General features: G+C 73.5%; 57 protein-coding genes (1 of these 57 cut by a window edge). 29 read left to right on the top strand and 28 right to left on the bottom strand.

The annotated features are described in order from the left end of the window. Nucleotides 1-837 (top strand): ABC transporter ATP-binding protein (locus tag G3I54_RS03540; RefSeq protein WP_239144215.1); only part of this gene is annotated, 837 nt, incomplete at its 5' end. Nucleotides 838-861: 24 nt separating this feature from the next. On the opposite strand, the gene G3I54_RS03545 is transcribed toward G3I54_RS03540, so the two are convergent. The 3 genes from G3I54_RS03545 to G3I54_RS03555 all read right to left on the bottom strand — a co-directional run bounded on the left by G3I54_RS03545 (nt 862) and on the right by G3I54_RS03555 (nt 6,224). Next, on the bottom strand, nt 862-3,327 hold the full coding sequence (locus tag G3I54_RS03545) for a SpoIIE family protein phosphatase (RefSeq protein ID WP_164610980.1): 2,466 nt from the start codon (nt 3,325-3,327) through the stop codon (nt 862-864). Nucleotides 3,328-3,567: 240 nt separating this feature from the next. Next, the gene (locus G3I54_RS03550) at nt 3,568-4,812 is read right to left on the bottom strand and encodes a glycosyl hydrolase (RefSeq protein WP_164610982.1); all 1,245 of its coding nucleotides are present in this window, start codon (nt 4,810-4,812) and stop codon (nt 3,568-3,570) included. A 122-nt stretch (nt 4,813-4,934) separates the two neighbouring features. After that, nucleotides 4,935-6,224, bottom strand: coding sequence for a cytochrome P450 (locus G3I54_RS03555; protein WP_164611090.1), 1,290 nt, complete (start codon nt 6,222-6,224; stop codon nt 4,935-4,937). A gap of 244 nt (nt 6,225-6,468) precedes the next feature. Between G3I54_RS03555 and G3I54_RS03560 the strand changes: the two genes are divergently transcribed. Beyond that, entirely contained in the window at nt 6,469-6,966 is a 498-nt protein-coding gene (locus G3I54_RS03560; protein WP_164610984.1) for a tyrosinase family oxidase copper chaperone, read from the top strand. Between the two features lie 19 nt (nt 6,967-6,985). Then, nucleotides 6,986-7,849 (top strand): tyrosinase family protein, encoded by an 864-nt coding sequence (locus G3I54_RS03565; RefSeq protein WP_164610986.1) that lies wholly within the window; start codon nt 6,986-6,988, stop codon nt 7,847-7,849. A 67-nt stretch (nt 7,850-7,916) separates the two neighbouring features. Here G3I54_RS03565 and G3I54_RS03570 read toward each other — a convergent pair whose 3' ends face one another. From G3I54_RS03570 to G3I54_RS03645, 16 genes are all read right to left on the bottom strand, one after another. Beyond that, nucleotides 7,917-8,204 carry a chaplin gene (locus tag G3I54_RS03570; RefSeq protein ID WP_164610988.1) on the bottom strand — a complete coding sequence of 96 codons (288 nt, stop codon included), beginning with the start codon at nt 8,202-8,204 and terminating at the stop codon, nt 7,917-7,919. 138 nt (nt 8,205-8,342) lie between these two features. Then, complete coding sequence (locus tag G3I54_RS03575; RefSeq protein WP_164610990.1) at nt 8,343-9,491, bottom strand: GNAT family N-acetyltransferase; 1,149 nt, start codon at nt 9,489-9,491, stop codon at nt 8,343-8,345. Beyond that, nucleotides 9,488-10,165, bottom strand: a complete 678-nt coding sequence (locus G3I54_RS03580; RefSeq protein WP_164610992.1) for a lipopolysaccharide biosynthesis protein — start codon at nt 10,163-10,165, stop codon at nt 9,488-9,490. Before G3I54_RS03580 ends, G3I54_RS03575 begins: the two co-directional genes overlap by 4 nt. Further along, nucleotides 10,162-11,298 (bottom strand): glycosyltransferase, encoded by a 1,137-nt coding sequence (locus tag G3I54_RS03585; protein WP_164610994.1) that lies wholly within the window; start codon nt 11,296-11,298, stop codon nt 10,162-10,164. The genes G3I54_RS03580 and G3I54_RS03585 overlap by 4 nt, the downstream gene beginning before the upstream one ends. After that, nucleotides 11,295-12,107 carry a polysaccharide deacetylase family protein gene (locus tag G3I54_RS03590; protein WP_164610996.1) on the bottom strand — a complete coding sequence of 271 codons (813 nt, stop codon included), beginning with the start codon at nt 12,105-12,107 and terminating at the stop codon, nt 11,295-11,297. Before G3I54_RS03590 ends, G3I54_RS03585 begins: the two co-directional genes overlap by 4 nt. Beyond that, on the bottom strand, nt 12,097-13,851 hold the full coding sequence (locus G3I54_RS03595; RefSeq protein WP_164610998.1) for a lipid II flippase MurJ: 1,755 nt from the start codon (nt 13,849-13,851) through the stop codon (nt 12,097-12,099). The genes G3I54_RS03590 and G3I54_RS03595 overlap by 11 nt, the downstream gene beginning before the upstream one ends. After that, on the bottom strand, nt 13,848-15,206 hold the full coding sequence (locus tag G3I54_RS03600; RefSeq protein WP_164611000.1) for an O-antigen ligase family protein: 1,359 nt from the start codon (nt 15,204-15,206) through the stop codon (nt 13,848-13,850). Before G3I54_RS03600 ends, G3I54_RS03595 begins: the two co-directional genes overlap by 4 nt. 2 nt (nt 15,207-15,208) lie before the next feature. Next, a complete protein-coding gene (locus G3I54_RS03605; protein WP_164611093.1) occupies nt 15,209-16,534 on the bottom strand; it encodes an exopolysaccharide biosynthesis polyprenyl glycosylphosphotransferase in 1,326 nt (441 codons plus the stop codon). A gap of 152 nt (nt 16,535-16,686) precedes the next feature. Further along, nucleotides 16,687-17,853 (bottom strand): glycosyltransferase, encoded by a 1,167-nt coding sequence (locus G3I54_RS03610; protein WP_203685475.1) that lies wholly within the window; start codon nt 17,851-17,853, stop codon nt 16,687-16,689. A 327-nt stretch (nt 17,854-18,180) separates the two neighbouring features. Beyond that, nucleotides 18,181-18,759, bottom strand: a complete 579-nt coding sequence (locus G3I54_RS03615) for a cysteine hydrolase family protein (protein ID WP_164611003.1) — start codon at nt 18,757-18,759, stop codon at nt 18,181-18,183. Nucleotides 18,760-18,878: 119 nt separating this feature from the next. Continuing rightward, entirely contained in the window at nt 18,879-19,928 is a 1,050-nt protein-coding gene (locus tag G3I54_RS03620; RefSeq protein ID WP_164611005.1) for a polyprenyl synthetase family protein, read from the bottom strand. Then, complete coding sequence (locus tag G3I54_RS03625; protein WP_164611007.1) at nt 19,925-20,983, bottom strand: tetratricopeptide repeat protein; 1,059 nt, start codon at nt 20,981-20,983, stop codon at nt 19,925-19,927. The genes G3I54_RS03620 and G3I54_RS03625 overlap by 4 nt, the downstream gene beginning before the upstream one ends. Before the next feature lie 290 nt (nt 20,984-21,273). Next, a complete protein-coding gene (locus G3I54_RS03630; protein WP_164611010.1) occupies nt 21,274-21,639 on the bottom strand; it encodes a VOC family protein in 366 nt (121 codons plus the stop codon). Nucleotides 21,640-21,745: 106 nt separating this feature from the next. Beyond that, nucleotides 21,746-22,393: a TetR/AcrR family transcriptional regulator gene (locus tag G3I54_RS03635; protein WP_164611012.1), complete on the bottom strand. Its 648-nt coding sequence runs from the start codon at nt 22,391-22,393 to the stop codon at nt 21,746-21,748. After that, nucleotides 22,390-23,070, bottom strand: coding sequence for a DUF4166 domain-containing protein (locus G3I54_RS03640; RefSeq protein WP_164611014.1), 681 nt, complete (start codon nt 23,068-23,070; stop codon nt 22,390-22,392). Before G3I54_RS03640 ends, G3I54_RS03635 begins: the two co-directional genes overlap by 4 nt. Further along, nucleotides 23,067-23,759 (bottom strand): hypothetical protein, encoded by a 693-nt coding sequence (locus tag G3I54_RS03645; RefSeq protein ID WP_164611016.1) that lies wholly within the window; start codon nt 23,757-23,759, stop codon nt 23,067-23,069. The genes G3I54_RS03640 and G3I54_RS03645 overlap by 4 nt, the downstream gene beginning before the upstream one ends. Before the next feature lie 144 nt (nt 23,760-23,903). Between G3I54_RS03645 and G3I54_RS03650 the strand changes: the two genes are divergently transcribed. Genes G3I54_RS03650 through G3I54_RS03660 form a run of 3 tightly spaced genes read left to right on the top strand, consistent with a single transcriptional unit; the run spans nt 23,904 to nt 26,225 of the window. Further along, the gene (locus G3I54_RS03650; RefSeq protein ID WP_164611018.1) at nt 23,904-24,581 is read left to right on the top strand and encodes an ABC transporter permease; all 678 of its coding nucleotides are present in this window, start codon (nt 23,904-23,906) and stop codon (nt 24,579-24,581) included. Between the two features lie 25 nt (nt 24,582-24,606). Next, nucleotides 24,607-25,278 carry an ABC transporter permease gene (locus G3I54_RS03655; protein ID WP_164611020.1) on the top strand — a complete coding sequence of 224 codons (672 nt, stop codon included), beginning with the start codon at nt 24,607-24,609 and terminating at the stop codon, nt 25,276-25,278. After that, nucleotides 25,275-26,225 (top strand): ABC transporter substrate-binding protein, encoded by a 951-nt coding sequence (locus G3I54_RS03660; RefSeq protein ID WP_164611022.1) that lies wholly within the window; start codon nt 25,275-25,277, stop codon nt 26,223-26,225. The genes G3I54_RS03655 and G3I54_RS03660 overlap by 4 nt, the downstream gene beginning before the upstream one ends. Before the next feature lie 13 nt (nt 26,226-26,238). Here G3I54_RS03660 and G3I54_RS03665 read toward each other — a convergent pair whose 3' ends face one another. Further along, complete coding sequence (locus tag G3I54_RS03665) at nt 26,239-27,150, bottom strand: nitroreductase/quinone reductase family protein (RefSeq protein ID WP_164611024.1); 912 nt, start codon at nt 27,148-27,150, stop codon at nt 26,239-26,241. 327 nt (nt 27,151-27,477) lie between these two features. Between G3I54_RS03665 and G3I54_RS03670 the strand changes: the two genes are divergently transcribed. Beyond that, nucleotides 27,478-27,777 (top strand): DUF2087 domain-containing protein, encoded by a 300-nt coding sequence (locus G3I54_RS03670; RefSeq protein WP_137235041.1) that lies wholly within the window; start codon nt 27,478-27,480, stop codon nt 27,775-27,777. A 44-nt stretch (nt 27,778-27,821) separates the two neighbouring features. Here the strand turns inward: G3I54_RS03670 and G3I54_RS03675 are convergent, their stop codons facing one another. Beyond that, entirely contained in the window at nt 27,822-28,646 is an 825-nt protein-coding gene (locus G3I54_RS03675) for an aldo/keto reductase (protein WP_164611026.1), read from the bottom strand. Nucleotides 28,647-28,797: 151 nt separating this feature from the next. Next, nucleotides 28,798-29,961, bottom strand: a complete 1,164-nt coding sequence (locus G3I54_RS03680; RefSeq protein ID WP_164611028.1) for a betaine/proline/choline family ABC transporter ATP-binding protein — start codon at nt 29,959-29,961, stop codon at nt 28,798-28,800. A gap of 143 nt (nt 29,962-30,104) precedes the next feature. Between G3I54_RS03680 and G3I54_RS03685 the strand changes: the two genes are divergently transcribed. Further along, nucleotides 30,105-31,400: an alpha/beta fold hydrolase gene (locus G3I54_RS03685; RefSeq protein WP_164611030.1), complete on the top strand. Its 1,296-nt coding sequence runs from the start codon at nt 30,105-30,107 to the stop codon at nt 31,398-31,400. A 65-nt stretch (nt 31,401-31,465) separates the two neighbouring features. Here G3I54_RS03685 and G3I54_RS03690 read toward each other — a convergent pair whose 3' ends face one another. Beyond that, nucleotides 31,466-32,038 carry a rhodanese-like domain-containing protein gene (locus tag G3I54_RS03690; RefSeq protein WP_164611032.1) on the bottom strand — a complete coding sequence of 191 codons (573 nt, stop codon included), beginning with the start codon at nt 32,036-32,038 and terminating at the stop codon, nt 31,466-31,468. 242 nt (nt 32,039-32,280) lie between these two features. Between G3I54_RS03690 and G3I54_RS03695 the strand changes: the two genes are divergently transcribed. The 15 genes from G3I54_RS03695 to G3I54_RS03765 all read left to right on the top strand — a co-directional run bounded on the left by G3I54_RS03695 (nt 32,281) and on the right by G3I54_RS03765 (nt 47,060). Continuing rightward, the gene (locus G3I54_RS03695; RefSeq protein ID WP_164611034.1) at nt 32,281-33,015 is read left to right on the top strand and encodes a PIG-L deacetylase family protein; all 735 of its coding nucleotides are present in this window, start codon (nt 32,281-32,283) and stop codon (nt 33,013-33,015) included. 82 nt (nt 33,016-33,097) lie between these two features. After that, the gene (locus G3I54_RS03700) at nt 33,098-33,697 is read left to right on the top strand and encodes an XRE family transcriptional regulator (RefSeq protein ID WP_103510660.1); all 600 of its coding nucleotides are present in this window, start codon (nt 33,098-33,100) and stop codon (nt 33,695-33,697) included. Nucleotides 33,698-33,800: 103 nt separating this feature from the next. After that, nucleotides 33,801-34,766, top strand: a complete 966-nt coding sequence (locus G3I54_RS03705; protein WP_164611037.1) for an NADPH:quinone oxidoreductase family protein — start codon at nt 33,801-33,803, stop codon at nt 34,764-34,766. After that, nucleotides 34,763-35,956 (top strand): acyl-CoA dehydrogenase family protein, encoded by a 1,194-nt coding sequence (locus tag G3I54_RS03710; protein WP_164611039.1) that lies wholly within the window; start codon nt 34,763-34,765, stop codon nt 35,954-35,956. The genes G3I54_RS03705 and G3I54_RS03710 overlap by 4 nt, the downstream gene beginning before the upstream one ends. Further along, on the top strand, nt 35,953-37,071 hold the full coding sequence (locus G3I54_RS03715; protein WP_164611041.1) for an acyl-CoA dehydrogenase family protein: 1,119 nt from the start codon (nt 35,953-35,955) through the stop codon (nt 37,069-37,071). Before G3I54_RS03710 ends, G3I54_RS03715 begins: the two co-directional genes overlap by 4 nt. Before the next feature lie 216 nt (nt 37,072-37,287). Then, complete coding sequence (locus G3I54_RS03720; RefSeq protein WP_164611043.1) at nt 37,288-37,803, top strand: hypothetical protein; 516 nt, start codon at nt 37,288-37,290, stop codon at nt 37,801-37,803. A 145-nt stretch (nt 37,804-37,948) separates the two neighbouring features. After that, entirely contained in the window at nt 37,949-39,565 is a 1,617-nt protein-coding gene (locus tag G3I54_RS03725) for an ABC transporter substrate-binding protein (RefSeq protein ID WP_164611045.1), read from the top strand. Between the two features lie 23 nt (nt 39,566-39,588). Further along, nucleotides 39,589-40,554 carry an ABC transporter permease gene (locus G3I54_RS03730; protein WP_203685485.1) on the top strand — a complete coding sequence of 322 codons (966 nt, stop codon included), beginning with the start codon at nt 39,589-39,591 and terminating at the stop codon, nt 40,552-40,554. Then, nucleotides 40,547-41,404, top strand: coding sequence for an ABC transporter permease (locus G3I54_RS03735; protein WP_164611049.1), 858 nt, complete (start codon nt 40,547-40,549; stop codon nt 41,402-41,404). The genes G3I54_RS03730 and G3I54_RS03735 overlap by 8 nt, the downstream gene beginning before the upstream one ends. Continuing rightward, nucleotides 41,401-42,399 carry an ABC transporter ATP-binding protein gene (locus G3I54_RS03740; RefSeq protein ID WP_164611051.1) on the top strand — a complete coding sequence of 333 codons (999 nt, stop codon included), beginning with the start codon at nt 41,401-41,403 and terminating at the stop codon, nt 42,397-42,399. The genes G3I54_RS03735 and G3I54_RS03740 overlap by 4 nt, the downstream gene beginning before the upstream one ends. Next, complete coding sequence (locus tag G3I54_RS03745; protein ID WP_164611054.1) at nt 42,392-43,072, top strand: ATP-binding cassette domain-containing protein; 681 nt, start codon at nt 42,392-42,394, stop codon at nt 43,070-43,072. The genes G3I54_RS03740 and G3I54_RS03745 overlap by 8 nt, the downstream gene beginning before the upstream one ends. Nucleotides 43,073-43,328: 256 nt before the next feature. After that, nucleotides 43,329-44,207, top strand: coding sequence for a phosphatidylinositol-specific phospholipase C/glycerophosphodiester phosphodiesterase family protein (locus G3I54_RS03750; protein ID WP_164611056.1), 879 nt, complete (start codon nt 43,329-43,331; stop codon nt 44,205-44,207). A gap of 117 nt (nt 44,208-44,324) precedes the next feature. Beyond that, nucleotides 44,325-44,519 carry a hypothetical protein gene (locus G3I54_RS03755; RefSeq protein WP_164611058.1) on the top strand — a complete coding sequence of 65 codons (195 nt, stop codon included), beginning with the start codon at nt 44,325-44,327 and terminating at the stop codon, nt 44,517-44,519. A gap of 51 nt (nt 44,520-44,570) precedes the next feature. Continuing rightward, nucleotides 44,571-45,314: a hypothetical protein gene (locus tag G3I54_RS03760; protein ID WP_164611060.1), complete on the top strand. Its 744-nt coding sequence runs from the start codon at nt 44,571-44,573 to the stop codon at nt 45,312-45,314. A 156-nt stretch (nt 45,315-45,470) separates the two neighbouring features. Next, complete coding sequence (locus G3I54_RS03765; RefSeq protein ID WP_164611062.1) at nt 45,471-47,060, top strand: hypothetical protein; 1,590 nt, start codon at nt 45,471-45,473, stop codon at nt 47,058-47,060. 16 nt (nt 47,061-47,076) lie between these two features. On the opposite strand, the gene G3I54_RS03770 is transcribed toward G3I54_RS03765, so the two are convergent. Next, on the bottom strand, nt 47,077-47,442 hold the full coding sequence (locus G3I54_RS03770; protein ID WP_164611064.1) for a DUF779 domain-containing protein: 366 nt from the start codon (nt 47,440-47,442) through the stop codon (nt 47,077-47,079). Nucleotides 47,443-47,529: 87 nt separating this feature from the next. Here G3I54_RS03770 and G3I54_RS03775 point away from each other — a divergent pair, with 87 nt between their 5' ends. Continuing rightward, on the top strand, nt 47,530-47,919 hold the full coding sequence (locus G3I54_RS03775; protein WP_030081948.1) for a hypothetical protein: 390 nt from the start codon (nt 47,530-47,532) through the stop codon (nt 47,917-47,919). 75 nt (nt 47,920-47,994) lie between these two features. Then, complete coding sequence (locus G3I54_RS03780) at nt 47,995-48,174, top strand: hypothetical protein (RefSeq protein WP_164611066.1); 180 nt, start codon at nt 47,995-47,997, stop codon at nt 48,172-48,174. 189 nt (nt 48,175-48,363) lie between these two features. On the opposite strand, the gene G3I54_RS03785 is transcribed toward G3I54_RS03780, so the two are convergent. Together G3I54_RS03785 and G3I54_RS03790 are read right to left on the bottom strand one after the other, a co-directional pair. Next, complete coding sequence (locus G3I54_RS03785; protein ID WP_164611068.1) at nt 48,364-49,035, bottom strand: endonuclease; 672 nt, start codon at nt 49,033-49,035, stop codon at nt 48,364-48,366. After that, nucleotides 49,032-49,214, bottom strand: coding sequence for a DUF6480 family protein (locus G3I54_RS03790; protein ID WP_164611070.1), 183 nt, complete (start codon nt 49,212-49,214; stop codon nt 49,032-49,034). The genes G3I54_RS03785 and G3I54_RS03790 overlap by 4 nt, the downstream gene beginning before the upstream one ends. 135 nt (nt 49,215-49,349) lie before the next feature. Here G3I54_RS03790 and G3I54_RS03795 point away from each other — a divergent pair, with 135 nt between their 5' ends. Then, nucleotides 49,350-50,555, top strand: coding sequence for an aromatic acid exporter family protein (locus G3I54_RS03795; protein ID WP_164611072.1), 1,206 nt, complete (start codon nt 49,350-49,352; stop codon nt 50,553-50,555). A gap of 130 nt (nt 50,556-50,685) precedes the next feature. Continuing rightward, the gene (locus G3I54_RS03800; RefSeq protein ID WP_030081958.1) at nt 50,686-50,877 is read left to right on the top strand and encodes a DUF6381 family protein; all 192 of its coding nucleotides are present in this window, start codon (nt 50,686-50,688) and stop codon (nt 50,875-50,877) included. A gap of 171 nt (nt 50,878-51,048) precedes the next feature. Here G3I54_RS03800 and G3I54_RS03805 read toward each other — a convergent pair whose 3' ends face one another. Both G3I54_RS03805 and G3I54_RS03810 read right to left on the bottom strand, forming a co-directional pair. Further along, on the bottom strand, nt 51,049-52,056 hold the full coding sequence (locus G3I54_RS03805; protein WP_164611095.1) for a PHP domain-containing protein: 1,008 nt from the start codon (nt 52,054-52,056) through the stop codon (nt 51,049-51,051). 122 nt (nt 52,057-52,178) lie between these two features. After that, nucleotides 52,179-53,654 (bottom strand): helix-turn-helix transcriptional regulator, encoded by a 1,476-nt coding sequence (locus G3I54_RS03810; protein ID WP_203685478.1) that lies wholly within the window; start codon nt 53,652-53,654, stop codon nt 52,179-52,181. A 245-nt stretch (nt 53,655-53,899) separates the two neighbouring features. Here G3I54_RS03810 and G3I54_RS03815 point away from each other — a divergent pair, with 245 nt between their 5' ends. After that, entirely contained in the window at nt 53,900-54,517 is a 618-nt protein-coding gene (locus G3I54_RS03815; protein WP_164611074.1) for a hypothetical protein, read from the top strand. An 83-nt stretch (nt 54,518-54,600) separates the two neighbouring features. Beyond that, nucleotides 54,601-55,006, top strand: the 5' end (the start) of a protein-coding gene (locus G3I54_RS03820; RefSeq protein WP_343240263.1) for a SpoIIE family protein phosphatase. Its footprint extends 2,201 nt past the window's final position; 406 of the gene's 2,607 nt are visible here — the first part of the coding sequence; the start codon lies at nt 54,601-54,603; its stop codon lies off the right edge, out of view.

The raw sequence follows: 55,006 nt of genomic DNA on the forward strand, positions 1-55,006 counted from the left end.
GCCGCCGCGGCACGGGTCCGGGCCGCCGTGCACGCCCCCGCCGGAGCCCCCGCGTCCGCCGCCCCCCGCCCCGTACCGCCGGGACCGCTGGGCCTGCGGCTGCGCGGCCTACGGTTCGGCTACGGGGGAGAGGCCGTCCTGGACGGCGTCGACCTCACCGTCCGGCCGGGCGAGACCGTGGCACTCGTCGGAGCGTCCGGGGCGGGCAAGTCGACCTGCGCCCACCTCCTCGCGCGGTACTGGGATCCGGCCGAAGGCGCCGTGGAGCTGGTGCCCCCGGACCCGGCGCACCCCGTCGACCTGCGGGACCTCACCGAGGAGGACCTGCGCGCCACCGTGTCCGTGGTCGGGCAGGAGGCCCCGCTCTTCCACGGCACCCTCGCCGAGAACCTCCGGCTGGGCGCTCCGGACGCCACGGCGGACGAGGTCGGCGCGGTGGCCCGGATCTGCGGCGTCGACCTCATCGCCGACGCCCTGCCCGACGGGCTGGACACCGCCGTCGGCGAGCGCGGCGCGACCCTGTCCGGCGGCCAGCGCGCCCGGGTGGCGCTGGCCCGCGGGCTGCTGAGCGGCCCGCGCGTCCTCGTCCTGGACGAGACGACGGCGCATCTGGACCACCGGGGCGACGCGGAACTGGCCCGGGCGCTCGCGGCCGACTCCGCCACCCGGACGACCCTGGTCATCGCCCACCGCCCGGCCACCGTCCGCAGGGCCGACCGGATCGCGGTCCTGGAGGGCGGGCGCATCGTCGAGGAAGGCACCTGGGACGAGCTGATCCGGGCCGGCGGACCGCTGACCCGCCTCTTCGCCCGCGAGGAGGTGGCGGCCCGCCCCTGAGACGCGGTCCCTCACCGACAAGGCTCAGGGCAGGGGCTGCTCGGCCCAGATGATCTTCCCCCGGGGGGTGTAGCGCGTGCCCCACCGATGGGCGAGCTGCGCGACGAGGAACAGCCCGCGCCCTCCCTCGTCCGTCGTCCTGGCGTGCCGCAGCCGCGGCGAGGTGTTGCTCGCGTCGGACACCTCGCAGGTCAGCGCGGACTGGAACAGCAGCCGCAGCCGTACCGGCCCCGAGGCGTACCGGATCGCGTTGGTCACCAGCTCGCTGACGATCAGCTCCGTCGTCATCGAGAGCTCCGTGAGCCCCCACGTCTCCAGCTGACGGGAGACCTTGGCCCGGGTCTCGCCGACCGCCGCCGGGTCCACGGGCACGTCCCAGGAGACCAGGTGCTCGGGGCTCAGGATGTGCGTCCGGGCGAGGAGCAGGGCGATGTCGTCCGGCTGCGGGACCGGCAGCAGCTCCTTGACCACCGCTGGGCACAGATCCTCCAGCGGCAGCCCGCCCCGGGACACCGCCCGGCCGAGCCGGCCCATGCCGCTCTCCATGTCCTTGTCGGTCCCCTCGATGAGCCCGTCGGTGTAGAGGCCGAGGAGGCTGCCTTCGGGCAGCTCGATCTCCTGGGACTCGAAGGGCAGCCCGCCGAGCCCCAGCGGCGGCCCGGAGGGCAGGTCGGGGAAGCTGACCGCGCCGTCCGGTGTGACGATCACCGGCGGCGGATGGCCGGCCCGCGCCATCGTGCAGCAGCCGTTCGCCGGATCGTAGACGGCGTACAGGCAGGTGGCGCCCACCACCGTCGTACCGCCCCGCTCCGCCGGCCCCGTCGCGGGCTCCTCCTCGCTGAGCCGCAGGACCAGATCGTCCAGACGGGCCAGCAGCTCGTCCGGCGGAAGGTCCATGTCGGCCAACGTCTGTACGGCGGTGCGCAGCCGGCCCATGGTCGCGGCGGCCCCGATGCCGTGTCCGACGACATCGCCGATGACCAGCCCGACCCGGGCGCCGGACAGCGGGATCACATCGAACCAGTCGCCGCCCACCCCGTCCTTCGCGTCCGCCGGGAGGTAGGACGACGCCACGTCCAGCGCCGTCCCGCCGCGCAGCGTGTGCGGCAGCAGGCTCCGCTGGAGCACCAGCGCCGCGGTGTGCTCCCGGGTGTAGCGGCGGGCGTTGTCCACGCACACGGCCGCCCGCGCCACCAGCTCCCGGGCGGGCGCCACATCGTCCTCGTCGAACGGCACCGGATTCTGCGACCGCATGAACGTGGTCAGCCCCAGCACGGTGTCGCGCGCCCGCATCGGTACGGAGATCAGCGAGTGCAGCCCGAACTCCCGGAGCCGAGCGGCCCGCGCGGGCTGTTCCACCGTCCACCCGTGGCTCTCCGGGTCGAGCACCGGCAGCAGGACCGGGGAGCCGTCGAGGAGGAAGTGCGCGTCGTGCGGCGGCGGCACGAAGTCGACCGTCTCCCCGACCCGTACGACCGCCTCCGGACAGCCCTCCCGCACCGAGCTCATGCCCGCCCGGCGCATGGCCGGCCGCTCGCCCTCGGCCGGCGCGGCCACCCCGGGCCGGTCGCCGCCGAACGGGGTCTCCAGCAGGTCGACGAAAACGAAGTCCGCGAACCGGGGCACCGCGAAATCGGCGAGCTCCTGGGCCGTACGGTGCACGTCCAGGGTGCTGCCGATCGCCGCCCCTGCCTCGTTCACCAGCGCGAGCAGCCGGCGCGCGTTCCACCGGTCGGTGACGTCGAGGACCATGTAGCCGATGCCGATCCGCCGGTCCTGGGCGTCGGCCAGCGGGAAGAAGGAGCTGGCGTACGCCCGCCGGCGGTGCGGATCGGCCCAGCTCCAGCCCAGATATTCGTAGTCCGTGACCGCCTCGCCGGTAGACAGGACCTGCCGCATCAACCGCTCGATGGGCGCCGCCAGCGCTCCGGGCAGCACCTCGCTCGGCCGGCGTCCCAGCCGCTGCTCCCGGGGTACGCCGCCGAACCGCTCCAGGGTGTCGTTGAGCCAGAGATAGCGCAGGTCCGGGTCGAGCACCGCCATCCCGACCGGCGACCGGGTCAGGAAGTCGTCGAGCACGGACCCGCTCATCGTCCAGTGCGGGGTCAGTTCCCGCCCGGACACCAGGAAGCCCTCCCGCCCGGCGATCAGGAACGAGGCGGTCGCCCGTACGTCGATGTCCAGCGACCGGCCGTCCCGGCTCCGCAGCGGGATCAGCCCGCTCCACCCCGACCCGGCCCGGCAGCGGGCGGCCACCGCGGCCGTGCGCCGGGCGTCCGGGGGGCCGGTCAGCAGCCGGGCCGCGGACCGGCCGACCACCTCGGCCGCCGGATACCCGAGCAGCGCCTCGGCCCCGCGGGTCCAGCCGATGATCGTGCCGTCCCCGGCGATCACCGCCGCCGCGTCGGCGGCCGTCAACGCCGGTCCCCGCCCGTCCCCGGAGGGCAGCGGGCCGGGCTCCGCCGGGGAGCCCTCATCGGCGGATGCCATTGCACCTCACCACCCTCTGTAGGTTTCCATGGTCGCGCGTCGCCCCGGACCGCGCCCGGCGCGCGCCGGGCGCGGTCCGGGCGCGGGCTGTCCCTCGTTCGGCGGCGTGACGGAGCGGGCGGTGCCCGCGTTGGTGGGGGTGACAAGCGGTTGCTTGTCCACCTGCCCCCGCGCTGGACCCGTGTGGGTGGACGGCTCCGGCCCCCGACAGGAGGGCCGGAGCCGTTTCCATGCTCGGGCTCAGTAGCGGAAGCAGATCTTGCTTTCCTTGAGCCACTGGCCCAGCCAGTCGCCGAACGGCACCGTGATGCACCACCTGCGGGTGGCCGGCGCCTCGGTCCCCGGCGGTGTGGGCGTGGGCGCCACCGGCGGGGACGGCTGCACGGCCGGCGGGACCGACGGGGACGGGGACGGGGCCGGATCCGTCGGCGACGGTGTGGGCGTGGGGGTGGGGCTCGGTACGGGCGCGGCGGGCGCGGCCATCTCGGTCATCATCGTCCGGAAAACCTTCGAGGACCGCGGATTGCTCTTGCACTGCCAGACGCCGTGCGGGCAGTAGTCCGTGACCGTCTGGTACAGCGGCTCGTGCCGGTCGATCCATTCCAGCATCCGCCGCATGTACTCGGGGTTGTCGCCGTTGCGGAAGAGCCCCCACTCCGGGAACGAGATGGGCTTGCCGTGCTCCGCGGCGAAGTCGACGTGCTTCTGGAGCCCGTACGGGTCGTTGACCTGGTCGTCGAAGGTCTCGCCGGGCGGCTGGTCGTAGGAGTCCATCCCGATGATGTCGACGACGTCGTCGCCCGGGTAGCACTCGGTCCACGGCACCGCGTCCCGCCCCCGGCTCGGCGTGAAGTCGAAGCGGAACTCCTGACCGGGCACCGCGCGCATCGCCGTCACGATCCGCTCCCAGTACGCCTTCCAGGACGCGGGATCGGGGCCGCACCGATGGGTGTACGTGGTGCCGTTCATCTCCCAGCCGAGCACGATCACGGTGTCCGGAACGCCCAGCTCCACCAGCCGCTCCGCGAGCTTCGTGAAGTGCTGGTCGTAGTCCCCGGCCGCGCCGGCCCGGAGCAGGGTGCGGACCTCGCCGTCCGGCACCCGCTCCTCGTTGCGCTCCAGCATCGGCACGTTCAGGACGAACATCCGGTCCTCGTCCGCCCGTCTCCAGTCCGCCCAGGCGTCGAGGAAGTCGGGTGTGCCCTCGATGTTCACCCAGAGATCGCCCGGCAGGTACGTGTGCCCCACCCGCAGCTCCGCGCCGCCGAGCCAGCGCGACAGCTCGGCCATCCGGCTGACCCCGGCGGGCCCGTAGTCCAGATAGGCGCCGTGCGCCGTGCCGCTCCCGGACCCCGGTGGGCCGGGAGCGGCGCCGTCGACGGAATCGGTGCCCGGCGGCGACTGGCCCGCGATGCCGCCACCTGCCAGGAGGCTGAGGGCAGCCGCCGCGATACACGAAACGATGAGACGGCGCTTGGCCGGCATTACTCCTCCTGGCTGCGGTGAATTCCGGCCGGTTCGGCCTGATAGGGAGAGAGTTTCATCATCATGCACCGGCGGCATGCGCAGGAGTCCATTTATCGTATTCGGCGTTGCGGTCGTGCCGTTCAGGTGAATGTGGGGCCGAACGAGAACGGCAGCGAGCCGACACGGTTGTCGAAATTGGAATCGACCAGCCCCGGATCGCCCAGACTCCGCATGACGGGTCGTCGGTCGATCAGTTCCCGGAACAGGGCCGTCATTTCGAGACGGGCCAGATGCGCTCCCAGGCAGTGGTGCGGGCCCCCGCCGCCGTACCCGAGATGAGGATTCGGCGACCGGGTGATGTCGAAGCGATCCGGATGGGTGAAAACCGCCTCGTCGCGATTGGCCGACGCATAGATGAGGGCGACTTTCTCTCCCGGAAGAAACGTACGGCCGCCGAGTTCGCATTCGGCGGTGACGGTCCTGCGGAACTGGATGATCGGCGTCGAATGCCGGACGATCTCGTCGACGGCGCCGCCGATGTACCGGTCGAAGTCGGACCGCAGCAGCTCCCGCTGCTCCGGATTCCGGTCGAGCAGGAACAGCCCGTGCGCGATGGCGTTGCGGGTCGTCTCCACCCCGGCCACCAGCAGCAGCGAGAAGAAGGCCCCCAGCTGCCGCCCGGACAGTGCCTCGCCGTCGATGTCCGCACGGACGAGCGCCGAGACGAGGTCGTCCTCGGGGTGCCGGCGGCGCTCCCGGGCGAGCCGCCCCATCACCCACTGCATCCGGGCCAGCGACGCGAGACCCCGGCCGGGAATCCGCAGCCGGGCCCGGCCCCGGCGCTCGACGCCGACATGCTCCGAGGCGTGGTCGATCTGCTCCGCGATCCGGGCCCGGTACGCCTCCGGGATGCCCATCAGGTCGCAGATCACCTCCAGCGGCAGCCGCGAGGCCGCCGACGGCATGAAGTCCCCGGGGCGCTCGGCGATCAGCTCGTCGACCAGCCGCCCGGCGAGCCGCCCGACGTTCTCCTCGGCGTCCGCCAGCAGCCGCGGGGTGAACCGCCGCGAGATGATCCGGCGCAGCGCCGCGTGCTCGGCCCCGTCCATGTTGACCATCGAGTTGCCGAACAGCGCCTTCGCCCAGCCGGCCGGCTCCGGGGTGGTGACCCCCGGGGCGCTCGCGAACACCTGCGGCGTGCGGCTCGCGGTCCGCACATCGGCATGGCGCACCAGCGCGTGGAACGGCTTGCCGGAGGTGCGAGCGGTACCGGGCCGGGGAGTGAACAGCACCGGCGCGTCCAGCTCCCGCAGCAGGGCGAACGCCCGCAGCCGGTCGGGGCGCGGCAACCGCCAGAAGGCGGGGTCGGCCAGATCGACGTCCGCCGCGCTCGGCACACGGTCCCCGGACAGCTGGTAGGGAACGGTCATGTCCATCACCTCCACGGTTCGCCAGGCCATGTTCCGGTCCGCCGGCCGTGCGGAGCCGCGCGACGCGGCCCGCCGCGCCCGATGGCCCTACGCCCTCACGCGTTTGACGGAACGTGACCGCCGCGTGTGCGCCGTACGCCGCACGCACGAGAACTGTTTCGCGACCGCCTCGTTGTCAACATCGCCATCAGCAGCACCTCGGACGAGTTAACGAGGCGAGTCAACGAGAGGCAGGCAGTCATCCATGAGCCCCACCCCCGCGAAACCGGGCGGCACCCGCGTCCCCTCCCGGCGGATCGTCCTGCGCGGAGCCTTCACCGCCGCAGTGGTCACGGGCACCGCCGGCGCCCTGCTCCCGCTGCTCGACCGTGAGCAGGCCGCCGCGGTCCGGCCCGCACCGGGCCCCGAGGCGCCCGGAACCGGCCCCGCGGCCACGACGGCGAAGGAATCCACGACGGAGGAGTTCGCCGAGATGTACCGGGGCCGGGAGATCCGGGGAACGGCGACCGTCGTCGTCCCCGCCGGCGCCCCGGACGACGACCGGGTGGCGGTCGCCGCCGAACCGGTCACCGAGATCCGCATCGACGGCATGCCGCTGCACGTCATGAGGCGGGCGGACGGCACCTATCTGAGCGACGTCCGGCACTACGAGTCGTACCCGACGCTGCTGGAGACGGCCCGCGCCGCCGTCGACGAGCTCGGCGCCGCCAGACTCGCGCCCCCCGCCGCACACCGCATGTGAACCAGGAGGACCAGCACCGGTGTACACCCGCAAGAACCAGCGCGACCTCACGCGCACCGAGAAGCGCCGGCTCGTCGACGCGATCCTGAAACTCAAGCGCTCCGGCCGCTACGACGACTTCGTCGTCATGCACCGCGAGTACTACGTCATGGACACCGAGCGCAGGCCGCGCCCGGCGCACATGACGTCCTCGTTCTTCCCCTGGCACCGCCAGTACCTGCTGGAGTTCGAGAAGGCGCTCCAGAGCGTCGACGCGGGCGTCAGCGTCCCCTACTGGGACTGGACCCAGGACAACAAGCCGACCTCGTCGCTGTGGGCGGAGGACTTCCTCGGCGGCAACGGCAGGCCCGGCGACCGCCGGGTCACCACCGGAGCGTTCGCCTACGAGGCGGGCAACTGGAGCGTCGGAAAGGGAGTCACCGACGAGAACTACCTCACCCGCAACTTCGGCAGGCCCGGCAGCAACCCGGTCGCGCTCCCCACCAAGGACGATGTGACGCGGGCGCTGAAGGACCCGGTCTACGACACCGAGCCCTGGAACAGCATCAGCACCGAGGGCTTCCGCAACCGCATCGAGGGGTGGGGGATCCGGGGCGTGCGCACGGTGGGCCTCCACAACCAGGTCCACCAGTGGGTCGGCGGCCCGATGGCGGGCGCGGCCTCCCCCGAGGACCCGGTGTTCTGGTTCCACCACTCCTTCGTCGACCTGCTGTGGGACCGGTGGCGCAAGGCGCACCCGAAGTCCGCCTATCTCCCGGGCCGTAAGCCCGCATCGCCCAGCCAGGACCGTCGTTACGTCTTCGGCCTGGACGAGGCGATGCCCCCCTGGGGCGTCACCCCGAGGAAGCTCCTCGACCACGGCAAGCTCTACCGCTACGCCTGAGCCCGGACGAAGGAACGGCCGGCCCCCTCCGTGCGGAGGGAGCCGGCCGTTCCGGTGCTGCGGGTGATCAGCGGCCGTAGCCGTAGTCCCCGTCGCCGCCCTTGTCGTGGCCCTCGGAGGCGTTGACGCAGGTGTTGCCGAAGGCCGGGTTCAGCAGGCCGATCACGTTGATCGTGTTGCCGCAGAGGTTCACCGGCACGTGCACCGGGACCTGGACGCTGTTGCCCGAACCGACGCCGGGGGAGGCGGCGGCGAGGCTCTGCGCACCGGCGTCCGCGGACGCCATGCCGGCGCCGCCGGCGATCAGGGCGCCGGTGCCGGCCATGACAGCGGCAACCTTCGTCATGCGAGACATTGAGAACTCCTTGTAAAGAAGGGGGTGTGCTGCGGACACGAGGCCCGCACCCCCTGACAACGCGAAAGACGCCGGACGGTAACGGATCAGCGCATAGGTGATATCTCCGACGCCCCTGTCCGGCGTACGTCCGGCGCGTCAGCGACCGATCACCGGAAGCCCCGTCAGCCGCTCGTGCCAGTCCCGCGCCGCCGGGAAACGGGCCTTCACCGTCTCCACCGCCCGCTCCCGCACCGCCACCTGCGACTCGCGCAGCCGCAGCAGCGGCTCCAGACCCGGACGGGCCAGCAACAGCCGCTGGTTGACCACCGGCACCGGACCCCAGTGGTTCTTGTAGCTCTCCGCACCGCGCAGCAGGCTCAGCACCTCGCGCCCGGCGTCCGAGGCCTGCTGGGCCACCTCGCGCAGCAGAATCGTCGACACATCGACCTTCCGTTCGCGCAGCGCCGGATCCGCACCGTACAGATAGCCGCCCGTCAGATGCCCGGACTGCAACGACAGGTTGGACGCCACCACCTCGCCGTTCAGCCGGAACTCGGTCATCGCCGCCGTACCGTCCGCCACCATCCGCCCCACCGACCGGACCAGATGGTCCGAGAACCGGGCCCGCAGATGCTCGGGGTTGACTCCCCGGCCCTCCCACTGCCGCTCGTGCAGCCGCAACAGCGTGCCGACCGCCGCCGGCACCCCGTCCTGCGGGACCCGGCGCGCCTCGACGCCCAGCGCCTCGACCTTGCGCAGCTTCGAGCGCAGCCGCTGACCCCGCGAGCCCGTCAGCCGCGCCACGAGGTCGCTCAGCGGCTCGGCCGGAAGCTCCATGCACGTCGAGTCGGTGAGCCGGCTGCGGGCCCCCGGCCAGCGCCCGAACAGCAACTGCGCCGACGCGTCCGGCCGGACCTCCCGCAGATCCACCACGGTGTGCCGGGCGGCCCGGTCCAAGCCGCGCCCCAGCGCTCCCACCGCGTACCCGGCCTCCTCCTCGTCCAGCAGGATGTCGAAGAAGTCGGAGATCGCCCCGCCCATCGGGACGAGCAGCGGCATCGGACGGTGGACCAGCATCAGCGGCGCCGCCCCGATCAGCCGCCCCGACCGGCGGACCAGCAGCACCCGCAGCCGGCCCTCCTGGCCGTAGGAGATCCACCACGAGTGGAGCCAGGCGTGGCTCTGGAACGGGGTGGCGGTGGCGCACCGGCGGTGCAGGGCGTCCCACTCCCCGGCGAGCGCGCCGAACTCCCGGAAGTCCCGGCACAGCGTCACGGCGAGGCCGCCCGCCCGGTGGCCCGTCATCGGACGAGCTCCCGTTCGTCCTGGGCGACGTTGCCGCCCTCGGCCGTCGGCCCCGGCACCTGCGCCGAGACGCTCCAGCCCGCCCGGCGCGGCCGGACCAGCAGCACGAGTCCGCCCAGCAGACCGCCCGCCGCCGCCCCCACGGCGGTGCCCAGCGGCACCGACGGCGAGACCGGCCGGTCCGGCGTCATCGCATGGGTGAACTTGATCAGCTTCACCCCGGTGTCCTTGGAGACATGGCCGCTGCTCACGATGACGGCCTCGATGACCGCGTTCGCGATGTCGGCCGCCTTGTGCCGGTCCTCGGAGGTGCCCGTCACCGCGATCATCGGCGAGTCGGGGGAGGTCTCCGACGTGACGTGGGACCGCAGTTCGCGCACCGGCTCGCCCGCCGCGCCCTGGGCGTACGAGAGCGTCGCGTCGCTCGTGGTCAGCCGCCCGTACGACTGGGCGTACCCCAGCGCCGCCGAGGGGTCCGTCTCCCCTTCGGCGACCGCCATCGCATAGCTGGTGGCCTCGTACTGCGGCGCGGCGAACGCACCGTACGACAGCCCGGACGCGGTGCCGATCAGCACGCAGACGGGCAGCGGCCACCAGTGCGGAAGCCGGGTGAGGGCGGTGCGCAGCCGACGGGCGACGGCGGGTCGCTGCTGCTGCTCGGGTGACTCGGTCATGAAAGGGCTCTCCGGTTCGGTGGGGCGGTGTCGAGGGCGTACGCGTACACGTCCATCAGGCGCTCGCTGCTGCGTCTGATGTCGTAGTGGCCGACGGCCCGGGGCGGCGGCCGCCGGTCCGTACGGGCCTGTATCCGCTGCCGCAGCCGGGCCGTCAGCTCCTCGGGGCTCCCGGCGATCCGGGTGGCGCCCGGGGCGTGGGCGGCGGGCAGGTCGTCGATGGCGGGGCAGGCGTCGTGCAGCACGGGCAGCCCGGCGGCGAGCGCCTCCACGGCGGCCAGACCGAAGGACTCCTCGCGCGATGTGGAGACGAAGACGTCCAGGGCGCTCAGCAGCGCCGGCACACCCGGGACCGGACCGTCCCCGTCCTCGTCGCACTCCCCGAGGAACCGGATCCGGTCCACGGCCCCCAGGCGCAGGGCCAGCGCGCGCAGCGCCCCGGCCTCCGGACCGTCCCCGGCCAGCAGAAGGCGGGCCTCCGGCAGCGCGGCGACCGCGCGGATCAGCACGTCGAACCGCTTGCCCGGCACCAGCCGGCCGACCCCGCCGACGACGAACGCGTCCTCGGGCAGGTCCAGGGCCGCCCGTACGGAAGCCCGCCGCTCGCCGTCGAAGCGGAACCGGTCCGCGTCGATGCCGTTGGGCACCAGCCGGATCCGGTCGGCGGGCACCCCCCAGTCCCGCAGCCGGCCGGCCACGGTGGAGGAGACGGCGACGGTCGCCGCGCCGAGGCGTTCGGTGGAGAGGTAGAGGGCGCGGATGGACCGGGTCAGCGGGCGGCCCTCGATCTCGGCACGCCCCAGGGAGTGTTCGGTCGCGACGGTGGCCCGGGTACCGGCGAGCCGGGCCGCGATCCTGCCGTACACACAGGCCCGGTAGAGATGCGTGTGGACCAGGTCGTAGCGGCCGTCCCGGATCAGCTGGGCGAGCCTTCCGACGGCCGAGAGATCCCGGTTGCCGCGCATTCCCAGATGCGTCACCCGGATCCCGTCGGACCGCAGCTCCTCGGCCACCGCCCCCGGGTTGGTGAGCGTCACGACGTCGCACTCCACCGGCAGATGACGCAGCAGCAGCCGCAACTGCCGCTCGGCGCCGCCGACCCCGAGTCCGGTGATGACGTGCAGCGCCCTCATCGGGGACCGCCCGCCCGTACGGGTCCGACGGCCCGCGCGCCGGTACCGGGCGCGGCGACCTGCCGCAGCCCGTGCCGCAGGTCCTTCGCCCACAGCCGCACCCCCCGGTCCGCCTGGCTGATGTGGGTGCGGGGCAGGGCGAACCGGCTGAGCAGCGGGCCCGGGGCCAGCGCGCACGCGTAGCCGTAACCCGCCGTCCGCGCGGCCTCGGTGACCCGGCGGTCGAGGATGCCGTACGGATAGCAGAAGCCCTCCGGGAGCGACCCGGTGAGATCGCCGATCAGCTCCCGGCTGTCGGCGGTCTCCCGGCGCAGCTCCTCGTCCGACAGCGCCGTCAGGTCCTGGTGGTACAGACCGTGCGAGCCGACCTCCATGCCCGCGGCGGCGACCCGCCGGACGTCCTCGTGGGTCAGCAGCGGTTTGCGCGGGCCCAGCGGATCCCACTCGTTGACCCCGCCCGGGCGGCCCGGCAGGACGAAGACCGTCGCCCGGCAGCCGTGCTTGCGCAGCACCGGCAGCGCCTCGCCGAGGAAGTCCGCGTATCCGTCGTCGAAGGTCAGCCCGACCAGCCCGCGCCGCCCGGAAGCCCCCGTGCGCAGCAGCTCCGACACCCCCACCCCGGTCAGCCGCCGGCTGCGCAGCCAGGACAGCTGCTCGTCGAGGCGCTCGGGGGAGACGGTGATGCCGTACGGATCGTCGCCGGCGTCCGTCACCGAGTGGTACGTGAGGATCCACGGCTGACGGCGGGTGTGCGGGCGGAGCCGGGACGAGGGAGCGTCGGCGCAATGTGCCGAGGAATCAGCGGCCATCAAGGAACCTCCGTCGGATGAGTGCCAGCAGGGAAACGACCTCGGGCGAGCGCAGGGCAAGCCCGGTCAGGAAGAACACGGCGGGGACGAGGAGACACCCGGCGGCCAGGCTCAGCACCGGATCGGGGACGAGGGGCGCGCACGCCCAGCCGGCCGCGCCCGCCGCCAGCGACGCCCCGGCGAGCCGGCCCAGCGAGAGCGCCACGGCCCGCGTCCGGATCGGCACCACCCGGGTGCCGAGACCCATGAGGAGCAGCAGCGCCGTCGTGCTGATCCCGATCGCGTTGGCGGTCGCGATGCCGTCCACGCCGAAGCGGTACGTCAGCGCGTACCCGGCGCCCATGGTGACCAGCAGCCCGGTGCCCATGGCGAACGCCGGGAACCAGGTGGGCCGCCCGGAGGAGAAGAACGGCCGACTCAGCGCGCCGACCAGACAGTGCCCCAGCAGCCCGAGCGCGTACACCCGCATGACCTGCGCGGTCGAGTCGGTGTCGGCGACGTCGAACGCGCCGCGCTGGAAGAGCACTTCGATGATCTGGGGCGCGTAGCCGAGGACCACCGCCGTGCCGAGCAGCACCACCATCCCGGCCAGCGCCAGGTCCCGCTCCACCCGCAGCCTGGCCTTCTCCCGGTCCCCGGCGGCCATCGCCTGCGCGACGACCGGGAAGGTCACCGTGCAGATCATCAGCGACAGCACCATCGGCATCTGCGCGACCTTCTGCGCGTAGTTCAGATGCGAGATCGCGCCCGCCGGGAGCGTGGAGGCCAGGAACCGTTCCACCAGCACCTGGGACTGACGGCTCACCACGAACAGGACCACCGGCGCCAGGACCGCGAACCCCAGCAGCGGAGCGGTCCGCGCGGCCCGCCGCCCCGGCCGCCGGAACCTCGGCAGCCGGGGCCGCGCGAGCGGTACCAGCCTCAGGAACATGGGCAGTTGGGTCAGGATCATCAGCGCGCTGCCGACCGCGACCCCCACCGCCGCGGCCCGCACCCCCCATACGGAGTGCAGGGCCAGCGTCATCCCGATGATGCCGAGGTTGTACGCGACATAGACCCCGGCGGGCGGCAGGAAGCTGCGGTGCGCGCGCAGCGCGGCGCTGAAGTAGCCGGTGATCCCGAAGGTGAGGACGGTGACCGCGGTCAGCCGGGTGCAGTCCACCGCGAGCCGCGGATCGGCGAGGCCCGGGGCCAGCACGCCCACGACCCACGGGGCGCCCGCGATCAGCAGCGCCGCGCCGCCGGAGAGCAGCAGGAACAGGCGGGGGAGCGTGGCCGCCACGAGATCCCGTACGGGGTCGGATCCGGGGGCGTCTCCAGTCTCCGCCCGCCGGGTCAGGGCCAGGCTGAACGCCGGGACGAGGAGGAGCGCCATCCCGTCCTCGATGAGGAGCGTCGCCGCCATCTCGGGCACGGTCCAGGCGATCAGGAACGCGTCGCTCGCGTCGCTCGCCCCGAAGTACCGGGCGATGGCCTGGTCCCGCACCAGCCCGAGCACGGCCCCCAGCACGGTCAGGACCGCCGTGGCCGCCGCCGCACGGGCGAGGAAGGACCCGAGCCGGGGCGCCTCGCCGCTCTCCGCGCCCGACGCGGTACCGGGGGAGAGGGGCCCCTCCGGGCCCGCCCCCGGGGCCGGGAGCAGCGGCGGGGCCGGGGCGGAGGGCGGGAGCAGCGGCGGGTGCGGGCCCGCTGCCGTGTCCGCCGGGCGCGCCCCGGCCTCCGTCCCCGTACCGGTGTCGCTCATGCGGCGCTCACCAGCGCCCACCAGGCCGCCAGCCCCAGCACGACACCGCTCAGCACCGTGGTGGGCCCGCCGATGTCCGCGTACAGGAAGTTGACGCTCTGCCAGGTCATCAGGGCGACCGCCACCAGACCGCAGTCCATGGCCGCGTGTCCGCGCGAGCGGGCGAGGCGCAGTCGGCGGATCGAGCCGACCAGGATCGCCGCCCAGCTGCCGACGAGCGCGGTCAGTCCGATCAGGCCCTGTTCGCCGAGGACCAGGAGATACATGTTGTGCGGCGACAGGAGCGCCTGGCGGCGGAACTCCTGGCCCGCCCCGGCGGTGTCGCTGCCGGAGGAGAGCCCGATGGAGGCGTGTCCGTCGCGGTGGTCGGGGAAGCCCTTGAGACCGACTCCGGTGGCGGGCCGCTCGCGCCACATCGCGCCCGCCGCGCTCCACATCGCGTAGCGGTCGCTGACCGACCGGTCCGGGGTGCTCGTCACCCGGGTCACGCTGGCGGCCCGGTCCGCGATCATCTCGGAGCCGATGCCGAACCCGCCGACCACCACCACCCCGGCCGCGCCCAGCACGGCCAGCGACGTCAGCGCCTGCCGCCGCCCCGCCAGCGCCAGGGCGACGAGGACCGCGGCGGCCGTGGCGATCCACACGCCCCGGCTGAACGACAGCGTCAGGGGCACGATCAGCGCGACGGCGAGGACGGCGGCGCACGGCCGCAGCCAGGCCGGGGCGCTGCCGGGCGTGCGCAGGGCGCAGGCGGTGGCGGCGAGCAGACCGTAGGCGACGACGGTCGCCATCCCCATGATGTCGCTGGGCCCGAAGGTGCCGACCGCCCGGATGTCCTCGCCCATGTAGGACGCGCCGGTACCGGTGACGTACTGATGGACGCCCGTGACGCCCTGGACGACCGCCAGCAGCACCAGCGAGCCGGCGACGACCCGGAACCCGTACGCGTCCTCGATCAGCAGGAACACCGCGATCGGTACGAGGACGAAGACCTGGAGATAGCGGACGAGCCCCGGCAGGGCGGCCGCCGGGTCCGCCGCCGTGACCGTGGCCACCGCGAAGCCCACGGCGGGCAGGCCCAGGACCAGCGCGGCGGCGGCGCTCAGCGGGCGTCGGCGCAGATACAGCAGCCGCCCCACGCACACGAGCACCGCGAGGCCCGAGGCCAGATCGGCCGCTCCGACCGCCGGGCCGCCGCCCCCGCCGAGGGTGCCGTAGGGCAGGGCGGGCAGCAGGACGGTCGCGACCAGCGGCAGCAGCGGCCAACGGCTTTGCCAACCGCCCCGCCGGGGGCGGGAGACGGTGCGGGGCGCTGCCGATGGAGTCGGCGCGGGCGGGGTGAGGACGGCGGCCATGGTCAGCTGCCTCCGAGCCGGAACAGGGAACCGGCGGTCCGCGCCAGGACGCACGCGTCCTGCCACAGCGACCAGGTCTCGATGTAGCGGTTGTCGAAGCGGGCCCGTTCCTCGATCGAGGTGTCGCCCCGCAACCCGTTCACCTGGGCCAGCCCCGTGATGCCGACCGGCATCCGGTGCCGGGCCTGGTAGCCGGGGTGGGCGCGGCTGAACTGCGCCACGAAGAAGGGGCGTTCGGGGCGGGGCCCGACCATGCTCATGTCGCCGCGCAGGACGTTCCACAGCTGCGGCAGCTCATCGAGGGAGCTCCGGCGCAGCACACGGCCGACCCGGCTCATCCGCCCGTCGGACGCGACGTTCCAGCGGGTCGCCGACTCCTGGACGTCGGCGGGCCGCAGCGTACGGAACTTCAGCAGGACGAAGGGACGACCGTGCCGGCCGACGCGCTCCTGCCGGAAGATCACGCCCGGCCCGTCGGAGAGCCGCACGGCCAAGGCGCAGGCCGCCATCACCGGGGCCGCCAGCAGCAGTCCGACCGCGGCCAGGACGGCGTCCATCGCCCGCTTCACCCCGTGGCCGAGGGGACGGTTCGTCCCGTCGTGCAGGGGCTGGGCGGTGAAGCCCCACAGATGATCGGGGCGGCCTCCCGCCGGAGGCCCCGCGACCGTCCCTGGGCCGGTGACCAGCCACACCCGGCAGCCGTGTCCGGTGAGCAGGGTGAAGAGCGCGGCTCCGTCCGGGGTGGCCTCGGGCGGCGCGGTGAACACCGCGTGCCGCACACTGTTCTGCACGACGGCGCGCCTCACCTCCTGGGGCGAGGCCAGGACCGGCAGCGGCACGGTGTCGGAACCCGTCGTCTGCTTCTCGTCCCCGGCCGCCGGGGCGGCGACCAGACCGACCGGCCGCAGCCCGTACGCCGGGTGGTCGTAGAGGGCCGACGTCACCTGACGGGCCAGCGGCCCCTGGCCCACGACCAGCGTGGACAGCGGGCGGCGGACGGCGGCCCGCCGCCGCGCCCGGTACGCGGCCGCACGTCCCGCGCAGGTCAGCGCGGTCTGTGTACCGGCCCCGTACGCGAGCACCGCCCAGCCGATCGCGTGCTGCGGGGCCCAGACGTCCAGCACCTCCATGGTCACGTACCACTGGAGGAGGGTGAGACCGAGGAGCGCGGGCAGTTCGGAGAGGACCGAGGGGGACAAGCGCATCCGGTACAGGCCGCGTTGGGCGAAGAGCGACACCTGTGCCACCGCCTGCGCGGCCACCAGCAGCCACGGCCAGGAGACCGGGACGACCAGGGCGAACGTCACGGCCGGGGCCAGGGCGTCCACACACAGCAGCGGCGCGGAACGGCCGTACCGGACGGCGCGGCGCTCACCGGGCTGGGCCTGCGCACCGCCGCCGCTTCTTCGCGGCGGATGAACCGTGTGGGCCTGTACGGCTGTCGCCTGGCCGGATCCGGGAACCGGTGCACTCTCCATCGTCATCGCTCGGTGCGCTTCCTCGTCGTGGGGCCGGACATGCCGACAAGTTCCTGGTAGAGACCGGCAACCGCCCCCGCGGTCCGTCGGACGTCGAAGGCCGCCCGGGTGTGGCGCAGGGCCCGGTGGGACACCGCCTCGCGCAGTTCCGGGTCGGTGAGCAGCGCGGTCAGCGCCGCGGCCAGTGCCGCCGGATCCTCCGGCGGCACCAGACAGTGGTCCTCGTGGCCGGGCGGCAGGCTTTCCCGCGCCCCGTTCACGTCGGTCATCACGACGGGGCGGCCGCAGGCCATCGCCTCCAGCGGGGCCAGGGCCATGCCTTCCCAGCGGGAGGGCAGCACGAGGACGTCCGCCGCGTGGATCCACGGCCGTACGTCCGCACAGGCTCCGGTGAACAGCACGCCCGGCGGGGCCGACTCCTCCAGCCCGTCCCGGTCGGGCCCGTCGCCCACCAGGACCAGCCGGGCCCCGGCCACCGGCATCCGGCGCCAGGCCCGCAGCAGGACGTCCTGCCCCTTCTGCCGGGTCAGCCGGCCGACGCAGACGACCAGCGGCGCGTCGCGGTCGACACCGTCCAATAAAGGCAGTGAGGCGCGGGCCTCCGCGCGGCCCGCGTGGCCGCCGGGGCGGAAGCGGTCGAGGTCGATCCCGTTGTGGATGACCGACCAGCGGGCCGCGATGCCCGCCTCCTGGCCGGTGCGCCGTTCGGACTCGCTGACGCACAGGATGTGATCGGCCCAGCGCGCGCCGAACCGCTCCCATCCGAGGGCGAGTTCACCGGTGCGCCCGCCGACGGCCTCGAACGACCAGGCGTGCGGCTGGAACACCGTGGGAACCCGGCCGCGCACCGCGATCCGGCCCGCCAGTCCCGCCTTGGCGCTGTGGGCGTGCACCACGTGCGGGCGGCTGGCACGGACGATGCGGCGCGCGGCGGCGACCTCACCGGCCAGCCGGGGCCCGGGGGCACGGGTGACGGACCAGTCGTGGACCTCGGCGCCCGCCGCCGCCGCCCCGAGAGCCAGCGGACTCCCGGGCGGACAGGCCACCACGGGGCGCAGTCCCGACCCGGCCTGGGCCCTGACGAGATCGGTGACGACCCGGGCCACTCCGCCGTCCACGGGCTGAACCAAATGAAGGACCGTCAATTGTCTTTCTTCAGTACGACGCATGTGCAGCACGCACGGCTCTCTTCGCTCAATCCGGTGAGTAAAGCCGAAGTGCACTTTGGCAGAGATGTGGCGAAATCGTGCGCGTGACTCGCTCATACGACCACACGGGGATTACGCCTGCTGGGGGGCCGTTCGAGTGGTCGCGCGAGGGATCGGAGCGTGCCCGGGGAGCCCTTTCGGGCAGGTGGCGAAAGGGCTTGCGGAGGGCTGTCGCACGGAATGGCGGCGGTGCTCCGTACGGATTCCGCCGGTTATACCGTCACCTTTTTCCGGGCTACCGCACACCGCCGATCGCCGCATCGGATGGCGTCACCATCCATCGGCCGATCACGCCGTTCCCATGGTGCCGAAAGTGACGTTCGCGGCGCGCGCCACGATCTCCACCTCGTCGCCCAGCGCCCATTCCGCGACCCGTGACGCCATCGCCGCCGGGACCACGTCACTGATGTCGGGCGCGGCCGGAATGTCGTACGTGGCGTGGGCGTCGTGCGGCAGGACGACCCGGTAGTCCAGCTCCAGGGCGCGTCGGGCGGTGGCGAGCACGCACATCTCCGACATCACCCCGCACACGGCGAGCGACCGGACCCCCGCCGCCGTCAGCTCGGCCGCCAGCGAGGTCTCCTCGAAGCCGTCGTCCTCGCTCTTGCGGATCACGGTCTCGCCCGGTCCGGTGCGCACCGGCAGATGCAGCTCCCACCCGGGCGTCCCCGGCTCGTCGGGCTCCCCGGCCGGGCCGTCGTTCTGCAGGTGCACGACGAGCGCCCCGGCCCGACGGGCCCGCCCGATCAGATCCGTCACCCGGTCCAGCAGCCGGGGCGCGTCGGGCACGGCGGTGTCCCCCGCGACGAACGCCGACTGGACGTCGATGACGAGCAGCGCCTGGACGGGGGCGGGGCGGGCGGTCATGCCGGGGGAGTCCTTAGGTCGTCACGGCGGCGGATACGCGGGCGAAGCCCGGACGGCTCCCATCCTGCCGGACGACGGCCCGGGGCCGCCCACCGTTTTTCGGCGGGCGGCCACCGGGGTCAGCCGGTGCGGTCCACGAGGTACGGGATCAGCGTCAGCAGATCACCGCGCGCCTCCTCGGCCAGCGGCACCCGGTCCAGACAGGCACGGGCCGCCGCCAGGTGCTCCCGGGCCTCGTCGATCGTGGCCCGCCGCCCGCCCGCCTCGTCGATCAACTCGGCCGCACGGCGCGCCGCCCGGTCGTCGAGCGGTCCGGCGGAGGCGAGCAGCGCATCGAGGCGCCGGGCCGCCGGATGGTCGGCGGACAGGGCCGCGAGCACCGGATAGGTCTTCTTCAGCCGCCGCAGATCGCTGTGCACCGGCTTGCCGGTCACCTGAGGATCGCCCCAGATCCCGAGCAGGTCGTCCACCGCCTGGAACGCCACCCCCACATGCCGCCCCGCCAGGTCCAGCGCCTCGGCGGTGGACGCCGGAGCGCCTGCCAGCACCGCGCCCAGAGCCGCCGCACAACCGAGCAGGGAGCCCGTCTTGAGGGTGGCCATCGACCGGTACTCGTGCGGCAGGACCGCCCCGGGCCCGGTCCACGGCCGGGACTCGAAGAGCAGGTCCTGCGCCTGACCGCGCACCAGATCGCCCAGCGCGCCCGCCAGTTGCCGCACCGCCGCCGGCCCGCCGGGCCCCGGCGCCTCGGCCAGCGTGGATACGGCCAGCGCGAACAGGGCGTCCCCCGCGAGGACCGCCGGTCCGGTGCCGTACGCCTTCCAGAGCGTCGGCCGGCGGCGACGGGTCTCGTCGCCGTCCATGATGTCGTCGTGGATCAGCGAGAAGGTGTGGATCAGCTCGACGGCGACCGCGCCCAGCACCGCGTCCGACCCGCTGCCGCCCGCGGCCTCCGCGCCGAGCACCGCGAGCGCCTGGCGCACCCCCTTGCCCTGCGATCCGGGCACCGGCTCGCCGCCGGTCCCGCTCCAGCCCAGCGAGAACGCCGCCGTCTCCGCGTGCCAGGGGTGCAGCCGGCCCACCGACTCCACCAGGGCCGGGCGCACGAGCTCGCGGCACCGGTCCAGTATCTGCGGGGCACTCGCCCGGCGGGTCGTGGAGAGCGTCATGCGCGGTCCTCGCCCCCGTCCGCCACGGGCTGTTCGACGCCGAGTTCGGCGTACGCCTTCTCGACCATCTCGCGGGCGTTCAGCAGTCCGATCCGGCTGAGCCTGCCGCGCAGTTCGTCCAGCTCGGCGGCGGTGGCGTCGCGGTCGCGGCCGAGCCTGGCCCGCGCCTTGACCAGGCCGAGCGAGGACAGCGCCTCGCCGCGCGGCTCGTCCATCGCACGGAACTCGCCGAGCGCCTGCTCGTAGACCTCGCGGGCCTCCTCGTACCACCCGGCCCGGAACAGCACGTTGGCCCGCATCTTGTGGTTGTACGCCAGGGCGCTGGAGAGCTTCATCTCGCGGCAGGTGATCTCGGCCTCGGAGAGCAGATCGAGTGCTCGCCCGGTCGCCCCGTCCCGGAGGGAAACGATGTCGGCGATGCCGCGCAGCGCCCAGGCCCGGCCCCGCCGGTCGTCCGCGTCGCCCGCCAGGGCGGCCGCCTCCTCGAACATCTCCAGCGCCGTGTCCAGCGAGCCGGTGTTGCGGTGGATCTGCGCGATGCCCTCCAGCGCCCACACGGTGTGCCGGGCCTCGCCCCGGGCGCGGGCCTCGGCCAGCAGCTGCTCGTGCAGCGTCGCGACGGTGGCGTAGTCGCCCTGGATCCGTCCGGTCTCGGCGAGGCCGGCCAGGGAGTAGCCGCGGGCGACCACATCGCCGCCCCGCTTCCCCAGCTCCGCGGCGAGGCCGAGCAGCCGGAACGCGAGCCGCAGCGCCCCGCGCTGCCGCGCCAGCGTGCCGCCGCTCCACAGCGCCCAGGCCATCGCCCCGGTGTTCCCGGCCGCCCGCGCGGCCCGGTAGCTGGCCTTCCAGGCCCGGTCGGCCTCCGCCACCTGCCCGAGCCTGCGGTGTGCCTCGGCCACGGCGAGGCCGGAACGCGCCACCTCCTCCTGCGATCCGGAGAGCTCGGCCTGCCTCAGATGGCGTACGCCCTCGGCCAGTACGTCGGTGAGGGAGGCGTTCACCGACATCTTGGTGAGTGCTCCCTGGTACTCGGGCGCCAGTGCCTTGGTCTGCATGGGTGCCTTCCGCGCGGTGCCGGGCCCGCACCGGGGCGGCTATACCCTCTGTGTATACATGGGGGGTATAGTCGGCCGGTCGTGCAGGCCCGGATCATGTGGGGGTTGGACGCCGCTCGTCACACGCGGCGAACCGTCCTGTCATTGATCAAGACGGCGGCGGGGCATGGAGGGTTGCTCGCACAGCCCAGGTCGTTCCGCTTTCGCTTCCGGTCCTGTTCCCGCGCCCGCACCTGTACCGAAACCTCACGTTCGCGCGGTACGCGCACGAGTGCGGGGACTCGTCCGCGTCAGGCGGCCGTCGGCGGCTCGTGCAGGCCGAACGAGGAGCCCTGGTCGTCACGGCAGAGCCGGAAGCGCCCGAACCGGGCGGCCGACTCCTCATCGCCGTCCCCGGGCTCCCCCTCGTCCACCGTGCCGCCGAGCTCACGGACCCTGGCGACGGCGGCGCCCAGGTCGTCGACGCGGAAGAACACATACGGCTCGGCACCCGGGTCGCCGCCGTGCACACCGCCCGGAGTCCCGGGGGCCGTGATCGCGAAGCCGCCGCCCGAGGGGCTCGGCTCGAAGGTCCAGCCGAACAGTTCGCCGTAGAAGAAACGCGCGCGGTCGGGGTCCGCCACGCCGAGCTCGAAGAAGGAGATCTCACCGGCCATCGCGGATACCTGCCGTCCGTCCGTGGCGCACACCTGAGCCGCACCTCCACCGTACGCCGGGCTCCCGCCGCCCCGCGCCCCGGCGGCCCCGCCGCCGTCGCCCCGCCTACGCCTTCCCCGTACGCCGCAGCCGGTGGCGCACCGCGCGCCGGGCCACCGGTCCGAGCTCGTCCAGCACGCCCGCCAGCTCGGCGAGCTGTTCCAGCGCCTCGAACGCCCGCGCCGCCCCGTCCGGGTCGACGCCCTCGTACATCTCCAGGCCCACGAACGATCCGGCCACGGCACGCGCCAGCCCCACCGGATCGGCGAATTCGCCCAGCGGCGAGTCGCCGAGGACCCGCACCAGGACCTTCTCGATCTCGTCGGTCCACAGTTCGAGGCCGGCCGCGGTGGCGGGCGCCAGCCGGGGCTGGGCCTGGGCCCCCGCCAGCAGCTGGGCGAGGAAGGCGACATGGCCGCCCGCCCGCTCCTCCTCGTGCAGCTCGCGCCCGCACGTCACCAGCTCGGCGAGGGTGGTGACGGCGGCGAGCCGTTCGCGGTGGCGGGCCACCCGCTGCTCGGCCCCGTATCGGCAGGCCGCCGCCAGCAGCTCGTCGACCGAGCCGAAGTGGTAGAAGACCAGAGCCTGGTTGACCCCGGCGGAGGCCGCCACCGCGCGGGCCGACGTCTTCGCGATGCCCTGGTCGGCAAGGGTGCGCAGCGCGCCTTCCAGGAGCTTCGTCCGGGTGTCCGCCCCGGTCGCGCTCGCCGTCATGCCCGTGCCTCCTCGCGGACCGGGCGCAGCCCCGCCCGTACGCCGTGCCGCAGGGCGTCGACATAGCGGGCGCGGAACGTTCCCTCGTAGCCGAACAGCGGCCCGAAGTGCCGGTTGGTCACCCTGACCCGGATACGGAAGCGGCCCGTGGCGTCGTCGAAGGACTCGCGCACCTCGGCGTCGCCCCCGATCAGCCCCGGCACCCGCATGTCGAGGGGCCCCTCGCGGAAGCGGTGCTCCCCGGAGCGGATCAGCAGCGAGCCGTCGGGCTCGGCGGTGAGCCGCAGATCGGTGGCCAGGTGCTGGTGGGTGCCGAGGTAGTCGAGGACGCAGGACCGCTCGGGGCTGTGGACCATCGTGGCGTCGAAGCGGCGCGGCCCGCGGGGCAGGGCGAACGTCCGGACGAAGGTGACGGTCTCGCGGCCGTAGGAGTCGGTGTACGGCACGTTCTCGATGGTGAACGGGACGTCGCGTCCGGTCCGGGGCACCAGGATGTTGCGGGTGGCGCCGAGCGCGAGGAACGGCTTCACGAAGGCCCGCCCGTGCCAGATCCGGTCCATGGAGCCACGACCGACGCACGCCTCCCCGCTCTCCAGGCCGACCGAGAAGCGGCGTTGCAGCTGCGGGTGCAGCAGATCGAACGCGTCGCCCATCGCACGGGCGAAGATCGAGGTCACGGGCGCTCCAGACGGGCGAGGAGGGACGGGGTCACGGCGGGGCGGCCGGGCGGTCTGCGCAGGCAGCGCCGGGCGGCGGGCGTGCGCGGCGACGGAGGCGTCAGCAGCGCGGCCAGGGCGGCCGGCAGCACGGCCGCCGGGCCGAAGGGGAGGGCCGCGGCCACGACGAGGGTCCGCACCAGCACCTCCGCCAGGGCGTGCGCCAGCGACCGGGCCGGGCTGATGTCGCGCTCGCACCACAGCCGCAGCCGGTCGAAGGACCAGGCGGTCGCCCAGCCCATCAGCGGCCGGAACACCAGCCGGTCCGCGACCGCGCCGAAACGGCCCCAGCGGGTGCGGTAGTCGTAGCCGGTCAGGAAACGGACACCGTCGGCGGTGGGGACGTAACGCCAGTAGCCGCTGCCCTCGGCCAGCAGGGAGAGCCGCTCGGCGGAGGCGAAGCGCAGGGCCGAGACCCGCTCGCCGTCCTCCCGGTGCCGCTCGCCCGCACTCGTCCCGGTCCCCGAGACGGTCAGGAACGGCAGTACCCGGGTCGCGTACCGGAACCGCTGGGCGGAACCCGCCGGGCCGGGCAGCGGGCTGATCTCGGTGAAGCGCAGATCCCACCGCTGATGCCGCGCGGTGTCCTGGGTCCGCTCCCACAGCCGTTCCAGGTCCGTGCGGATCAGCGCCTCTATGTACAGCCCCATGCGTGCCCCCGGTCGCCTTGAGCGTTTGAGCGACTGCTCAACCTCGATGCGCCGGACGCTACCAGAGGATTGAGCACTCGCTCAAACACCCCGAACGGCCGCCCCTGACCTGCGACGGCACCGCTCCCGGGCTCGAATGAACAGGTGATGGCGCCTCCGGACGACTGCCTCGCCCGCAATGAGTGGATCTGCGGCGCCTATCTCTCCAGCCGCCGCGAGATCCTGGTGGACGCGGTGCTGCAACACCTCCAGCTGACGGCCGCCGCGGTCGCCATCGCCCTGGTGCTCGCCGTCCCGCTGGCCCTGGCGGCCCGCCGGTGGCGCTGGGCGGCCGGGCCGGTGCTCGGCCTGACGACGATCCTGTACACGATCCCGTCGCTCGCGATGTTCTCGCTGCTGCTGCCGCTGTACGGACTCTCCGCCGCGCTCGTCGTCGCGGGGCTGGTCCTCTACTCGCTGACGCTGCTCGTCCGCAACATCCTGGCCGGGCTCCGGGCCGTCCCCGAGGAGACCCGGCAGGCCGCCCGCGGCATGGGATACGGGCCGCTGCGCCTGTTGCTCGCCGTGGAGCTTCCGCTCGCCCTGCCCGCCGCCATGGCCGGGCTGCGCATCGCCACCGTCTCCGCGGTCTCCCTGGTCACCGTCGGGGCGATCGTCGGCCACGGCGGGCTGGGCAACCTCATCTACTCCGGCATGAACACCTACTTCAAGGCCCAGGTGCTCACCGCCTCCGTCCTGTGCGTCGTCATCGCCGTCGCCGCCGACCTGCTGCTGCTCGGAGCGGGCCGACTGCTGACGCCCTGGACCCGGAGGCGGGCATGAACACACTCCGGAACGGGAGGCGGGTGTGAACACTCTCTCGGACACCTGGTCCTGGCTCACCACCGCCGCGCACTGGTCCGGCCCCGACGGCGTCTGGAACCGGCTCGGCGAACACCTCTTCCTCACCGTCGTCTGCCTGCTCATCAGCTGTCTCATCGCGCTGCCCGTGGCCCTTGTCCTGGGCCACCTCGGCAAGGGCGGCGCGCTCGCCGTCAACCTCTCCAACATCGGCCGGGCCGTGCCCACCTTCGCCGTGCTGGTCCTGCTGCTGCTCACCCCCGTCGGCACGTACGGCCAGTGGTCGACGATCATCGCGCTGGTGCTGTTCGCCGTGCCGCCGCTCCTCACCAACGCCTACGTCGGCATGCGCGAGGTCGACCGGGACGTCGTCCGGGCCGCCCGGGGCATGGGCATGACCGGCCGCCAGATGCTGCTGGGCGTGGAACTGCCGCTCGCCCTCCCGCTGATCCTCACCGGCGTACGGATCGCCGCCGTGCAGCTGGTCGCCACCGCCACCCTCGCCGCACTGGCCGGCGGCGGGGGACTGGGCCGGATCATCACCGCCGGCTTCAACCTCGCCGCCACCCCGCAGGTGGTGGCCGGAGCGATCCTCGTGGCTGTCTTCGCCCTTCTCGTCGAGGGCCTCTTCGAGGCGGGGCAGCGCCTCGCGCCCCGGCGCGGACGGGAGGCGGCGTGAACCGCGTCCGCCGGGCCCTGGCCGCGCTGGCCCTCCTCGCCGCCACCGCCTGCACCACGGGCCCCAGCCTGGAGAACCAGGGCGAGGTCACCGCACCGCCCGGCGACAGCAGAGAGCTCACCGTCGGCTCGGCCGGATTCACCGAGAGCGACCTGCTCGCCCAGATGTACGCCCTGCTCCTGGAGAACGCCGGATACTCCGCCGACATCATCTCCGTCACCAACCGGGAGATCTATGAACCCGCCCTGGAGAACGGTCAGATCGACGTCGTCGCGGAGTACGCGGCGACCTTCGCCGACTGGCTGAACGCCAAGGCCGACGGCGCCGACGCGCCCCCCGTCGGATCGCCCGACCTCGCCGCCACCATGAAGGCGCTCCGCGCACTGGCCGCCCCGCGCGGGCTGACCGTGCTCGACCCGGGCCGGGCCGTCGACCAGAACGCCTTCGCGGTCACCGCCGCGTACGCGAAGAAGCACGGGCTCAAGACCCTCAGCGACGTCGGCGCGGCGAAGCTGCCCGTACGGCTGGCGGCGGGCGACGAATGCGTACAGCGGCCCTACTGCGCCCCCGGGCTGCGCAAGACGTACGGCATCGACATCGTCGCCGTGGACCCGAAGGGCGTCGGCACCACCCAGGCGAAACAGGCGGTGCAGAACGGTCAGGACCAGATGGTGCTGACCACCACGACCGACGCCACGCTGGACCAGTTCGGCCTGGTCCTGCTGGAGGACGACAAGAACCTCCAGAACGCGGACTACGTGGTCCCCGTCGTCAACCGCGCCCGCGCCGGGAGCGCCGGGGTGCGCGACGCCCTCGACCGGCTCAACACCGTACTGACCACCGCCGACCTGGCATCGATGAACCAGCAGGTCGACAGCTGGCGCAGGCTGCCCGAGGACGTCGCGCGCACCTACCTGGAGTCGAAGAAGCTCCTCCCGAAGGGCTGAGCGGCCCCGGAGGTCAGGAGGCGGCCGGGGCGGGCGCCGGCGGCCAGGGCACATCGACCAGGAGCGGCAGGATCTGCTCCTCCTCGTAGTCGAGGTGGGCCGTCAACTCCTCGGTCATCCGGGTCAGTTCCGCACGGAAGCGGTCCGGCTCCGCGATGGCGGCATCGGCCAGCAGGGCGGCGAGCGCCGACTGGACGGCCGCGATGCGGTGGTGCTCCTCCCGCAGCCGGTCGAAGACGTCCGCCAGGTGGGGGTGGTAGCCCTCCATCGTGGGGAACATATGGCCGTCCTCGGCCGTGTGATGGAACTCCAGCGCCTGGCAGAACGCCAGGCAGCGCTGCCGGATCTGCAGCCCGAGACCGGGTGCGGGCGGTTCGCCCGCACCTCCGTGGGCGGCCCGCGCGGAGAAGTGCTCCTCCGTCTCCGCGTGTACGTGCAGGAGTTGGGCGCGCAGCCAGGTGTGGACCTCCACCAGCTTGCCGGCGAGCGAGGTGATCGGGGGAGGCGTGTCGTCGGGGTCGGGCGTCTCCAGGACCACGACCGGCAGCACCCGGTCGGTAGCGGCCTGGTAATCCGCGTAGCCGGGCGCTTCGGCCACCACCCGGGCGAAGAGCTCGTCGCGCCGTGCTCCTTCGGCAGGTACGGCGAGGGACGGGAACTCCTCCTCCCCGAGCTCCACCTGGACGGTGGGGTGGGCGAGGAGATTGCGGAACCAGTCGGGGTGGAGCGGTGCGCCGAGGTTGGAGCCGACGACGAGCAGCCGGCGGCCGTCGCGTACGTATCCGAGCGGTGTGGTGTGCGGCTTCCCGGAGCGGGCGCCGGTGGTGGTCAGCAGGAGGAGGTCGGCGCCCTCGAAGGGGCCGCCGACCTTCCCCGCGTTGGCGCGGAACTCGGCGATGACGGACTGCTGGAAGGCATGGGACATGGAGGTTCTGGGTCTCCCGTGAGGAATGCGGGCAGGCGAGGGCCCGGCGTCGCGGAGTGTCCGCGGTGAGGTGTTCGGACGCGGAGGCGCTCGGAGCACGGTTGCTCGGAGCGCGGCTGCTCAGAGGCAGGGGGCGATGAGTGGACTCATGGCGTCATCCCTGAAAAGAAGGTGCTGGCTCGACCGCCGGCCGGCCCAGATCTCTTTGGCCGACGTCACGCTGCACGAACACCATCTGAACCCGAGCGGCACACGTCTGTCAACGCGAGGACGGGCAACGCCGAAAAGGCGTTGCCCGTCCTCCGGGAGCCTGCGACGCTTCCGGCCATGCCCGCCGAACAAGAGACCCTCACGCCCCTGTCGCCGACCCCTCGCACCCACCGGGTCGAGGCGCTCTTCTCGCACGGCCGTCTGGTCGCGATCCCGCGCAAGGAGGCCCGGCGGGAACAGTTGCTCGTGCACCTCGCCGACACGCTGTTCGAGCGGGAGCGCTCGTACACCGAGCGCGAGGTGAACGAGGCGCTGCTCACCGTCCACGAGGACTGCTCCGCGCTGCGCCGCTACCTCGTCGTGGCGGGGCTGCTGGTCCGGCCCCGGGACGGCAGCAGCTACCGCCGCGGACGCTGACCGGCGGCGCGGGCCCCTGCCGGTCAACGGCCCGGCGAAACAGGTCAGTTGAGGGTGTCGGGGTCCGGGCCGGTGCGCATGCCCCGGTCCAGCGCGGCGATGGCGTCCATGTCCGCGTCCGACAGCTCGAAGTCGAAGACGTCGATGTTCTGCCGGATCCGCTCGGGCGTGACCGACTTGGGGATGACGATGTTGCCGAGCTGGAGGTGCCAGCGCAGCACCACCTGGGCCGGGGACTTGCCGTGCCGCTCGGCGATGGAGACCAGCGCCTCCTCCTTGAGCAGCGCGCCCTGGGCCAGCGGGCTCCAAGCCTCGGTGGCGATGCCGTGCTCGGCGTGGAAGGCGCGCAGCTCGGCCTGCTGAAGGCCCGGGTGCAGCTCGACCTGGTTGACGGCGGGGACGAGCGTGCCCGTCTCCAGCAGCCGGCGCAGGTGGGCGGGCTGGAAGTTGGAGACCCCGGCCGCGCGGATCCGGCCGTCGGCGACCAGCTTCTCCAGGGCGCGCCAGCTCTCCGGGTACAGGTCGTGGGCGGGCGTCGGCCAGTGGATCAGGTAGAGGTCGACGTAGTCGAGGCCGAGCTTGGCCAGGCTCGCGTCGAAGGCGGCGAGCGTCGCGTCGTAGCCCTGGTCGGCGTTCCACACCTTCGTGGTGATGAACAGCTCCTCGCGGGGGATCCCGGAGGCGGCCAGCGCCCGGCCCACGCCGACCTCGTTGCCGTAGATCGCCGCGGTGTCGATGGAGCGGTAGCCGGCCTCCAGCGCGGCGGAGACGGCGGCGGTGGTCTCGTCGTCGGGCACCTGGAAGACGCCGAAGCCGAGCTGGGGGATGGTCACGCCGTTGTTGAGCGTGACGGTGGGGACGGTGGACATGTGACGGCCTTCCGGTAGAGCGGTGCAGCGGTGTACCTCGTGCGCGTCGTGCGCCGGAATCTCTGGCGTACGACGTTTACTGGCGTCAACAATAATTGCACACGCGGGTTATATGCAAACGCGGGCAAGGTGTGCCCGATCACCCCCACCCTTAGGCGTCCGCCACCGAGTCGAACTCCACCTCCTCACGGCCCACCCCCTGCGCATCGGCGTCCACCGACCGGCGCAGCGCCTCGTGCAGCTTCGCCAGGGTGAGCACGCCGAGAAACCGGGCCCCGTCCAGCACCGCCACCCACCCCGCGTCGTGCTGGAGCATCTCGCTGAACGCCTGCTTCAGCGGGGCGCCCACCGGCACCCACGCGTCCATCCGGCGGGCCAGAGAACCCACCGTCGCCCCTTCCCCGGCCGACCGCAACGCGTCCGCCGACACCCAGCCGTGCAGCTCGCCCCCGCCGTTCAGCACCACCGCCCACCGGGCCCCCACCGCCCCCAGCCGGGCCGCCGCCTCCCCGGCCGGCTCCTCCAGCAGGGCCACCGGCGGCTCCTCCAGGTCCTCCGGCTCGATCGCGGTGACCGACAGCCGCTTCAGCCCCCGGTCGGAGCCCACGAACCGGGCGACGTACGGCGTCGCCGGGGTGCCGAGCACGGCGGCCGGGGTGTCGAACTGCTCGATGCGCCCCTCCCCGTACACCGCGATCCGGTCGCCCATCCGCACCGCCTCCTCGATGTCGTGCGTCACCAGGAGGACCGTCTTGCGCACCCGCTGCTGGAGGGCCAGGAACTCGTTCTGCAGCCGCTCCCGCACCACCGGGTCCACCGCCCCGAACGGCTCGTCCATCAGCAGCACCGGCGGATCCGCCGCGAGCGCCCGCGCCACGCCCACCCGCTGGCGCTGGCCGCCGGAGAGCTGCGCCGGATAGCGCGAGCCGTACGTCTTCGGGTCCAGGCCCACCAGGTCCAGCAGCTCCGCCGCCCGCTCCCGGGCCCGTGCCCGCTTCCAGCCGACCAGCGCCGGGACGGTCGCGGTGTTGTCCAGGACGGTCCGGTGGGGGAAGAGACCCACCTGCTGGATCACATAGCCGATCCGGCGGCGCAGCTTCACCGGGTCGATCCCGGCGATGTCCTCGCCGTCCACCAGGATCCGGCCCGAGGTCGGCTCGATCAGCCGGTTCACCATCATCATCGTGGTCGTCTTGCCGCAGCCGGACGGACCCACCAGGGTCACCAGCTCGCCCTCCGCCACCTCGAAGGACAGCCCGTCGACCGCCGTCGTCCCGTCCGGATAGACCTTGCCGACCTCTTCGAACCGGATCATGTCTGCACGGTAGGAGCGACCCGACCGCACCGCACACGGGCCGGGACCGTCCGGGGCACGGCCCCTTCCTCCTTCGGGGAGGGCATGTGCTGAACTGGCCCTTTCGCCCGGATCAGCCCGCACCCCGGATTCAGGAGTTCCCCGTGAGCAGTTACCGGCAGCCCGGTGTCGTCCTCACCGACCGGCGCTTCACCGTGCCCCTCGACCACAGCGACCCCGGCGGCGAGCAGATCGAGGTCTACGGCCGCGAAGCGGTCGCCGCCTCCCGGGCCGGCGAGGAACTGCCCTGGCTGGTCTACCTGGAAGGCGGCCCCGGCTTCGGCGCGCGCCGTTTCGTCGGCACGGAGGCCTGGCTCGGCCGCGCCCTGCGCGAGTTCCGCGTGCTCCTCCTCGACCAGCGCGGCACCGGGCTGTCCACCCCGGCCAACCGGCAGACCCTCCCGCTGCGCGGCGGCCCGCGCGAACAGGCCGACCACCTCGCCCACTTCCGGTCCGACTCCATCGTCCGCGACTGCGAACTGATCCGGCCGCAGCTCACCGGCGGAGCGCCCTGGACGGTCCTCGGCCAGTCCTTCGGCGGCTTCTGCGCCGTCCGCTACCTCTCCTCGGCGCCCGAGGGCCTCGCGGCGGCCCTCATCACCGGCGGACTGCCCTCGCTGGACGCGCACGCGGACGACGTCTACCGGGCCGCGTACCCGCGCATCGAACGGAAGGTCGCCGCCCACTACGCCCGCTATCCGCAGGACGTCGAGCGCGCCCGCGCCATCGCCGCGTATCTCGCCGAGCACCGGCCCGAGAGCGCCGGGCACCGGCTGACGCCCGAGGGCTTCCAGTCGCTCGGCATCATGCTCGGCTCCGGCAGCGGCAGCCACCAGCTCCACTACCTGCTGGAGAACGCCTTCGTCCGCACCCCACACGGCACCGAACTCTCCGACGCCTTCCAGGAAGCGATGCGCACCGCCTCCTCCTTCGCAGGGCACCCGCTGTACGCCCTGCTGCACGAGGCCATCTACGGACAGGGCGAGCGCGCCACGGCCTGGGCGGCGGAACGCGTACGGGCCGAGTTCCCGCAGTTCGACGCGGCCACCGCGCTGGCGGGCGACGGCCCGGTCCTCTTCACCGGCGAGACCATCCACCCCTGGCACTTCGACGTCGACCCGGCGCTGCGGCCGCTCCGCGAGACCGCCGAACTGCTCGCACAGCGCACCGACTGGCCGGTGCTGTACGACCCCGAGCGGCTCGCCGCCAACGAGGTCCCGGTCGCGGCGGCCGTCTACCACGACGACATGTACGTCGACACCGCGGACTCGCTGCGCACGGCGGCGGCGATCCGGGGGCTGCGGACCTGGGTGACGAACGAGTACGAGCACGACGGGGTGCGCGCGGGCGGGCCCCGGGTCCTGGACCGGCTGCTGGCACTGGTGCGCGACGAGGCCTGACCGGCCGGGGCTCGTGCGCGCCCGCCCCGGAGCCGGCCGGTCGCCGACCGGCCGGCCCCGCCGGATCAGCGCTGGAGCTGCTCCAGCGTGGCGTCCAGGTCACCGGCGGCACGCGGGGCCCGGTTGTAGGGCAGCTTCGCGAGGACCGCGGCCATGCCGCAGGTGTTGCTGACCGCCGAATACACCAGGCCCGTGCCGATACCGGCGGACAGCCAGCGCGCCGCCGGGAAGCGGACGCCCGCCACCAGCCCCGCCACCACCAGCGAGCCCGCCGCGAGCCGCACCTGACGCTCCATGGGCCAGGTGGTGCGCGCGCCCTCGGGGCGGTCCAGGCCGCGGCCGTCGCCCTCCCAGGCCGAGGTCCCGCCGGTCAGCGTCACGGCCTCGATGTCCGCGCCCGCGAGGATCTCGCAGGCCCGCGTGGACCGGACCCCGGAAGCGCACACCACCAGCAGCGAACCACGCGCGGAGGCGGACTTGAGGGCGGGCAGCGCGTCCGGCAGCTTGTCGAGCGGGATGTTCAGGGCGCCGGGGACATGCCCGGCGGCGTACTCGCCGGGAGCCCGCACGTCGACGACGGTGAACTCCTCCAGGCGGGCTGCGGCCTGGGCGGGGGAGAGGGATGCGGGGCTGGGCACGGGCGGGTTCCTTTCGTTCGCCGGGGCGGGAGGGAGCCCTCCCACCGGTCCGGACGGGCCGGGCCGGGGTCGCGGTGGTCGCCACCGGAGTCCAGCCTCGCACGCCCGGCCCCGCCGCCGGGCCCCGGCCGGTCGAGCTTCTCGCCCGGCCCGACGCCCGGCGCGTTCCCGGGCGCCCCGCGCACGTACCCCGCGCACCCGGACGGCCTGCCGGTGCGACCTGACGTGGGTAGCCTGCCGGTATGACGCCGCAGCGACTCGAACCCATGCCCGTCGACTGGCAGCGCGCTCTGGCCGTGGTCGCCCACCCCGACGACCTGGAGTACGGGGCGGCCGCCGCGGTGGCCGAGTGGACCGACGGCGGCCGCGAGGTCGTCTACCTCCTCGCCAGCCGCGGCGAGGCCGGGATCGACACCCTGCCGCCCGAGGAGTGCGCGCCGGTGCGCGAGCGGGAGCAGCGGGCGAGCGCCGCCGTCGTCGGTGTGCGGACCGTGGAGTTCCTGGACCACCGTGACGGGGTGATCGAGTACGGCACCGGGCTGCGCCGCGACATCGCCGCGGCCATCCGCCGCCACCGCCCCGAACTGGTCGTCACCCTCAACCACCGGGACACCTGGGGCGGCGTCGCCTGGAACACCCCCGACCACCGCGCGGTCGGGCGCGCCGCGCTGGACGCCGTCGCCGACGCGGGCAACCGCTGGATCTTCCCGGAACTCGGCGAACAGGGGCTCCAGCCGTGGGACGGGGTGCGCTGGACCGCCGTGGCGGGCAGCGACCGGCCCACCCACGCGGTCGACGCGACGGCCGGTCTCGAACGCTCGGTCCGGTCGCTGCTGGAGCACCGCACGTACATCGAGGCGCTGACCCAGGAGGATCCGGAGCGGTACTGCCGGACCTTCCTGACGGGCATGGTGGAGGCCGCCGCCGAGCGGTTCGGCGGCCGGCCCGCGGTCACCTTCGAGGTCTTCGCCCACTGATCGCGGTGACCTGAGTGCGGTGACCTGAGTGCGGTGACCTGACCGTATTGACAAACCGGCTTGCCGATTCTGCAATGGCGGCATGAAGGAACACGACCGGGACGACCCGGAACTGGAGGCCGTCCTCACCGGGGTCGGCCCCCGGCTGCGCCGACTGCGCAAGGACCGTGGGGTCACCCTCGCCGCGCTCTCGGCCGCCACCGGCATATCCGTCTCCACGCTCTCCCGGCTGGAGTCCGGCGGCCGTCGCCCCAGCCTCGAACTGATGCTGCCGATCGCCCGCGCCCACGAGGTGCCGCTCGACGACCTGGTGGGCGCCACGCCGGTCGGCGACCCCCGGGTGCGGGCCAAGCCGATCGTGCAGCACGGCCGCACGATGCTGCCGCTGACCGCCCGGCCCGGCGGTCTCCAGGCGTACAAACTGATCCAGGAGCCCGGCAGCGGCGGCCCGCCGGAACAGCGCACCCACGAGGGGTACGAGTGGTTGTTCGTGCTCTCCGGGAAGCTGCGGCTGCTGCTGGCCGAACACGATCTGGTGCTGGGGCCAGGGGAGGCCGCCGAGTTCGACACCCGGCTGCCGCACTGGTTCGGTCCTGCCGAGGACGAGACGGTGGAGTTCCTGAGCCTCTTCGGCCCGCAGGGCGAGCGCATGCATGTGAGGGCGAAGCCGAAGCGGGGCTGAGGGGTCCCGCCACCGGCCGGGCGGAGGTGTTCCCAGATCGGCAAGCGACCGCTTAGTATGCGCCGGAGCAGTGGTAATGCCGACAGTGTTGTGGAGGCCCCTCATGCAGGCATGGCGAGTGCACCGGAACGGCGAGCCGGGCGAGGTGATGAGCCTGGAGGAGACGGACCGGCCCACCCCCGGCGACGGGCAGGTGCTCGTCGAGGTCCGCGCCGCGAACGTCAACTTCCCCGACGCCCTGCTCTGCCGGGGCCAGTACCAGGTACGGCCGCCGCTGCCGTTCACCCCGGGCGTCGAGGTGTGCGGCACCACCGAGGACGGGCGGCGGGTGCTCGCCACCCCCGCCCTCCCGCACGGCGGCTTCGCCGAGTACGTCGTCGCGGACGAGGCGGCCCTGCTGCCCGCCCCCGACGCGCTGGACGACGCCGAGGCGGCCGCGCTGCACATCGGCTACCAGACCGGCTGGTTCGGGCTGCACCGCCGCGCGAACCTCCAGCCCGGCGAGACCCTGCTCGTCCACGCGGCGGCCGGCGGCGTCGGCAGCGCGGCCGTCCAGCTCGGCAAGGCGGCCGGCGCGAAGGTCATCGGCGTCGTCGGCGGCCCGGAGAAGGCCGCCGTCGCCCGCGAGCTCGGCTGCGACCTGGTCATCGACCGGCGGAGCGAGGACATCGTCGCCGTCGTGAAGGAAGCCACCGGCGGGCGCGGCGCGGACGTCGTCTACGACCCGGTCGGCGGCGACGCGTACGCCAAGTCCACCAAGTGCGTCGCCTTCGAGGGGCGCATCCTCGTCGTCGGCTTCGCCAGCGGTGTCATCCCCACCCCGGCCCTCAACCACGCCCTGGTGAAGAACTACTCCGTCGTCGGACTGCACTGGGGCCTCTACAACACCAAGGACCCGGCCGCCGTCCGCGCCTGCCACGACGAGCTGACCGAGCTCGCCGACCAGGGCATCGTGAAACCCCTGATCAGTGAGCGTGTCGCGATGGCCGGAGCGGCCGACGCGGTCCAGCGCGTCGCCGACGGCACCAGCACCGGCCGTATCGTCGTCCTGCCGGGAGGCGCCCGATGAGCCCCGCAGTCGACGCCGCCGAGGTCCGCCGCCGCACCCGCGAACTGCTCGCCGCGCACCCGCCCGCCACCACCGACCGCACCGACTTCCTCAAGGCCCGCTTCGACGCCGGCCTCGCCTGGGTCCACTACCCGGTGGGCCTCGGCGGACTCGACGCGCCCCGCTCCCTCCAGCAGGTCGCCGACGCCGAACTCGCCGCGGCCGACGCGCCCGACAACGACCCGCGCCGCATCGGCATCGGCCTCGGCATGGCCGCCCCCACCGTCCTCGGATTCGGCACCGACGAGCAGAAGCGTCGCTTCCTGCGCCCCCTGTGGGTCGGCGAGGAGGTCTGGTGCCAGCTGTTCAGCGAACCCGGCGCCGGATCCGACCTCGCGGCGCTCGCCACCCGGGCCGTGAGGGACGAGACCGGTGACTGGATCGTCGACGGGCAGAAGGTCTGGACGTCCAGCGCCCACCTGGCCCGCTGGGCGATCCTCATCGCCCGCACCGACCCGGACCTGCCCAAGCACCGCGGCATCAGCTACTTCATCTGCGACATGACCGACCCCGGCGTCGAGGTCCGGCCGCTGCGCCAGATCACCGGCGAGGCCGAGTTCAACGAAGTCTTCCTCACCGGCGTACGGATCCCCGACAGCCGCCGCCTCGGCCCCGTCGGCGAGGGCTGGAAGGTCGCCCAGACCACCCTGATGAACGAGCGCGTCTCCATCGGCGGCTCCCGCATCCCGCGCGAGGGCGGCATGATCGGCCCGGCCTCGACGACCTGGCGCGAACGCCCCGAACTGCGCACCCCCGACACCCATCAGCGTCTGCTGACCCTCTGGGTGGAGGCCGAGGTCGCCCGGCTCACCGGCGAGCGGCTGCGCCAGCAACTCGTCGCCGGACAGCCCGGACCCGAGGGCTCGGGCATGAAGCTCGCCTTCGCCCGGCTCAACCAGGAGATCAGCGGCCTGGAAGTCGAACTGCTCGGCGACGAGGGCCTGTTGTACAGCGACTGGACCATGGTCCGCCCGGAGCTGGTCGACTTCACCGGACGGGACGCCGGCTACCGCTATCTGCGCTCCAAAGGCAACTCCATCGAGGGCGGCACCAGCGAGGTCCTGCTGAACATCGTGGCCGAGCGCGTCCTCGGCCTGCCCGCCGAACCCCGTAACGACAAGGACGTCGCCTGGAAGGACCTGAGCCGATGACCGCGCCCGCACAGCCCCCCGCCACCCCCGACCTGCTCTACTCGCAGGACGAGGAGGACCTGCGCTCCGCCGTGCGCGCCCTCCTCGCCGACCGGGCCGACGCGCCGACGGTGATCGCCGCGACCGAGTCCGACACGCCGTACGACCCGCAGCTGTGGGCATCGCTCGCGGGCGGCATCGGCGCGGCCGGACTCCTCGTACCGGAGAAGCTCGGCGGCCAGGGCGCCTCCCACCGCGAGGCCGCCGTCGTCCTGGAGGAGCTGGGCCGCAGCGTCGCCCCCGCCCCGTACCTGACCAGCTCCGTCGTGGCCACCGAGACCCTGCTCGCCCTGGGCGCCGAGGACGGACCGGCGGCCGCGCTCCTGGGCGAGCTGGCCTCCGGCGCCCGTACGGCCGTGCTCGCCGTGCCCTTCGCGACCCCGCCCGCCGGGGCGGCGGCGGACCTCGCCTCGCTGGACGGGACGGTACGCGGGGTCGCCGACGCGGCCGCCGCCGACATCCTGCTGGTGCCGACCGCCGATGGCCTGTACGCCGTCGAGGCATCGGACCCCGGTGTCGCCGTAAGCCCGCTCGTCCCGCTGGACCTGACCCGGCCGCTGGCCGCCGTCACCCTGACCGGGGCGGCCGGGACCCTGCTCGCCGACGCGGACACGAGCGCCACCGCCGTACGGCGCGGACTGCTCGCCGGGGCCGGACTGCTCGCCTCCGAACAGCTCGGGATCGCCGAGTGGTGCCTGACCGAGACCGTGCGGTACACCCGCGAACGCCACCAGTTCAACCGGCCCGTGGGCTCGTTCCAGTCGCTCAAGCACCGCATGGCGCAGCTCTGGCTGGAGGTCGTCTCGGCCCGCGCCGCCGCCCGCAACGCCGCCGACGCGCTGGCCACCCACAGCCCCGACGCCCCGCTCGCCGTCGCGGTGGCCCAGGCGTACTGCTCGGGCGTCGCGGTCCACGCCGCCGAGGAGTGCGTCCAGTTGCACGGCGGGATCGGCATGACCTGGGAGCACCCCGCGCACCTGTACCTGAAGCGGGCCAAGGCCGACTCGATCGCGTACGGCACGGCGGGCAGCCATCGTCAGGCCGTCGCGGAGCTGGCGGAGCTGCCGGCTCCCTAGGGGGTGTCTTGCCGATCATGCCGGGCTCGCGGGGTCTGGCACCGCACCTCACGACGCCGTGCACGCACTCTCGCTCGATCGCCTTCGGACGCGTCGGTCGGCTCGTCCATTGCGGTGGTGTGCGCGTGCGAGGCGAGCCGTTCCGCTCCGGCGGACGTTTGTCCGTTGGGCGCGAGCGCGCTCGGGCAGACGACTGACAAGGGTGTGAGGCAGGCGATGACGGACATGGAGCGCAGGAGGATTCTGCAGCTGACCTCGGCGGCGACCGTCGCCGGGGGACTGGCCGTCGGGGCGGGCGGGGCCGCCCACGCGGCGAGCAGGGCGGACCGCTGGATCGTCCTGACCGGGAGGCGTACGGGGGCGAACATCCCGGACGTCCTCACGGCCGGCGTCCCGTACTTCGTCCGGTACGACCTGTCGGACGCGCAGGGCGAGATCGTGGGCACCGAGAACGCGCACTGCCTGCCGGTCTCCGTGACGCTGGACGGCTCGTTCGTCCTGGCGACGCTGGTCCTGAGCCTCGACGACGGCCTGATCACGGCTGCCACGGCCTACCAGCGGCCGCTGCCCGTCGTCACCGAGCCCCCGGTGAACGCCCAGCCGTGGTCCCACGTCTTCGCCGTCACCGGAGGGACGGGCGCCTACACCGGCGCGGCCGGGTCGATCACGATCGACCACCGGACGCGGGACGAGGACGTGCTCACCATCGACCTGGCCGACGCTTCGCTCTAGGCGGGCAAGGGGCCGTCCTCTCGCGCACCGGCCCTGGTACACCCCGTCCCGCCTGTCGAGGCGGGGTGTACCAGGGCCTTTTACGTGCTGTTTAATTGCGTGCTGTTCGCAATAACAGCCGATCTTCAACAGGGATGTGCAGAGTATGACGGCCCGATCGATACGGGTGGCGGTCGCCGCCACACTGGTGACCGCCCTCTCCCTGACCGCGGCGGCCTGCTCGAACCCGGACAGCGCCAAGAGCGGATCCGGTTCGGGTTCCGCCTCGGCCGTCGTCGGCATCGCCTACGAGCCCGACAGCCTGAGCCCGCTGCTCGGCTACGGCAAGGACGGCAACTCCAAGATCTTCGACGGACTGCTCGCGCTCGACGCCGACATGAAGCTGAAGCCCGCCCTCGCCGCCGAACTCCCCGAGGTCAGTGCCGACGGTCTGACGTACACGTACAAGCTGCGGCAGGGCGTGAAGTTCAGCGACGGCAAGGCGTTCGGCGCCAAGGACGTCGTCTTCACCTACCGCACGATCCTCGACGAGAAGACCAACAACGCCTCGCGCACCGAGCTGGACGCCGTGAAGGACGTCACGGCGAAGGGCGAGGACACCGTCGTCTTCACCCTCAAGTACCCCTACGCGCCGTTCGCCCAGCGCACCGTCCTGCCCATCGCCCCCGAGCACATCGCGGGCAAGCAGGACGTCAACACCGGGGCCTTCACCACCCGCCCCATCGGCACCGGCCCGTACGTCCTCACCAAGTGGTCCAAGGGCGAGAAGCTCAGCTTCACCGCCAACCCCGACTACTGGGGCGGCGAGCCGGAGGTGAAGAAGTTCACCATGGCGATCATCAAGGACGACGACGTGCGCGCCACCCGGCTGCGCTCCGGCGACCTCGACGGCGCGATCCTGCCGCCCAACCTCGCCAAGGGCTTCGCCGACGACAAGGGCAGGAAGACCTACGCCGCGAACAGCTACGACTACCGCACGGTGACGCTCCCGACCCACAACAAGGTCGCCGGTGACACCGCTGTTCGCCGCGCCCTCGACGTCGCCGTCGACCGCGAGACGATGGTGAAGGCCATCCTCAACGGCGAGGGCAAGCCCGCCTACGGGCCCGTCCCCACCGACAGCGAGTGGTTCACCAAGGGCACCGAGCGCCCCCACGACCTCGCCGCCGCGAAGAAGATCCTGGACGAGGCCGGCTGGAAGCCCGGCAAGGACGGCGTCCGGGTCAAGGACGGTGTGCGCGCCGCCTTCCCGCTCTGGTACCTCACCGGCGACAAGCTCCGCCAGGAGCACGCCCTCGCCTACGCCTCCGACGCCAAGAAGGCGGGCATCGCCATCACCGCCGAGGCCGGCACCTGGGAGGTCATCGAGCCCCGGATGAAGCACGACGCGGTGCTCGCTGGCGGCGGCTCGCCCGCCGACCCGGACTTCGACCAGTACACCCTGCTGAAGTCCTCCCTCGCGGGCGACGGCTTCAACAACATGGCCTGGTACGACAACAAGGCCGTCGACGCCGCGATCGAGGCGGGCCGGAAGAGCGGCGACAAGGCCGAGCGGAAGAAGGCCTACGACACTGTCCAGCGCGAGCTGGTGAAGAACCCGGGCTACACCTTCCTCACCCACATCGACCACCTCTACGTCGTCGACGACCGCTTCGGATCCCTCACCACCCAGATCGAGCCGCACGACCACGGGCTGGCCTCCGGCCCCTGGTGGAACGTCGAGAAGTGGTCCACCGAGGGCGCCGGAGGCTCGAAGAAGTGAGCCGCCGCCTCCCCTGGGGGCCGATGGCGCGGATGGCGGGACGGCGGGCCCTGTTCGCCGTCCCCGTCCTCGGCGCCGTCACCTTCGGCGTCTTCGCCGTCGCCGCCGCGTCCCCCTTCGACCCGGTCAAGGCCTACGCGGGCACCGCCGGGCTCACCGCGTCGCAGGAGAACCTCGACCAGCTGCGGGCCAACCTCGGCGTCGACCAGCCGCTCGTCGCCCGCTGGTGGGACTGGCTGACCTCCGCGTTCCGGGGCGACCTCGGTGACTCCAGCGTGATGCGCCAGCCGGTCGCCGACGTCATCGCCGAGCGCATGGGCTGGTCCGTCCTGCTCGCCGCCACCGCCTTCCTCGTCGCGATCCTGCTCGGCACCGGCCTCGGCGTCCTCGCCGCCCGCAGGCCCGGCGGCTGGCTCGACCGCTGCGTCAGCTCCGTCGCGTACACCCTGGAAGCCGCCCCCGCCTTCTGGCTCGGGCTGCTCGCCATCTGGTTCTTCGCCCTGAAACTGGACGTCCTCCCGGCCGGCGGGCTCACCGACGCCGCCAGCGACGTCATCACCTTCGGCCAGGTCGCCTCCCACCTGGTGCTGCCCGCGGCCGTCCTCGGCGTCTCCCAGCTGCCGTGGTTCTTCCTGTACGTACGCCAAGGGGTCGCCGACGCGCTGGCCGAGGACCCGGTCCGCGGCGCCCGCGCCCGGGGCCTGAGCGAGCGGACCGTGCTCCTCGGCCACGCCCTGCGCTCCGGAATGCTGCCGATGCTCACCCTGATCGGCTCCCGCGTCCCCGAACTCATCACCGGCGCGCTGCTCGTCGAGACGGTCTTCAGCTGGCCCGGCATCGCCGCCGCCACGGTCGAGGCCGCCACCTCGGTGGACTTCTCGCTGCTCGCCGCGCTCACGGTGCTCGCCACCGCCGCCGTACTGCTCGGCAACCTGCTCTCCGACCTCCTCTACGGACTCGCCGATCCCCGGGTGGCCTTCGATGGCTGAGACCACGCTCGCCCTCCCCGGCCGCACCACCCGCCGCGTCCGGATCATCACCTCGGCCACGATCGTCATCGCCGTCGCGCTCGCCGTGCTCGTCGTGCCGCCGCTGGCCCAGCTCGACCAGCAGGCAGTCGACCTGGCCAACAAGCTCGCCCCGCCGTCTCTCGCCCACCCGTTCGGCACCGACGACGTCGGCCGCGACCTCCTGCTGCGCTGCGTCTACGGCCTGCGCGTCTCGCTGCTCGTGGGCCTCGTCGCGGCCCTCACCGCCACGGTCATCGGCACCGCGATCGGTGCGCTCGCCGGGGCGTTCGGCGGCTGGACGGACCGGGTCGTGATGCGCGTCGTCGACGCCCTGTCCTCCATCCCGCATCTGCTGCTCGGCATCTTCATCGTCGCGATGTTCCGGCCCGGCGTCTGGCCGGTGATCGTCTCGGTCGCCCTGACGCACTGGATCTCCACCGCCCGGATCGTCCGTTCCGAGGTGCTCTCGCTGCGCTCGCGCCCCTTCATCGACGCGGCCGTCTCCGGCGGCGCATCCCGCACCCGGGTCATCGTGCGGCACCTGCTGCCCGGCGTGCTCCCGCAGGCCGGACTGGCGGCGGTGCTGATGGTGCCGCACGCGATGTGGCACGAGTCCGCGCTGTCCTTCCTCGGGCTCGGGCTGCCGGCCCATCAGGCGAGCCTCGGCAACCTCGTCCAGTCCGCGCGCGGTTCGCTGCTCGCGGGGGACTGGTGGCCCACCCTCTTCCCCGGCCTCTTCCTGATCATCCCGACCCTCGCGCTCGCGGGACTCGCCGGAGCCTGGCGCGACCGGATCAACCCGCGCCGGAAATCGGAGCTGATGCTGTGACCGACGCCCGTGAGAACACCGTGGTGCCCGCCCTCGACGTCCGGGACCTCTCCGTCCGCTTCCGGATGCGCGGCGGCCGGGACATCGCCGCCGTCACCGACGCCCGCTTCTCCGTCGCACCGGGGGAGTGCCTGGCCCTGGTCGGCGAGAGCGGCTGCGGCAAGTCCGTCCTGGCCTCCGCGCTGCTCGGACTGCTGCCCGCCAACGCGGCCACCACCGGAAGCGCGGTGCTCGGCGGCGACACGGACCTGCTCACCGCCGACGAGCGGACCCTCGCCCGCACGGTACGCGGACGGCGCATCGGCCTCGTACCGCAGAGTCCCGCCGCCCACCTCACGCCCGTGCGCACCGTGCGGGCCCAGCTGGAGGAGAGCCTGCGCGAGCTGACCGGGGTGCGGGGGAGCGAACTGCGCAAGGCGGCCGTGGCGGCGGCGGACCGCGCCTCGTTCCCCGACGGCCACCTCGACCGCTACCCGCACGAGCTCTCCGGCGGCCTCGCCCAGCGCGCCGCGACCGCCCTCGCCCTGATCGGCGACGCCCCGCTGCTGCTCGCCGACGAACCGACCACCGGACTCGACCGGGACCTCGTCGAGCGGACGGTGGACGAACTGCGCCGCCACACCGACGAGGGCCGGGCGCTGCTGATCATCACCCACGACCTGGCCGCCGCCGAACGCATCGCCGACCGGGTCGCCGTCATGTACGCCGGACGGATCGTCGAGATCGCGGACGCGCCGGGCTTCTTCGGCGCGCCCGGCCCCCGGCACCCGTACGCCAAGGGCCTGCTGGACGCCCTGCCCGAACGGGACTTCGCCCCGATCCCCGGTATGCCGCCGGAGCTGGGGGCGCTGCCCGAGGGCTGCGCCTTCGCCGCCCGCTGTGCGTACGCCGACGCCCGCTGCACCGACGAGCACCCGGCCTTCGAGGCGGACCTGGCCTGCCACCACGCGCTGACCGGCCGGACGCACCCCCTCAAGGAGGCCGCCGATGCTTGAGCTGACCCGGATCACCGCCGGATACGACCGCCGCGACCCCGTCGTCCGCGAGGTGTCGCTGCACGTGGCGGCGGGCGAGGCGGTCGGGCTGCTGGGCCCCAGCGGCTGCGGCAAGTCCACCCTGGCCAAGGTCGCCGCCCTGCTGCACCGCCCGGACGCCGGAACCATGACCCTGGACGGCACCGTGATACGCGGCTGGCGGCACCGGGCCCCGCGCGAGCAGCGCACGGCCGTCGGCGTCGTCTTCCAGCAGCCCCGGCTCTCCGCCGACCCCCGGCTCAGCCTGCGCGAACTGATCGCCCAGCCGCTGCGGTCCACCGGCCGCCGCCGGGACGTCCCCGAGCGGGTGGCGGAACTGGCCCCGCTGGTCGGGCTCTCCGACGAGCTGCTGGAGCGCCGCCCGCACGCGGTGAGCGACGGCCAGCTCCAGCGGGCCTGCCTGGCCCGGGCCCTGGTGCTGGAGCCCCGGCTCCTGATCTGCGACGAGATGACCGCGATGCTCGACGCGTCCACCACGGCGGCCCTGGTCGCCGTGGTCGAGCGCTACCGCTCCGAGTCCGGGGCGGCCCTGCTGGCCGTCGGCCACGACCGGGTGCTGCTGGAGCGCTGGTGCGACCGTACGGTCCGCTGGGGCGAGCAGAACGCCGGAAGCGAGCACGTCGCGGCCGGCTGAACACCTCACGCGCGGCTGGTCGCCGGCCGCGTCCGGGCTGCGAACAACCGCACAGGGGCCGCCGGTCGCACGGGAACCGCGGACTGCCGTGCGGCGGCCACCCGCCGCACGGGGAACGGCGAACAACGGATGCGGCCCGGCCGGCCGGCCGGCGACGGTCCGGCCAACTCTTGGCAGGTACCTGCCCAACAGTGCGGCTCCGACTCCATACTCGACGCGACCGTCCACCCCGCCGTCCGCCGCTCAGGGAGTCCCCATGGCCCACCTCACCCGTCGCCACGCGCTCACGGTCGCCCTCGCCACCGCCGCCGCGGGCGTCGCCGTCCCCACCGCGACGGCGGCCGCCGCACCGGCCCGCCCCCGCGGCCCGCGTCCGTTACGCCACGCCCACGCGCACAACGACTACCTGCACCCCCGGCCGCTGCACGACGCGCTCGCGCACGGCTTCACCAGCGTCGAGGCGGACGTCTTCCTCGTCGACGGCGAGCTGCTCGTCGCCCACGAGCCCGCCGGGCTCGACCCCACCCGCACCCTCGCCTCGCTCTACCTCGACCCGCTCGCCGCCCTGGTCCGGGCGGGTCACGGCGGCGTCCACCCGCACCACCGCGCCCCGCTGCAACTCCTCATCGACATCAAGGCCGACGGCGTCGCCGCCTACGCGGAGCTGGACCGGCAACTGCGCCGCCACCACCGGATCCTCACCCGCTACCGCCACGGCCGCGTCCACCCCGGCGCGGTCACCCCGGTGATCTCCGGCGACCGCGCCGCCCGCGCCCCCATGGAGGCGCAGCGCACCCGGTACGCGTTCTACGACGGCCGCCTCGACGACCTCGGCACCGCGGCCCCCGCCGACTTCGCCCCGCTCGTCAGCGCCAACTGGACCCAGAGCTTCGGCTGGCTCGGCGCGGGCCCCTTCCCCCGGGCCGAGCGCGACCGGCTGCACGCCCTCGTCACCGCCGCCCACCGCGAGGGCCGCCGCATCCGCTTCTGGGCCACGCCCGACCTGCCGGGGCCCGAACGCGAGGCCGTCTGGTCCGAACTGCTCGCCGCCGGGGTCGACCACCTCAACACCGACGATCTGGCCGGACTCGAACACTTCCTCCGTGCCCGCGGGAACGGCGCCCCGACCCCGTAACGCCTCCCGGCCCGGAAGTACCCGTTCGGCGGACACGCCAGTGCGCCGAACAGCCTCTCCGCTGCGCCACACTGGCGGCCGAATGCCGCAAATCCGGCGCGGCGGAGGAGGTTGGCCATGGCCATTTCGATCTCACTGGTGCTGCTTCTGACGATCCTGGCTGTGATCTTCCTCCGCAACGGAGGACTGAAGGTCTCGCACGCGCTGGTCTGCGCCCTGCTGGGGTTCCTCATGGCCAGTACGAGCATGGCGCCGACCATCCACGACGGTATCGGCGCCACCGCCAACCTGGTCAGCAGCCTGAACCCCTGACGCCCGACCGGGCCGTCCGCGCGGCGCCCGGCGATCCCGCACAATGGGCAGATGTCTTTCCCGCCCCCCGGACGGCACTCGGGCGCCGCCCACCACGAGTACTGCAACACCGGCCTCTGCTGCCGGTGCCAGATGCGTACCTGGACCACCAAGGCGGGCAACGAACGGCTCTGCGGGCCGTGCGCGGCCTGCTGCCAGGCCTGCGGCCGGGCGCCCGCGCCCCATCTGGACGGGCTCGACGGCGGGCTGTGTGCCGAGTGCCGCGGCCTGTGCGGCCGCTGCCACGCCCCGAAGCGGCCCGACGGAACCTGCGCCTGCGACCGCTGGCGCGAGAGCGCCAAGAGCAACCCGCGCGGTTACGTCCTCCAGGCGTTGCCGCAGCAGCTCCTCCAGGCGCTCGGCGGCCGGGTCCCGAGCACCGTCCACGACCTGATCCACCAGGAGCTGGCCAACCGGAGCGCGGGTCTCCTCCGTGAGCGCATCGAGCGCCGCTGGAACCTGCGCTGGGCCCACGCCCTCAACGAGAAGGACGAGGACGGCCGCCGCCGCTGGAGCGCCCAGGAGATCGCCGAGCAGCTGCTGATGCCCGGCTCCTGCTCCGACCCGCAGTGCGAGGACGGCCACCGCGTCACCACCGACACCCCGTGCACCCGCTGCCGGCAGCCGCTGCACCGCTTCGTCACCTCGGTCGCCGACCGCACCGCGACCCCGGAGCACGCCCAGGCCGCGGCGGCCCGGATCCGCCGGGCGATGCTGGAGAACCGCTCGCACCGGAAGCCCCCGCCGCGCGGATAGGCCGAGGCCCGGTGTGTCGCGGGCGTGGCCGCACATGGCGGGGTGTTGCGGCGGTGTGTCGTGCCCGCGAAACCCTGCTGATTTCCATGGACACTTCAAGGGGTGCGTCCTAACGTCGGGCGGCGGCGCGACCCCCGTCCGTAACCAAGGAGCCCGATGCCCCCGCCGTACCGCCGTGCGCTCACCCGCGTCCTGGCCCTGACCCTCGCCGTCGCGACCCTCACGCTCGCCGGGCCCGTGGCCCCCGCGCTGGCCGACGACATCCCCAAGGCCCCGGGCCACCGGCTGGTCAAGGGGTACGAAGGGGCTCCCGCCACCGCGTCGCCGGTCCCCGGGCAGGCGCCTGAGCAGCACCCCTTCCTCGCGCCCAACGGCCGCAGCGGTATGCACGCGGACGCGGCGGGCAGCGGCACCCACCCGTACGCCGGACCGCTCGGCCGGGCGCCCGAGGTGACCAGCGAGAAGATCGCCCCGGTCGGCGGCGAGTGCGCCACCGCGACGTTCGACGCGGCCGGCCGGCTGATCACGGTCTGCGGAACCTTCACCGGCTTCCTGCTCAAGCTGCTCGACCCGCGCACCCTCGACACGCTCGCCGAGTACAAGCTGCCGCAGCGGTCCTCCACGGTCGAGGCGATCACCCGCCTCGACTTCTCCAAGATCTTCAAGGACACCTCGGGCGGCGCCTACTTCTACCTGGACGACCAGGACCGGGTCGTCCTCGCCGACTCGCGCCAGCACGTCCTGCGCATCGCCCACCGGCAGGGCGCGGACGGGCGCTGGGAATTCGTCGTCGAGGACGACTGGGACCTCACCGGTCACGTCCCGCACGACTGCGTGTCCTGGACCAACCTCTTCCCCAGCGGCGCCTGCGACCCGGTGACCTCCGTGATGCCCGACTGGCAGGGCCGGATCTGGTGGGTCACCCGGCTCGGCCGGGTCGGCACGGTGGACCCGGACACCTCGGCCGTCCGGTCCGTCCGGCTCGACGGCGAGGAGATCCAGAACTCGTTCTCCGTGGACCGGGACGCGGTCTCCATCGTCTCCGACCACGCCCTCTACAGCTTCACCGCCGAGGAGGACGGCACCCCGCGCATCCAGTGGCGACAGACGTACGACCGGGGCACCGGCACCAAGCCCGGCTCGGTCAACCAGGGCTCCGGCACCACGCCCGACCTGTTCGGGACCGACCAGGAGTACGTCGCGATCACCGACAACGCGGACGACCGGATGAACGTCCTCGTCTTCCGCCGAGGCGCCGACGTCCCCGCCGACCGCCGCCTGGTCTGCTCCGTCCCGGTCTTCGGCCACGGCCGCTCCACCACCGACAACTCGCTGATCAGCTGGGGCGACAGCCTCGTCGTCGAGAACAACTACGGCTACGAGAACCCCACCTCGCTGCTGCTGGGCCGCAGTGTCGTCGGCGGTGTCACCCGTATCGACGTACGCCCCGACGGAAGCGGCTGCGACACCGTGTGGGAGAGCACCGTCCGCTCACCCTCCACCGTGCCCAAACTGTCCACGGCCAACGGACTGCTCTACTTCTACGAGAAGGAGCCCAACGCCCTGGGCATCGACGCCTGGTACCTGACCGCCGTCGACTTCCGTACCGGCGAACGCCGCTGGCGCACCCTCACCGGCACCGGACCCGCGTACGACAACAACTGGGCGCCCATCACCATCGGCCCCGACGGCACCGCGTACGCGGGAGTCTTCAACGGCATCGTCGCGGTGCGCGACACGCACTGACGGGCCGTGCGCCTCCTCATCCGTCCGCCAGCCGCGAGCGGATGAGGAACCGCACCCCTTCCGGAGCCTCCAGCGAGAACCCGCTGCCACGGCCCGCCACCACGTCCACGATCAGCCGGGTGTGCGCCCACACCTCGTGCTGGCTCCGCGACATCCAGAACGGCACCGCCTCGGGCACCCCATCGACGGCGAGCGAGGCGAGCAGCACATCGGCGTTCCCGGTGCGGAACTCACCGGCCGGGTAGCACATCGGCGCGCTGCCGTCGCAGCAGCCGCCCGACTGATGGAACATCAACGGGCCGTGGTCCGCCCGCAGCCGCCGGAGCAGGCCGGCCGCGGCGGGAGTCAGCTCGACGGCGGGAGATTTCGGGTCACACTCCATGGACCTGCCCCTTCTCGGCCGAGGCGACGCTGCGACAACCGGACGCAAGTCAACTCGACCGGACGTTGCGACCGGGTTGCACGCCCTATGCTCGCGCCCATGGAGCAACGGGAAGTCGTGAAGCGCGTGATCGGCATCCTCACAGAGGCGCGCGAAATGCAGCGTCTGCTGGAGGCGGACCTCGAACGGGAAGATCTGGACGCGGGAGCGGGCGCCGTCACCGCCCTGCTGAACGAGACGATGCCCCACATCGCCATCCCCGACGACTTCTCCGTCGAGGAGGTGGTCACCGTCGTCGGACGCGAGGTCGGCGGTGCGGTCGAACAGCTCGTGAGCGCTTTCACCCTCGCGTTCACGATGCTGGCCCAGGTCCACGACTCCGGGCAGACCGACGTGTCCTCGGCCGACGTCCTCCAGGACCTCGCGCTGCGGGTCGAGGGCGGCGGACCGGACGAGGACGAGGATCCCCTGCTGTAGCCCGCTGCGTTCTGCCGCGCGGGTATGCATAGTGGAGGGAGAAGCGCGTATCTCCCTCGCGGCATGGAGGCAGCTGTGGGAACCAGCACCGAGATAGCCCGCGCCAAGGCGCGGAGGCTCAAAGGCATGATCAAGGAATCGGACGGTATCGCCCTCGAGGACGAGCGGATGAAGGCCGAGGGCAGGAAGGAACAGGCCGAGGCCCGCCGCGAGGAGGCCTTGGCGCGCGCGTCGCGGGCAGCCTCCCACCGCTGAGAGAAGCGAGGCGCCCGTGCCGTCCCGTACGGCACGGGCGCTTTCGCGGGTCCGGCGGGGCTTCTCGCGATCGGCCGCGCTTCTCGTGGCTCCGGCCGGGCTCCGCTGCTCGCTCCCGGATTTCGCGGATCGCGCTCGCGGTCCCGCCCGGCCTTCTCCGCCGCCCGCGGATGCGGCCGGGCGCGGGGCTCACTTCCGCGCCCCGGCGGCCTCCCGGACCGTCTCCGCGATCTCGCGGTCGAGGGCGGCCCTGACCAGCGCCGCGGCGAACGCGGCCCCGTCCCGGCCACGCGCCAGCTCGGTCAGTGCCCCGGAAGAAGCGGGCAGACCGAGCCGCTCAGCACCCTGGACGCCCTTCGCACCGACCCAGGGCCCGAACTCCGGCCAGAGATCCTGCACCTCGCGTACGAAGATGTCGGCCCCGGCCGGACCGATCCCGGGCACCCGCCGGAGCCCCGACCGCAATGCCTCTCCGTCGCCGTCCGCCTCCGCGCGCAGTCGCCGCAGGTCGCCCTTCCAGACGTCGAGGACGAGCCGCGCGCCCTCCCCGAGCTGGGTGGCGGTCCGCTCGTCGTAGCGGCGGTAGCCGCCCTCGCCCAACGCGTCCACACGCTGCTGCCAGGTCGCGTCCGCCATCCGGCGCGGGGTGCGCAGACCGTGCGCGAACAGCGCCCGCGCGGCGGCCACCGCGACCGAGGCACGGATCCGGGCGCTCAGCAGGTCGCTCAGCACCAGGAGCTGGTAGAGCGGCTGCGGGGTGTCCCGCAGCCGGATGCCCGCCTCAGCCGCATACGTCAGCCCGTACTCCTCCAGCAGCGCGTCGGTGATCCGGAGCGCCGATGCGGAGACCTCGCGGCTCATCCGTAACCGAAGATCCGGGCGAGGAAGAACCCGGCGACCACGAGCGCACCGAGCACGATCAGGGCGGTCCAGACGCCCGGGTGCTCCCACAGCCCTCCGTCCGGGCGTTCCTCGTGCGCCTCACCGATGGAGCCCTCGGCCGGCGGTGTCTCTCCTGGGGGGTTCAGCAGAACAGCCATGTCTCCAGGGTCTCTCCGACCGCACCCCCGCGCACGCCGTCCACCGTCCGCCGTGCCGCACCGGCTACAGGGCCGTACGGCGGAGCCCGGGCCGGGAGAGCGCTGCGGCGAGGCGATTCGGGGCACCGTCAGGGCATGCCCCGAGTCTCCGCCCCCGTCGTCAAACTCGTGCAACGCACCACCGAACCCGCCGGGGTGCAGACGCTGCGCTCGACGGCGGCCGCTGTCATCGCCTACTCCGTGGCCGTCTGGGCGCTGCCCGAACCCGCCCCGCTGACCGCGCCGCTCACCGCGCTCCTGGTCGTCCAGGTGACCCTCTACGCAACCCTCACCACCGGCATCCGCAGGGTGAACTCGGTCATCGTCGGCGTCCTCATCGCCATCGGCTTCAGCTCTCTGGTGGGGCTGAGCTGGTGGAGCCTGGGCCTCACGATCTTCACCTCGCTGCTGATCGGGCGGCTGGTGCGGGTCAACGAGTTCGTGCCCGAGGTGGCGATCAGCGCGATGCTGGTCCTCGGCGTCTCGCAGGTCGCCGACACGGCCTGGGACCGGGTGTGGGAGACGCTGATCGGCGCCGTCGTGGGGCTCCTGTTCAATCTGCTCCTCGCCCCGCCCGTCTGGGTCGGCTCGGCCGGCTCCTCCATCGAGTCGCTGGCCGCCCGGATGGGCACCATGCTGCGCAGCATGGGCGAGGAGGTGGTGGGCAACCACCCGGTGTCCCGGGCCGCCGCCCGGCTCCACGAGGCCCGCAAGCTCGACCACGACATCGTGGAGGTCGACGCCTCGCTCCGGCAGGCGGAGGAAAGTCTCACCCTCAACCCCAGGGTGAGACAAGGGCTGCTCCACCGGGTCGTCCTGCGCACCGGACTCGACACGCTGGAGATCTGTGCCGTCGTCCTGCGCGTCCTGTCCCGCACCCTCACCGACCTGGCGAAGGCCCGTACCGAGGAGTCGCTGTTCCCGGCCGATGTGACGGAACTGCTCCGGGAACTCTTCGGCCGGCTCGCCGAGGCGATCGAGAGCTTCGCCGTCCTGGTCACGACCCAGCTCGCCGCCGACGCGGAGGAGGCGGAGGAACGACTCGCCGACGCGCTCGTCCGCAGCCGCGCCACCCGCGACCTGGTGGCCGACCTGCTGCTGGAGGACGTCCAGGAGCACCCGCGCCAGTGGCAGCTGCACGGCGCGCTCCTCGCCGAGATCGACCGGGTGCTGGCCGAACTCGACATCGAGGAGCGCACCAAGCGCCTAGGCGACGAGCTGGGCCGCCGCTCGGCGGAGGCGCACTCGCGCCACCCCCGGCTGCGCGCGCTCCTGCGGCGTCTCAACCGACAGCAGGACTGACCGCCCGCGCCGGTAAGACCCCTCGATTCCGGCATCCGGGCCCCGGCCGCGCGGGATGCGGAGGCAGCCGGTCGCTGGTTCGCTGGGGACACGCCCTAGAGGTCTCCAGCGTCCAAGGAGTGATGTGGTGATGAGCGGTTCGGACGAACCCGCCGACCTGGCTCGGCAGATGCGTGAGAAGGCCCAGCAGCTCGCCGAGGCCGCGGAGCGCGCGAGCGACCCGCACGAGCGCGAGCGGCTGGAGAAGAAGTCCCGCACGATCCGGGACCGGAGCGAGCAGCAGAGCGCCATGGCGGCCGGGGACATCTACCCCGAGAAGTAGCCCCGCCGAAACCCGACAGCCGGCCTGCCTGCTTACCTGCCCGCCTGTCCGCCTGCCCGCCCGCCGGCCGGCCCGCCCGCCCGACTGTCCGTTTCCGAGGACATGCAGACCCTCCGGTGGGCGGGCGGGGGTGGGCGGTGCCTCAAGGGCGGGCTGTGGCAGGTGCGCGGGTCAGGCGGCCCACTCCAGGAGCCGTTCCGCGCTCCAGGTCGTCACCACGCGGTCCGCCGGTATCCCGCACTCCTCGGCGCGGGCGCACCCCGACCGCTGCCAGTCGAGCTGCCCCGGTGCGTGCGCGTCCGTGTCGATCGCGAAGAGCGCCCCCGCCGCGACGGCCGCGCGCAGCAGCCGCAGGGGCGGATCCTGCCGCTCCGGACGACAGTTGATCTCCACCGCCGTGCCCGCCTCGGCGCAGGCCGCGAAGACCCGCTCCGCGTCGAACCGCGACTCCTGCCTGCCCCGCCCGGCCAGCAGCCGGCCCGTGCAGTGCCCGAGCACATTCGCCCGTGGATGGCGCACCGCCGCCTCCAGCCGCCGTGTCATCGGCGCCGGGTCCATGCGCAGCTTGGAGTGGACGGAGACCACCACCACGTCGAGGCGGGCCAGCAGCTCGTCCTCCTGGTCGAGCGAACCGTCCGGCAGGATGTCGCACTCGATCCCCGTCAGCAGCCGGAACGGCGCCCACTCCTCGTTGAGCCGGGCCACCACCGCGAGCTGTTCCCGCAGCCGTTCCGGCGACAGGCCGCGCGCCACGGTCAGCCGGGGCGAGTGGTCGGTGAGCACGGCCCACGCGTGCCCCAGCTCCTCGGCGGTCCGGCCCATCTCCTCGATCGGGCTGCCCCCGTCCGACCAGTCCGAGTGCAGATGGCAGTCGCCCGTCAGCCGCCCGTAGAGGTCCTGGCCGCCCTCGCCGGCCGGCTCCGCCGCGGCTTCCTTCTCCAGCCGGTCCAGATATCCGGGCGTCTTCCCGGCCAGCGCCTCGCCGATCACCTCGGCCGTGCGGGGCCCGATCCCGGCGACCCGCTCCAAGGACTTCGCGGCCACCCGCTCGGCCGCCTCCCCGGCGGCCATCGCGTCCACGGCTGCGGCGGCCGTACGGAAGGCCTTCACCCGATAGGTGGCGGCCTGCGAACGTTCCAGCAGGAAGGCGATCCGCCGCAGGGCGGTGACGGGATCCATATCCATCGGCACCTCCACCGGGGAGCGTCTGCGGTCACGGCTCGGGTGCGCCGGGCCCGCCGTCCACCCCACCAGCATGGGCGCATCCGGCCCCGCACGCCTCCGCGCCGCGGGTCGGCGCCTCAGGACGGGGCGGCCTCCCCGGTGTCTCCGGCTTCCCCGGACTCCTCGGCCGACTCGGCGTCCTCGGCGGACACCCAGCGGCCGGTGGACGTGTCGTAGTCGAGGACGGGCTTACCCCGCGCCCCGCTCGTACGGAACGGGCGTCCGCCGTCGTCGATGCGCACGGTGCCGGACCGGCCGCCGCCGCTCCAGGTCAGCTCCGCGTACCAGTCGCAGTCGCAGCCCACCGCCCGGCCGGTGATCAGGAGGACCTCCGGGTCGGTGACCGAGACGCTGTACGGGAAGGAGAGCGCCTCGATGGGCTCGCCGGAGTCGTTGCCCGCGACCGAGCGCGCGACGGGGCGGGGGGCGTCGAGATCGACGTCGAACATCCTCGGGGTGAGCGACCCGCCGCAGCCGGAGTTCATCCGGTAGACCTGACCCTTCGCCGGCGTCCGGCGCTCGACGACCCGGATCCGCAGGGCTTCCAGCACCACGGCCCGCTCGTCCCGGCCCTGCAGTGTGATCCGGACTCCGGTCTCGCCCGAGTGGACCGCCCCGAGCGCCCCCGCCCAGGAGGCCGCGTCGGCCTCCTGCGGGGGAGGCGGGACGGCGGTGGCCGCCCGGTCGACGAGGTAGGAGTGGTCGCAGCCGTTCTTCCAGACGTGGTCGTCGGCGGTCCAGGTGAACGGCGCGCGCCCGGCCTTCGGGCCCGGCACGGTCCCGGACGGCCCGGGGCGCGTCTCGTTGCGCGGCCCGACGCCGGGCGGCACGGTCGGCCGGGGGCTGCCGGATGTCGTTCCCCGAGGGGGCCCACTCGGCGTGCCGCGCGGTTTCCCGGAGGTGTGGGAGCCGGAGGGCGAAGGCTCCGGAGCGCCGAGCGGCGGCTCGCCCGGACGTTGGGCCACCGACCCGCTCCGGTCCGCACCCGGCAGCCCGGTCCCGCCGAAGGCCGCGACCAGGGTGAGCACGAGGACGGCGGCGGCGAGGACGCCGAGCCCCTGCCCGTACCGCCGCACCCGCCGAGACCGGAGCACCGGCCCCGGGCGGGACCCGCTCCCACGCGTAGCCCGGGCCGCGACCTCGGAGACGTACGGCGACGCAGGGCGGGCCGACTCCGCGCCGGACGGCCCGGGGCGGTGCGCGTCGACGGTGCCGGACGGCCCGGGATCCTGCGCGTCGGCAACGACGGGCGGCCCAGGCTCGGCGGCGGCCTCCTCCACCGCCCCCTGCCGGTCCAGCCGTTCCCCGTCCGCCAGGAGCCACAGCCGGTGCAGCGCCTCACGCTCCTCGGCCGGTGCGCCGCACAACCGGGCCAGCCGCTCCACGGGGGCGAACTCCGCGGGCACCGTCCGGCCCGTGCAGTACCGGTGCAGCGTCGAGCCGCTGACCCCGATGCGGCGGGCCAGCGACGCGTACGTCCGGCCCGACCCCTCCCTCAGCGTGTTCAGCCGCTCCGCCAACGCCGCCCGTGCGCCCTCTTCGGCGTCACCCAACCCGCTCGACCTCCCCCGCCGTCGTTCCAGGGCGTTCCAGCCCTCCGAGAACACCCACGTCACCGGGGGTGGGACGGTTCCAGCCCGGCGGGAAGCCGTGTCGTGCTTGTCCGGGTCCGGGGCGGCGGCCCAGGCTGGAGCCCGTTCCCGTACCACCGCCGTACGGCCCCCACCGGGCCCCGTACGACGTGGAACGACGCCGTACGACCGACCTGACCGCACCATCCGAAACGGGGAACCCGACCATGCGCACCCTCCGCACCGCACTCCTGACCGCCGCGGCCGCGAGCCTGGCCGTCACCGCCCTGGCCCAGGTGCCCGCCGCCGCGGCCCCGGCCCCGGCTCCCGTACTGCCCAAGTTCCTGAGCGCGGGCCAGCTGCCCGCCTCCCTCACCCCCTGGACGGCCGGTCCGGTCCGCCAGGGACTGCCCGAGGAAGGGTCCGTGTGCACGGCCGGAATCGCCCCGGCGGCCGGCACCCGCCACCGGGACTTCCGCACCGAACTGGACACCGGAGCCCGCCAGACCATCACGGTCGCCGCCACCACCGCTCAGGCCAAGACGCTCGCCGCCGAGCTGAGGAGCGCGCTGGAGACCTGCCTCGACCGGCTGAAGGAGCAGGACCCCGGCCTCGAAGGGGAGGCGTTCTACCAGGGCCGGATCAAGGTGGAGGAGGGCGCGCACGTCTACAGCATCGACACGTCCTACCCGGAGGTCGGCTCCACCGACATCGGGCTCTACTCCGTGGGCCGCGACGGCCGGACGGTGACCGTCGTCGAGTGGGGGCAGCTGGGCGAGCTGGACGGCGCACCGCTGGAGGGGTTCAAGAAGACGACCCGCACCGCCGTCGCCAAGCTCTACTGATCCCGCCTCCGCGACCGGCCGCCGCAGGGGAGCGGCCGGTCGCGGAGGTGCGGGGTACCCCGGATCGGGAGCATGCTGGCTGTGTGACCCGGCACGAGACGCCCCGGCATCCCCCGCCCACCGGAAACGGGACCGCGGCCGGGGGATACGACGGTGACCGAGCGCCCGACGAGCTGTCGCTCGTGCTCGCACAGGCACTCGTCAGCGCCGTCGAGTCGAGTGGCGGCTACGCGGGCGGCGTCTATCTGCGCAGCGGGACGCCCGGGCTGCTGCGGCTCGCGGTGCTCGCCGGACTTCCGGGCCAGCTCTTCCGCCCCTGGTGGCGGATGCACGTGAACCGTCCGTTCCCGGTGTCCGAGGCCTACCGCTCCGGGCGGCCCGTGCTGCTCGGCGACGCGGAGGAGGCGATGCGCCGGTTCCCCCAGCTGATGGCCGGGCTGCCGTTCCCGTTCGGTTCGCTGTGGGTGCCGATCACCGGGCCCCGGGGCA

Origin of the sequence: Streptomyces sp. SID14515 (assembly GCF_010548505.1) — a bacterium.
Taxonomy (GTDB): domain Bacteria; phylum Actinomycetota; class Actinomycetes; order Streptomycetales; family Streptomycetaceae; genus Streptomyces; species Streptomyces caviscabies.

Excerpts from the sequence above, each read along its gene's own strand:
- G3I54_RS03730 (WP_203685485.1), top strand. The coding sequence starts at position 39,589 with ATGGCGCGGATGGCGGGACGGCGGGCCCTGTTCGCCGTCCCCGTCCTC.
- G3I54_RS03815 (WP_164611074.1), top strand. The coding sequence starts at position 53,900 with ATGCGCACCCTCCGCACCGCACTCCTGACCGCCGCGGCCGCGAGCCTG.
- G3I54_RS03785 (WP_164611068.1), bottom strand. The coding sequence starts at position 49,035 with ATGAGCCGCGAGGTCTCCGCATCGGCGCTCCGGATCACCGACGCGCTG.
- G3I54_RS03670 (WP_137235041.1), top strand. The coding sequence starts at position 27,478 with ATGCCCGCCGAACAAGAGACCCTCACGCCCCTGTCGCCGACCCCTCGC.
- G3I54_RS03545 (WP_164610980.1), bottom strand. The coding sequence starts at position 3,327 with ATGGCATCCGCCGATGAGGGCTCCCCGGCGGAGCCCGGCCCGCTGCCC.
- G3I54_RS03725 (WP_164611045.1), top strand. The coding sequence starts at position 37,949 with ATGACGGCCCGATCGATACGGGTGGCGGTCGCCGCCACACTGGTGACC.
- G3I54_RS03645 (WP_164611016.1), bottom strand. The coding sequence starts at position 23,759 with ATGGGGCTGTACATAGAGGCGCTGATCCGCACGGACCTGGAACGGCTG.
- G3I54_RS03735 (WP_164611049.1), top strand. The coding sequence starts at position 40,547 with ATGGCTGAGACCACGCTCGCCCTCCCCGGCCGCACCACCCGCCGCGTC.
- G3I54_RS03710 (WP_164611039.1), top strand. The coding sequence starts at position 34,763 with ATGAGCCCCGCAGTCGACGCCGCCGAGGTCCGCCGCCGCACCCGCGAA.
- G3I54_RS03635 (WP_164611012.1), bottom strand. The coding sequence starts at position 22,393 with ATGACGGCGAGCGCGACCGGGGCGGACACCCGGACGAAGCTCCTGGAA.
- G3I54_RS03770 (WP_164611064.1), bottom strand. The coding sequence starts at position 47,442 with ATGGAGTGTGACCCGAAATCTCCCGCCGTCGAGCTGACTCCCGCCGCG.
- G3I54_RS03625 (WP_164611007.1), bottom strand. The coding sequence starts at position 20,983 with ATGCAGACCAAGGCACTGGCGCCCGAGTACCAGGGAGCACTCACCAAG.
- G3I54_RS03585 (WP_164610994.1), bottom strand. The coding sequence starts at position 11,298 with ATGAGGGCGCTGCACGTCATCACCGGACTCGGGGTCGGCGGCGCCGAG.
- G3I54_RS03550 (WP_164610982.1), bottom strand. The coding sequence starts at position 4,812 with ATGCCGGCCAAGCGCCGTCTCATCGTTTCGTGTATCGCGGCGGCTGCC.
- G3I54_RS03745 (WP_164611054.1), top strand. The coding sequence starts at position 42,392 with ATGCTTGAGCTGACCCGGATCACCGCCGGATACGACCGCCGCGACCCC.
- G3I54_RS03765 (WP_164611062.1), top strand. The coding sequence starts at position 45,471 with ATGCCCCCGCCGTACCGCCGTGCGCTCACCCGCGTCCTGGCCCTGACC.
- G3I54_RS03720 (WP_164611043.1), top strand. The coding sequence starts at position 37,288 with ATGACGGACATGGAGCGCAGGAGGATTCTGCAGCTGACCTCGGCGGCG.
- G3I54_RS03665 (WP_164611024.1), bottom strand. The coding sequence starts at position 27,150 with ATGTCCCATGCCTTCCAGCAGTCCGTCATCGCCGAGTTCCGCGCCAAC.
- G3I54_RS03790 (WP_164611070.1), bottom strand. The coding sequence starts at position 49,214 with ATGGCTGTTCTGCTGAACCCCCCAGGAGAGACACCGCCGGCCGAGGGC.
- G3I54_RS03600 (WP_164611000.1), bottom strand. The coding sequence starts at position 15,206 with ATGGCCGCCGTCCTCACCCCGCCCGCGCCGACTCCATCGGCAGCGCCC.
- G3I54_RS03755 (WP_164611058.1), top strand. The coding sequence starts at position 44,325 with ATGGCCATTTCGATCTCACTGGTGCTGCTTCTGACGATCCTGGCTGTG.
- G3I54_RS03675 (WP_164611026.1), bottom strand. The coding sequence starts at position 28,646 with ATGTCCACCGTCCCCACCGTCACGCTCAACAACGGCGTGACCATCCCC.
- G3I54_RS03750 (WP_164611056.1), top strand. The coding sequence starts at position 43,329 with ATGGCCCACCTCACCCGTCGCCACGCGCTCACGGTCGCCCTCGCCACC.
- G3I54_RS03595 (WP_164610998.1), bottom strand. The coding sequence starts at position 13,851 with ATGAGCGACACCGGTACGGGGACGGAGGCCGGGGCGCGCCCGGCGGAC.
- G3I54_RS03580 (WP_164610992.1), bottom strand. The coding sequence starts at position 10,165 with ATGACCGAGTCACCCGAGCAGCAGCAGCGACCCGCCGTCGCCCGTCGG.
- G3I54_RS03800 (WP_030081958.1), top strand. The coding sequence starts at position 50,686 with ATGAGCGGTTCGGACGAACCCGCCGACCTGGCTCGGCAGATGCGTGAG.
- G3I54_RS03680 (WP_164611028.1), bottom strand. The coding sequence starts at position 29,961 with ATGATCCGGTTCGAAGAGGTCGGCAAGGTCTATCCGGACGGGACGACG.
- G3I54_RS03590 (WP_164610996.1), bottom strand. The coding sequence starts at position 12,107 with ATGGCCGCTGATTCCTCGGCACATTGCGCCGACGCTCCCTCGTCCCGG.
- G3I54_RS03560 (WP_164610984.1), top strand. The coding sequence starts at position 6,469 with ATGAGCCCCACCCCCGCGAAACCGGGCGGCACCCGCGTCCCCTCCCGG.
- G3I54_RS03705 (WP_164611037.1), top strand. The coding sequence starts at position 33,801 with ATGCAGGCATGGCGAGTGCACCGGAACGGCGAGCCGGGCGAGGTGATG.
- G3I54_RS03775 (WP_030081948.1), top strand. The coding sequence starts at position 47,530 with ATGCTCGCGCCCATGGAGCAACGGGAAGTCGTGAAGCGCGTGATCGGC.
- G3I54_RS03700 (WP_103510660.1), top strand. The coding sequence starts at position 33,098 with ATGAAGGAACACGACCGGGACGACCCGGAACTGGAGGCCGTCCTCACC.
- G3I54_RS03805 (WP_164611095.1), bottom strand. The coding sequence starts at position 52,056 with ATGGATCCCGTCACCGCCCTGCGGCGGATCGCCTTCCTGCTGGAACGT.
- G3I54_RS03620 (WP_164611005.1), bottom strand. The coding sequence starts at position 19,928 with ATGACGCTCTCCACGACCCGCCGGGCGAGTGCCCCGCAGATACTGGAC.
- G3I54_RS03555 (WP_164611090.1), bottom strand. The coding sequence starts at position 6,224 with ATGACCGTTCCCTACCAGCTGTCCGGGGACCGTGTGCCGAGCGCGGCG.
- G3I54_RS03795 (WP_164611072.1), top strand. The coding sequence starts at position 49,350 with ATGCCCCGAGTCTCCGCCCCCGTCGTCAAACTCGTGCAACGCACCACC.
- G3I54_RS03630 (WP_164611010.1), bottom strand. The coding sequence starts at position 21,639 with ATGGCCGGTGAGATCTCCTTCTTCGAGCTCGGCGTGGCGGACCCCGAC.
- G3I54_RS03615 (WP_164611003.1), bottom strand. The coding sequence starts at position 18,759 with ATGACCGCCCGCCCCGCCCCCGTCCAGGCGCTGCTCGTCATCGACGTC.
- G3I54_RS03610 (WP_203685475.1), bottom strand. The coding sequence starts at position 17,853 with ATGCGTCGTACTGAAGAAAGACAATTGACGGTCCTTCATTTGGTTCAG.
- G3I54_RS03575 (WP_164610990.1), bottom strand. The coding sequence starts at position 9,491 with ATGACGGGCCACCGGGCGGGCGGCCTCGCCGTGACGCTGTGCCGGGAC.
- G3I54_RS03570 (WP_164610988.1), bottom strand. The coding sequence starts at position 8,204 with ATGTCTCGCATGACGAAGGTTGCCGCTGTCATGGCCGGCACCGGCGCC.
- G3I54_RS03715 (WP_164611041.1), top strand. The coding sequence starts at position 35,953 with ATGACCGCGCCCGCACAGCCCCCCGCCACCCCCGACCTGCTCTACTCG.
- G3I54_RS03695 (WP_164611034.1), top strand. The coding sequence starts at position 32,281 with ATGACGCCGCAGCGACTCGAACCCATGCCCGTCGACTGGCAGCGCGCT.
- G3I54_RS03760 (WP_164611060.1), top strand. The coding sequence starts at position 44,571 with ATGTCTTTCCCGCCCCCCGGACGGCACTCGGGCGCCGCCCACCACGAG.